Here is a 54,454-nt window from a genome sequence, read left to right as displayed (position 1 = left end):
CGCCTGCCCTCGGCCCGCTCCCTCGCGGACTCCCTGGGCGTCAACGTCCATACGGTCCTGAGGGGTTACCAGTGCCTGCGCGACGAGGGCCTGATCGAGCTGCGCCGGGGCCGGGGGGCGGTGGTCGTGGGCGACCCGGGGGCGGGAGGCATGGCGGCCCTGATGCTGCGCGTGCGCGAACTGGTCGCCGAGGCGCGGGAGTTGGGGCTCACCGAGGAGGAGGTGGTGCGGCTGGTGAGGCGGGGGCTCGGGTGAGGGCGTCGTGTGATCGGTACGTCTGTCGTGTGGTCAGTACGTCTGGAGTTCCACCAGGTTCCCGTCCGGGTCCAGGACGTGTGCGGCCCGCAGGCCCGGGCCCCACTCCGGCAGGTCCCGCGCCGGGGCCGCGACGGTGCCGCCCGCGTCCGCGCACAGCGCGACGGCGGCGTCCAGCGCGTCGTGCGAGGCCACGTGGATCACCAGGGACCCGCCGCCGCGCGGCACCCGGTCCGCACCGAGCGCGGCGACCATCGCGGCCCGGGCGAACAGCGCGAGCGCCGTACGGCCCTCCGCCGCGTCCCAACTGGCGTACCCGGACGAGGCGTTGCCCCGTGCGAGGGCGCAACCGGTGAGCCGGGGGAGCACGGCGTCGTAGAAACGGAACGCCGGTTCGTAACGTTCGACGAGAAGCCGGGGGTAGGGAGGCTCCAGAGGTTCCATGCGACCGAACCTAACCCGGAGGCCGCACTTCCGCGCTGTGCGCCGGGTCACGCCGCGTCCTGCGCGTCCTGTGCTCCGGCCACTCCTCACGGCGGCTCAGGGCGTGACGTGCTGGGCGATCAGGTGCGCGCAGTCCAGCGGTCGGGCGTTCGTCGAGTCCACCTCGACGTCATAGCGCACTCCTTGGTGCACGACGTCGGCCTGCGCGCGGGCCATGCCGGGGACGCGGTCGCCCCGGGCGGCCTCGCGTGCGGCGGCGGTCTCGGGGGCGCAGCGCACGCCGGCCCAGAGCACGTCGAGCCCGTCCAGGGCGCGCAGCCATCGCTGCTGCCCGTCGGCGCCGTCGAGGAAGACCTCGTCCAGGACGACGCGGGCCCCGGCCCGCACCATCGCGGCGACGCCGAGCCTCCAGGCGTCCGAGAGCCGGCGGTACTCAGGCCCCACGCTCACCGAGCCGTCCGCCCCGATGCCGAGCCCTTCGCCGCCGTCGCGCAGCGAGGCGGGCATCGCCGCGTCCAGGGAGTCGACGCCGAACGTCAGCCAGGCCCCGGGCAGCACCGCCTGGAGACACCGGGCGATCCCCGACTTGCCCGAACTGGAGCCTCCGTTGAGCACGATCACCTGGTACCGGGGTCGCGTCTGATCCGTCATCACGCCACGATAGGCGGCCGGCCCGGACGCCCTCCACCCGCCTGGCGCCTAGGCTGCGGGCATGCGCCGCATTCTCGTGACCGGGAGCACCGGAGCCGGCAAGTCCACCCTGGCGCGCGCCCTGGGGGAGCGGATCGGGGTGCCGTATTACGAGATGGACGCCCTGTTCTACGCCGGACCGGGCTGGGCCGAGAACCCCCGGTTCGGGACGCGGGTGGCCGAGATCGCGTCCACCGGGGCCTGGCTGTTCGACTCCTACGGTCCGACAGAGGTCCGCGACCTGCTGTGGGAACGCGCGGACACGGTGGTGTGGCTGGACTATCCGCGCCGCGTCGTCATGCCGCGGGTGCTGCGCCGGTCGGTGCGCAGGACGCTGACGCGCGAACGGGTCTTCCACGGCAACCGCGAGACCCTGACGGGCTGGCTCCGCCCCGAGCACCCGGCCCGCTGGTCCTGGGCCCAGCACGCGTCCCGCGCCGCCGACATCGCCGCCCGCGCCCGAAACCCCCGCCACGCCCCCCTGCACACAATCCGCCTCACCACCCCACGCGAAACAGACACCTGGCTCTCCCACCTCCCCACCAACCCCCCACCCCCCAACTGAAGAAGAGACCCGACCAAACCCGGCCGGGCCCCTCCAAAGTCGTGCTTTTCCCTCCGGCGAAACCGGCCTGGATCAGGCCTTCTTGGTCTCCCAGAAGATGCGGTCGATCTCGGCGATGAGTTCGAGCGCCTTCTCGCCGGTCTTCGGGTCGGTCGACGCCTTCGCGGCCGAGAGGGCCTTGAGGGTGTCGTTGACCAGCTGGTGGAGCTCGGGGTACTTCTCGAAGTGCGGGGGCTTGAAGTAGTCGCTCCACAGCACGGAGACGTGGTGCTTCGCGAGCTCCGCACGCTGTTCCTTGATGACCACGGCACGCGCACGGAAGTGCGGGTCCTCGTTGGCCTGGAACTTCTCCTGCACGGCCTTGACCGACTCCGCCTCGATGCGGGCCTGGGCCGGGTCGTACACACCGCAGGGCAGGTCGCAGTGCGCGCTGACCTTCACCTTGGGGGCAAACAGGCGGGAAAGCATTCAGCTGTCCTTCCTCGTGATCGTCTTCTCAGGTGGGACATTACTCGGTGAGAGACGGGATTTCGCGGGTGCCCCCATGGGCTTAGGTCAAAAGTCCAGGGTCACCCCGGGACTCGTGGCGGAACGTACCGTGGGGAGTGGCGGCGGGGTGCCGGTGGCCTGGAGGTGGGTGACGTATGACGGACGAGGGGCGGGAGCCGAGGGTGCCGCTCGGGATCGCGGAGGTCCTGGGAACGTCGATGGTGCCGACGCTGCTGCACGGGGACCAGCTGCTGGTGCACTACGGAGCCGAACTGCGCGCCGGTGACGTGGCGGTGCTGCGCCACCCGTTGCAGCAGGATCTGCTCATCGTCAAGCGGCTGATGGAGCGGCGCGAGAGCGGCTGGTGGGTGCTGGGGGACAACACCGACGACGAGGTGGTGGACAGCCGGGCGTTCGGCGCGGTTCCGGCCGAACTCGTGCTCGGCCGGGTACGCGGGCGTTTCAGGCCGATGACGGCCGGGCGCCGGCGGACGGTCGGCTACCTGGCGTCCTGGGTGGTCTCCTCGGTCAGACCGGTGCTGTCGGACCGCTCGGTCTCCAGGCGCTTGCGGGCCCGGTAGGCGGCCACGTTGGCGCGGGTCGCGCAGCGGTCCGAGCAGTAGCGGCGCGAGCGGTTGGTCGAGGTGTCGAGATAGGCGTTGCGGCACGGCGCTGCCTGGCACAGGCCGAGTCGGTCGACGCCGAACTCCGTGAGGTGGAAGGCCAGTCCCATGGAGGCGATCGCGGCGTAGCCCGCCGTCGCGTTCGAGGGGTGGTCGGCCAGGTGCATGTGCCACAGCGGGCGGCCGTCCTCGTCGCGGTACTCGTGGCCCGACACCTGCGGGCTGACGGGGAATTCGAGCAGCAGCGAGTTGAGCAGGTCCACCGCCTGGACCTCCTGGCCCCCGTCGGCCGCCTCGAAGACCGCGCGCAGCCGGGCCCGCACCGAGCGGAAGCGCGTCACGTCCGCGTCCGTGGCCCTGCGGGCCGCCGACTGGTTGGTGCCGAACAGGGCGCGGACCGCGTCGACCGACGTCAACGTGTCCTTGTTGCGGGCCGGCTCCTCGGTGTTGACCAGGCGCACGGCGTAGTCCGAGTAATAGGCCAGTTCCACTTGTAGTCCTTACGGCGGCGGTCTAGGGTCGGGGGCGTTCCAGGTAACGGCTGGGTACCCATCGAGGGTATTACACGGCGGCTTCGAAGGAGGGGTTCCGGTGACGGAAAAGGGTGCGGACACGGGTGCGGAAACAGGTGCGGGCGGCGGCACCACCTGGCGGGGCTGGCAGGACAGCTGGGACCGTCAGCAGGAGTGGTACATGCCGGACCGCGAGGAGCGCTTCCGGGTCATGCTCGACATGGTCGAGGCCTGCGTCGGGCCCGCGCCGCGCGTGCTGGACCTCGCGTGCGGTACAGGGAGTATTACGGACCGGCTCCTCAAGAGGTTCCCGCAAGCGGTGAGCACCGGCATGGATCTCGACCCGGCGCTGCTCGCCATCGCCGGCGGCACCTTCGCCGGGGACGAGCGGGTCACCTTCGTGAGCGCCGACCTCAAGGACCCGGGTTGGGTCAAGGCGCTCCCGTACGACTCCTACGACGCCGTACTCACCGCGACCGCCCTGCACTGGCTGCACAGCGAGCCGCTGGCCGCGCTGTACGGGCAGGTCGCCGGGCTCGTGCGGGAGGGGGGCGTCTTCATGAACGCCGACCACATGATCGACCCCGCCACCCCGCGCATCAACGCGGCCGAACGCGCCCACCGCCACGCCGCGATGGACCGCGCCAAGGCAGGGGGCGCCCTCGACTGGGCCGAGTGGTGGGCGCTGGCCGCCGAGGACCCCGTACTGGCAGGACCGACCGCCGCGCGGTACGAGATCTACGGCGAGCACGCCGACGGCGACATGCCCTCGGTGTCCTGGCACGCCGAGACCCTGCGCGCGGCCGGGTTCGCCGAGGCCCGCCCCGTGTGGGCCTCCCCTTCGGACACGCTGCTCCTCGCCCTGAAGTAGTCCGCGTCAAGGCGCGTACGCGGAAGGGGGGTTGAGGGCGCGAAACCCTCAACCCCCTTTTGCGTCGGGCTACTTGCCCGCGCCCACGCTCACAGCACCTTGGACAGGAACGACTTCGTCCGGTCGTGCTGAGGGTTCGTCAGGACCTCGCGCGGGTGGCCGGCTTCGACCACCACGCCGTCGTCCATGAAGACCAGCGAGTCGCCGACCTCACGTGCGAAGCCCATCTCGTGGGTGACCACGATCATCGTCATGCCGTCCTCGGCCAGGCCCCGCATGACGTCCAGGACGTCACCCACCAGCTCCGGGTCGAGCGCGGAGGTCGGCTCGTCGAAGAGCATCAGCTTCGGCTGCATCGCCAGCGCGCGGGCGATCGCCACGCGCTGCTGCTGGCCGCCGGAGAGCTGCGAGGGGTAGTTGCCCGCCTTGTCCGCGAGGCCCACCCGGTCGAGCAGCTTCAGCGCCCGCTCGCGGGCCACCGACTTGGACTCCCGCTTGACCTGGACCGGCGCCTCCATGACGTTCTCGACGGCCGTCATGTGCGGGAACAGGTTGAAGCGCTGGAAGACCATGCCGATGTCCCGGCGCTTCAGGGCGACTTCGCTGTCCTTGAGCTCGTAGAGCTTGTCGCCCTTCTGCCGGTAGCCGACCAGCTCGCCGTCGACGTACAGCCGCCCGGCGTTGATCTGCTCCAGGTGGTTGATGCACCGCAGGAAGGTGGACTTGCCCGAACCGGACGGGCCGATCAGGCAGAACACCTCGCCCTCGGCCACCTCCAGGTCGATGCCCTTGAGGATGTGGGCGGGGCCGAACGACTTGTGGACGCCCTCCGCCTTGACCATCGGTTGTGCAGTCATGGGGTCACCGCCGCCAGTTGGTAAGGGAGAGCAGGTTCGACTTGACGCGCTCCAGCGGCGTGGGCGGCAGGGCGCGCAGCGAACCTCGTGCGAAACGGCGCTCCAGGTAGTACTGGCCGACGCTGAACACACTGGTCAGGGCCAGGTACCAGAGCGAGGCCAGGAACAGCATCTCCATCACCGCGAACGAGGTCGCGGCGACGTCCTGGGCGCTGCGCAGCAGATCCTGGTACTGGACGGCGACGACCAGCGACGACGTCTTGAGCATGTTGATGAACTCGTTGCCCGTCGGCGGGATGATCACCCGCATCGACTGGGGGAGCACCACGCGGCGCATGGTCTGGGTCTGGGTCATGCCGAGCGCGTGCGCGGCCTCGGTCTGGCCCTCGTCCACCGACTGGATGCCGGCCCGGACGATCTCCGCCATGTACGCGCCCTCGTTGAGACCGAGGCCGAGCAGGGCGGCGAGGAAGGGCGTCATGACCGCGGTCATGTAGTCCTTGTAGAACCCGAGGTTCAGGATCGGGAAGATCAGCGCCAGGTTGAACCAGATCAGGAGCTGCACATAGACCGGGGTGCCGCGGAAGAACCAGATGTACAGCCAGGCGACCGAACTGGTCACCGGGTTCTTCGAGAGCCGCATCACGGCGAACAGCACGCCGAGGATCAGGCCCACCGCCATCGAGACCACACTGATCAGGACGGTGTGCCACAGACCGGTCAGGATGCTGGCGTCGAACAGCTTGTCCGTCACCGTAGCCCAGCGCACATTGCCCTGGGCGAACGCGTACCCGAGCGCGCCGAGCACGGCGACGACGAGTACGGCGCTGATCCAGCGGCCGTAGTGGCGGACCGGGACGGCCCGGATGACGTCCGGGGGGACCTGCTCCGGCGCGGCCGGCGCCCCGCCGGCGGGGGACTTGTCGAGCTTGTCAGTCACAGCGACTGCCCTTCAGTGGTGCGTGGGTCAGGAGCCGCCGTTGATGGCTGCCTTGGTGACGGCGCCCTGCGCGCCGCCCCACTTGTCGATGGCCGTCTTGTACGAGCCGTCCTTGATGATCGCGTCAAGCGCCTGCGACAGGGCGTCACGCAGCTGGGTGTTCTTCTTGTCCACCGCGATGCCGAAGGGGCCCGCGTCCGAGGGGTTGGCGACCGCCTCGAAGTCGGCGCCGCCGCCCGCGGTCTTCGCGATGTACGCGGCCACCGGGGAGTCGTTGAGGTCGGCGACCGCGCCGCCGGCCTTGACGCGGGTTTGCGCCTCGGCGTCGGTGGCGAAGGCCTCGAAGTCCAGCTTGCCCTTGCCGTCCTTCTCGCACTTGGCGGCGAGGTCCTTGGCGGCCTGCTCATAGGTGGTGCCGCGCTGCACGGCGATCTTCTTGCCGCACAGGTCGTCGGTGGACTTGATGCCCTGCGGGTTGCCCTTCTTGACCAGGATGCCGGTGCTCGCGGTGTAGTAGTCGACGAAGTCGACACCCGTACCGGTCTTCTTGCCGTCCTTGTCGAGGCCTTCCTGGCGGGCCTTGGTGTCGCTCACCGAGGACATGACCGCGTCATAGCGGCCGGTCGGCAGCGCGCCGAGAAGGGTGTCGAAGGTGCCGCTGGTGAACTCGAACTTCACGCCGAGCTGCTTGCCGAGGGCCGCGGCGATGTCCGGGTCGATGCCCACGATGTTCTCGCCCTGCTTGAACTCCATGGGGGCGTACGTGGCGTCCGTGCCGACCTTGATGACGCCGGCCTTCTGGATGGTGGCGGGGAGCTTGGAGAAGAGCGGCGCGGACTTCGAGGCCCCGCCCGACGACTCGGGGGCCGAGCCCTTCTTCGTCTGGTCACCGCAGCCGGTGACCAGCAGGGCGCCCGCGACCGCGATCGCGCCGACCGCGGCAATCCGGGAGGTGGCGGCGGTCGTGCGGCGGGTGGTGCTTGCGGTCATGGTCGGGTTCCTCCGGCAGGTGTTGAGGGAGTGGCCATGGCGTGCGTACAACGAAACGCACAGGTCCTGGCGGTGGTCGTGCACGCATCCTCGGGTGTCGCGACCGCGGCGTGAACCGCGTGTGAAGTCGCATCTTGCCATTCGGACCTCGAAAATCGAGGTCGCAGCCATGTCAAAATCGGATAACGGGTCACCCCCCGAATCCGCCCATGCCGCCACATCCCGGCTCCCGGCGCGGGACCATCTCCGGGCCGGGCCTCGATCGGCCGTGAATTCTCCGGTTCATCTCATGATGCGGATATGTTTCATGCCGCGTAACCGACTTGTCGGGACACCGCGTGAAGAGTCGTGTCACGGTACCCAGGCCGCTTGCGACGGAGCGTCGACGCTGGGTCAATATGGACTCGTCGGCGGACGTCTCTGTCCGGTAAGAAGGATCCTTACACCCCTCATCCGGGGCTCAGGGCGCGTGTGCGGCGCGCCCGCGCGTACGTACCTCCTCCCCGCGGGGCGGGCCAACCGCCCTCAGCGGGGCACGTACGCGGGTCCGCCCACCCCTCCTCAACAAGGAGTGGCCACCCTCAACTGATGAAGACTTAAGGGGTACAACACCATGGCAGCGGAGATCGTCAATCCTCGCAGCGAAAGCACCACGGAGGGTTACGGAGATTCCGTCGAATCCTTCGACCCTGCCTTCGCGCTCCACCGGGGCGGCAAAATGGCCGTGCAGGCCACCGTGCCGATCCGGGACAAGGACGACCTGTCCCTCGCCTACACACCGGGCGTCGCCAAGGTGTGCAGCGCGATCGCCGAGAACCCGGAGCTGGTCCACGACTACACCTGGAAGTCGCAGGTCGTCGCCGTCGTGACGGACGGCACCGCGGTGCTCGGGCTCGGCGACATCGGCCCCGAGGCCTCCCTTCCGGTCATGGAGGGCAAGGCGATCCTGTTCAAGCAGTTCGGCGGCGTCGACGCGGTGCCGATCGCGCTCGCGACCACCGACACGGACGAGATCATCGAGACCGTCGTCCGGCTCGCCCCCTCCTTCGGCGGGGTGAACCTGGAGGACATCTCGGCCCCGCGCTGCTTCGAGATCGAGCGGCGCCTCCAGGAGGCCCTGGACATTCCGGTCTTCCACGACGACCAGCACGGCACGGCCGTCGTCACCCTGGCCGCCCTGCGCAACGCCGCGAAGCTCACCGGGCGCACGCTCGGCGACCTGCGCGCGGTGATCTCGGGCGCCGGCGCGGCGGGCGTGGCCATCGCCAAGTTCCTGCTGGAAGCCGGGCTCGGCGATGTGGCGGTCGCCGACCGCAAGGGCATCGTCAGCAGCGACCGTACGGACCTCACCGACGTCAAGCGCGAGCTCGCCGAACTCACCAACAAGGCGGGCCTTTCCGGCTCCCTGGAGAGCGCGCTCGCCGGCGCGGACGTCTTCATCGGCGTCTCCGGCGGTACGGTCCCCGAGCCCGCGGTCGCCTCCATGGCGCCGGGTGCCTTCGTCTTCGCGATGGCCAACCCGAACCCCGAGGTGCACCCCGACGTCGCGCACAAGTACGCGTCGGTCGTGGCCACCGGCCGCTCGGACTACCCGAACCAGATCAACAACGTGCTCGCCTTCCCCGGCATCTTCGCGGGCGCCCTCCAGGTCCGGGCCTCCCGGATCACCGAGGGCATGAAGATCGCGGCGGCGAACGCGCTGGCCGATGTCGTGGGCGACCAGCTCGCCGCCGACTACGTCATCCCGTCGCCGTTCGACGAGCGGGTCGCCCCCGCCGTCACGGCCGCGGTCGCCGCCGCCGCCCGCGCCGAGGGCGTGGCGCGCCGGTAGCCATGTGGATCTGTGCGTACGCGGCCGTGCCGGGGTCTCCTTCGGGGGAGCCCGGCACGGCCGTTCGCGCTCTCGCGGCGTGCGGGGCGTCACAGCCGTGGGAGGTTCCGGCGGCCGGGCCGCGCACCCTAAGGTCAGGGCCATGTTCGCCGCATACGCCGCCCGCATCGACCGTGACCAGCCGCTCAGCGGCCTTGAGTTGGGGGAGCGGCCGGCCCCCGAGGTCCGCCCCGGCTGGAGCCTGATCGACGTACGGGCCGCCTCCCTCAACCATCACGACGTCTGGTCGCTGCGCGGGGTCGGGCTCACCGAGGACAAGCTGCCGATGATCCTGGGCTGCGACGCGGCCGGGGTCGACCAGGACGGCAACGAGGTCGTCCTGCACTCGGTGATCGGCCAGAGCGGTCACGGGGTCGGCCCCGCCGAGGGGCGCTCGATCCTCACCGAGAAGTACCAGGGCACCTTCGCCGAGCAGGTCGCCGTACCCACCTGGAACGTGCTGCCGAAGCCGGAGGGGATGAGTTTCGCCGAGGCCGCGTGCCTGCCGACGGCGTGGCTGACCGCCTACCGGATGCTGTTCACCAACGCCGGTGTGCGGCCCGGGGATTCGGTGCTCGTGCAGGGCGCGGGCGGCGGCGTCGCCACGGCCGCGATCGTGCTCGGCAAGGCGGCGGGGCTCCGGGTCTTCGCCACCAGCCGCGACGAGGCCAAGCGCAGGCGGGCGGTGGAGCTGGGGGCGGTCGAGGCGTACGAGTCGGGGGCGCGGCTGCCGCAGCGCGTGGACGCGGTGATCGAGACGGTGGGGGCGGCGACCTGGTCCCACTCCGTGAAGTCCCTGCGCCCCGGGGGGACCCTGGTCATCTCCGGCGCCACCAGCGGCGACCGGCCCGCGCACGCCGAGCTGACCCGCATCTTCTTCCTGGAGCTGAAGGTCGTGGGCTCGACCATGGGCACGAAGGACGAGCTGGAGGACCTGCTCGCGTTCTGCTCGGCGACGGGTGTGCGTCCCGTCATCGACGAGGTGCTTCCGCTTGACCGGGCCCGGGAGGGCTTCGAGAAGGTGGCGACGGGGGACGTCTTCGGGAAGGTCGTCCTCACCGTGGAGTGACGCCGGCCGGCCGGGCGGGGGGTGGGTCGTGGTTTCGTGTGGGTGACGCACGGCCCGCACGTGCAAGCCGGCCTCCTGGGGCTTCGCCCCAGACCCCGGGGTGCCCCTCCCCGCCCCTTCCCTAAACCCTCCGGGGGTGAAAGACCCTGGGGCTCCGCCCCAGACCCCGTTCGCGCCTGAAGGGCGCTCGTCCTCAAACTCCCCCAAGGCCTTAAGGGCCAGGGGGGACCCCCATGACAGGCTGGCTATGCCGATGCGGGCCAGCGCCAACCCCGTCAGGGGCGCGGGGAACTGCGCCGGCCGGGCTGAAGTCCCGGTGCGGGCCAGCACCAATCCCGTCAGGGGTGGAGGGTGGTGGTGATTCGGGTCGCCGCTTCGGCCAAGTGCCGCCTGGCCTCGCGGAGTTGGGACTCCGTCACCCCGTGGTCCCGGGCCGCGTCCCGGATTCCGTCGCGGAACCGGTCGAGCAACCGGTCCAGATCCCGCGCCGGGTCACCGGAGGACTCCTCCCGCGCCCACTCCGGCTCCGCCGGCTCCGGCTCCCGCTCCCGTGCCGGCTGCCCCAGACCGAACCGGCCCAGCTCCTTGGTGAGCTCGGCGAGCCCTTCCCGTACCCCCGTGGGCCAGTCGCCCCGCGCGAAGTGTTCCTGCACCTGGCGCTGCACGTCCTCGCGCGCCTTCTCCTGCGCCTCCTTCGCCTGGCGGCGCGCCTGCTGCGCCTCGTCGCGGGCCCGGCGGGACTCCTCCTTCGCCCGCCGCGCCTGCTCCTTCCACTCCTGCTTCGCCCGCTTGAACTCGTCCTTGGCCTGCTGCCAGGCCTCCTTGTCGCCCCACGCGCCGTCGAAGAAGTCGGACGCCTCGGGAAACCCCTTGCCGGCCCCGGCCGAAGAGGACCCCGTACGGGACTCGCGCGCCGCGCGGCGCATGTCGTCGCGCAGACTGCCCGCCGCGCCGCGCACGTCGTCGCGGATCTCGGCGGCGAGTTCGGAGACGGACTCGCGGATCTCCATTTCCAGATCCGCGAGTTCACCGCCGCGCCCCGCCAACTCCGCGCGGCCGGCGTCAGTGATCGAGTAGACCTTGCGGCCGCCCTCGCTGGTGTGCGTGACCAGGCCCTCGGCCTCCAGCTTGGCAAGCCGGGGGTAGACGGTGCCCGCGCTGGGCGCGTACAGCCCCTCGAAGCGCTCTTCGAGCAGACGGATCACCTCGTATCCGTGGCGCGGCGCCTCGTCGAGCAGCTTGAGGAGGTAGAGGCGGAGGCGGCCATGGGCGAAGACGGGGGCCATGTCAGAGCACCTTCTTGGTCGAACCAGTGGAACCGGTCGCGTCGGACTGGGCGTCGGCGTCCGGCTCGGGCCCGCCGCCCGGCGCCCGGTCCTCGAACGGCCCCTCCTCGTCCGCCGAGGCGGGCCTGCGCAGGAGCGCGATCGAGCCGGAGACCGTCGTCGCCCTGAGCGTCCCGTTGCCCGCCCCCAGCGTGCCGGTGATCTTCTTCGTGCCCCACTGCCCGCTGATCCGCAGATCCTCGAAGGCGCTGGAGACGGCCCCGCTGGCGGTGTTGGCCTCGACCCGCGCGTCGGCCGGGTGCGGCAGCCGGATGGCGACCTCGCCGGACACGGTGGTCAGGCGGATGTCGGAGGGCCGGGGGCCCGGGTCGAGGTCGAGCAGCATGTCGCCGCTGACCGACTCGGCCGCCACGGTGGCGCCGGCCCCTTCGACGACGGTCAGGTGGCCGGAGACCGACTTGAACCGGAACTCCCCCGTGACCCGCTGGGCCTCCACGTCGCCGGTGACGCTCTCGGCGCGCACCGGTCCGGCGAGCTTGACCAGGGTGGCGTCACCGCTGACCCCCCGTACTTCCGTACGCCCCCGGATCCCCGAGACCACCGCGCCCGCGCCGACCGTACCGACCTCGACGTCCGCGCCGGCCGGCACCGCGAGCGAGACCACCGCGCTGCGGTTCCAGCCCTTGCGGTTGAGCCACTTGAGGAAGTCCCGCCAGGCCAGATCCTCGTAGGCGACGGTGAGCGTGGAGCCTTCGCGCGTCACGATGAGCGGGGGGCCCTCGACCGAGGAGATCTCCAGGCGCGAGGAACTTTCCTCGGTGCCCACGACGTTCACCGTTCCGTTGACGACGCGCACCTGGACCCTCGTCACCGGTTCGTCGAAGGTGAGCTTCTGCGACTCTGGGACGGACCACGTGGACTGGGACATGGCTGACCTCCTGGACGCCGCGTTCGTACGGCTACGGGCAATGGCTAGCTGGGGGTAGACACAATATATCGCGTCTCTTCCAAGCACGTTATATCGCGAGCCGGGAAAGTCAAGCTCCGGGGAAAGTCGCGACCGTCGCGAACCGGCGAAATGGGTCAGAAACGGGTCAAGATGGCCTAGCGTGAGGCTCATGCCCGTCGCCCTCGCCCCCGGAGCGCTGCTCCTGTGCCGCGCCGAACCCGCGGTGGTCCGCCCGGTCGCCCAGTTGCTGCGCGAGCCGGTGCTGCTCACCGCGGCGGGCGAGGGCTGGAGCGTGCTGATCCCGTCCTACGAGCGCAGGCGGGCCGGCGCCGACCCCGTCGACCAGGTGCTGACCGGCTGGGCGGGCGCGCTCGCCATCGGCGCGGGCCGGCCCGCGATCGCCCTGTGGTGGGACGACGCCCACGCGGGTTACACCCTGGCCGCCGGCTTTCGCCGCCCGGTCGGTTACGTCTGGCTCGCCGACGGCACCCCGCTGGGTGAGGACGAGGCGATGCGCACCTTCGCGGCCCGGCTCGCCCTCGACCCCGTGCACGACGTGGCGGCGCTCGACGCGCTGACCCGGCCCGACCCGGCCGCCGACGCCCGCGTCCGCCTGCTCGGCCTGCTCGCGGTCCTCGCCCGTACGGGGATCCACCTGCCCGACGGCATCGCGCCGGGCGAACCGGCCGACGAACTGCGCGCGGCGGCCCTCGAACAGGGTGCAGAGACCATCGAGTGGCCCGGCCTACGCGACGCCGCGCGCCCCGGGCTCGCGGCGGCCGAGGCCGACCCGGTGAGCCCTGCGGCGTGCGCACCCTGGGCGCGCTTGGTAGGAGGCGCCCAGCTCGCGGTGGGACTGCCGCTCACGGCCTTTGGGCTGGCCCGCCGCAGCGGCGGCTGGACCGCGGCGGGCGCGATCCTCATCGCCCAGGGGGCCGTGAGCCTCGCGTACGACCGCGTCCGCGCCCATCCCGGCGGCCGCTGTCCGCGCGACTGACGCGTATTACGTGATCCGGCCGCGCTCAGGACGGCGCGCCCTCACTCCTCGTCGTCGTCCTCGTCGTCAAGACGCGCCAGCCACGTGGCGAGCCGTTCGACCGGCACCTCGAAGTCGGGGTTCAGATCGACGAAGGTACGCAGCTGCTCGGCGAGCCACTCGAAGGTGACCTCCTCCTCGCCGCGCCGCTTCTCCAGCTCCTCGATGCCGCGGTCGGTGAAGTACACAACTTGCTCCTGGGACGTACGGGATGGTCACCCCAGCGTATCCGGCGTGTGGCGCCCCCAGGCCGCCGAATCCGCCCGCTTGATCGGGATCGGACAGGCGCGGCGCGGCGTTGTGGGGGTATGGGGCAGGGGACGACTGACGGAGGTGGCTGCGGATGTTCGGAGGGCTCGACGAGGTCTTCGCTCCCGCGCGGCGGCACACCGAGGAGGAGCGCCGCCGGCAGGAGATCACGCTCGACGAGGTCGGTGACTCAGATCCGGGGCGCGGGCCGATAGACCTGGCCAGCGGGAGCGTGGTCATACGGGTGCCTCAGGCGGCGGACGCCGCCGAGGGAGAGGCCGACGCCAACGCCGATGCCGGGGAAGGGGAAGGGGAAGGGCAGGACAGCACCCGGCAGGACGGCGGCGGCGACGACGGGCGGACCGGCTGACATCGCGCGGGCCGGCTGAGGTGGCGCGCGTCGGCTGAGGCGGCCCGGCCGCCGGGCGACTGAGGCCGCGCTGGCGGTGAGGCGGTCCCGGCGACTGAGGCCGCCCGCCCGCGCCCGGTACGCCGAAGGGCCCCGCATCCCCGTCCACTCGGGATGCCGGGCCCCTCGATCGCGTACGTCAGCCGCCGACTAGGCCTCGAAGACCTCGTTCACCAGCTGCTCCTGCTCCTGCTCATGGCGCTTCTTCGAGCCCACCGCAGGGGACGAGCCGTGCGGGCGCGAGATGCGGCGCAGGCGCTCGCCGTGCGGCACGTCCGCGCCGACGGCCAGGTCCAGGTGGTCGATCAGGTTGAGCGCGATGAACGGCCACGCACCCTGGTTCGCCGGCTCCTCCTGGGCCCACAGGTACTTCTCGGCGTTCGGGAACTTCGCGATCTCCGCCTGGAGCTCGGCACCCGGCAGCGGGTAAAGGCGCTCGATGCGGATGATCGCCGTGTTGGCAGCCGCAGCATCCGTCGCACCGCGCTTCTCGCGCTCGGCGGCCAGGTCGTAGTAGACCTTGCCCGCGCAGAACACGACCTTGCGCACCGCGCTCGCGTCCACGTGCTCGTCGCCGATCACCGGGCGGAACCCGCCGTTGGTGAACTCCTCGACCTTGGAGGCCGCCGCCTTCAGACGCAGCATCGACTTCGGGGTGAAGACGATGAGCGGCTTGTGGTGCGGGTTGTGGACCTGCCAGCGCAGCAGGTGGAAGTAGTTCGACGGCAGCGTCGGCATGGCGACCGTCATGTTGTTCTGCGCGCACATCTGGAGGAAGCGCTCCGGGCGGGCGGACGAGTGGTCCGGGCCCTGGCCCTCGTAGCCGTGCGGCAGGAGCAGCGTGACGCCGGAGGTCTGGCCCCACTTCTGCTCGGCGGATGAGATGAACTCGTCCACGACCGTCTGGGCGCCGTTGACGAAGTCGCCGAACTGCGCCTCCCACATCACCAGGGACTCGGGACGGGCCAGTGAGTAGCCGTACTCGAAGCCCATCGCCGCGTACTCCGAGAGCAGCGAGTCGTAGACGTTGTAGCGCGCCTGGTCGTCGGAGAGGTACATCAGCGGGGTGTAGTCCTCGCCGGTGACCTGGTCGACCAGGACCGCGTGGCGCTGGCCGAACGTGCCGCGGCGGGTGTCCTGGCCGGAGAGCCGGACCGGGACGCCCTCCATGAGCAGCGAACCGATGGCCAGGGTCTCGCCCATGCCCCAGTCGATCGTGCCGTCCTCGACGGAGGCGGCGCGGCGCTGCATCTGCGGCATCAGACGCGGGTGGACGGTGATCCGCTCGGGGATGTTCACCTGCGACTCGGCGATGCGCTTGACGGCCTCCTGCGAGACCGCCGTGGAGACGGCGACCGGGAACTGCGCCTGGGTGTCGGAGGAGTGGATCTCGCCCGGCGCCGAGGTGGCCTCGCGGACCTCCGCGAACACCTTCTCCAGCTGCCCCTGGAAGTCCTGAAGGGCCTGCTCGGCCTCTTCCAGGGTGATGTCACCACGACCGATGAGCGATTCGGTGTAGAGCTTGCGCACCGAACGCTTCTTGTCGATCAGGTTGTACATCTGCGGGTTGGTGAACTGCGGGTTGTCGCCCTCGTTGTGACCGCGACGGCGGTAGCAGATGAGGTCGATCACGACGTCCTTGTTGAACGTCTGGCGGAACTCGAAGGCCAGGCGCGCGACGCGCACCACGGCCTCCGGGTCGTCGCCGTTCACGTGGATGATCGGCGCCTCGATCATGCGGGCCACGTCGGTGGCGTACATGGAGGAGCGCGACGACTCCGGGGCGGCGGTGAAGCCGACCTGGTTGTTGATGACGATGTGGACCGTGCCGCCGGTGCGGTAGCCGCGCAGCTGCGACATGTTCAGGGTCTCGGCGACGACACCCTGGCCGGCGAAGGCCGCGTCACCGTGCAGGGCGACGGGCAGGACCGTGAAGTCCGTGCCGCCCTTGTTGATGACGTCCTGCTTGGCGCGGGCGACACCCTCCAGGACCGGGTCGACCGCCTCCAGGTGCGAGGGGTTGGCGACGAGCGAGACCTTGATCTGCTCACCGTCCAGACCGGTGAAGGTGCCCGACGCGCCCAGGTGGTACTTCACGTCGCCGGAGCCGTGCATCGACTTCGGGTCGAGGTTGCCCTCGAACTCGCGGAAGATCTGCGCGTACGACTTGCCGACGATGTTGGCCAGCACGTTCAGGCGGCCGCGGTGGGCCATGCCGATGACGACCTCGTCCAGGCGCGACTCGGCGGCGCTGTCGATGACGGCGTCGAGCAGCGGGATGACCGACTCGCCGCCCTCGAGCGAGAAGCGCTTCTGGCCGACGTACTTGGTCTGGAGGAACGTCTCGAACGCCTCGGCGGCATTCAGGCGGCGCAGGATGCGCAGCTGCTCCTCGCGCTCCGGCTTGGAGTGCGAGCGCTCGACGCGGTCCTGGATCCACTTGCGCTGCTTGGGGTCCTGGATGTGCATGAACTCGATGCCGGTGGTGCGGCAGTACGAGTCGCGCAGGACGCCGAGGACGTCGCGCAGCTTCATCAGGGTCTTGCCGGCGAAGCCGCCGACCGCGAACTCCCGCTCCAGGTCCCACAGGGTGAGGCCGTGCTCGGTGATGTCCAGGTCGGGGTGCTTGCGCTGGCGGTACTCCAGCGGGTCGGTGTCGGCCATGACGTGGCCGCGGACCCGGTAGGAGTGGATCAGCTCGAAGACGCGGGCGGCCTTGGTGACGTCGTCGTCGTGCGAGGCGTCGATGTCCTTGAGCCAGCGGACCGGCTCGTAGGGGATGCGCAGCGCCTCGAAGATGTCGTCGAAGAAGCCGTTGTCGCCGAGGAGCAGGTTGGCGACGATGCGCAGGAACTCGCCCGACGCGGCGCCCTGGATCACCCGGTGGTCGTACGTCGAGGTGAGGGTCATCACCTTCGAGATGCCCAGCTTGTTCAGGGTGTCCTGCGAGGTGCCCTGGAACTCGGCCGGGTAGTCCATCGAGCCGACGCCCATGATGACCGACTGTCCGGGCATCAGACGCGGCACGGAGTGCACGGTGCCGAGGCCGCCGGGGTTGGTCAGCGAGACGGTGACGCCGGTGAAGTCGTCCATCGTCAGCTTGTTGTTCCGGGCGCGGCGCACGATGTCCTCGTACGCCTGCCAGAACTCGAAGAAGTTGAGCGTCTCGGCCTTCTTGATGCCGGCGACGACGAGCTGGCGGTCGCCGTTGGGCTTCACCAGGTCGATGGCGAGGCCGAAGTTCACGTGCTCCGGCTTGACCAGCGTCGGCTTGCCGTCCTTCTCGACGAACGCGTAGTTCATCGACGGCATGGCCTTGATCGCCTGCACCATCGCGTACCCGATGAGGTGGGTGAAGGAGACCTTCCCGCCCCGGGCGCGCTTGAGGTGGTTGTTGATGACGATGCGGTTGTCGAACAGAAGCTTCACCGGGACGGCGCGCACGGACGTGGCCGTGGGCATCTCGAGCGAGGCGTTCATGTTCTTGGCGACCGCGGCGGCGGGGCCGCGCAGCGTCACGTACTCCGGGCCCGCCGGGGCCTCGGTGGCCCCAGAAGGCTGCACGGCCCCGGCCGTTCCGGTGGAGCCGGTGCTCGCACCGGTCGTCGCGGCCTTGGGGGCCGGCTTCGCGGCGGCCGGCGCGGCGGCGGGCTTGGCGGGCGCGGCCTCGGCGGGCTTCGCCTGGGCCGGAGCCGGGACGGCGGCCGGAGCGGCCTGCGCCTTCGCCGGCGCGGCGGCCGGGGTGGCCGGCGCCGCGGGAGCCGGGGCGGCCGGAGCCGGCGCGGCAGGCGCGGGCGCGGTGGGAGCACCCTGGACAGGGTTGTCCGCCGTGCCGGTGGCGCCCGGCTTGTAGTCGGCGAAGAAGTCCCACCAGGCACGGTCGACCGAATTGGGGTCCTGGAGGTACTGCTGGTAGATCTCGTCGACAAGCCACTCATTGGCACCAAAGCCGGCCGCAGGGTTCTTGCCCTGCCCGTCTTGGTCGGTCGAGACGCTCGAATTACTGGGGGACTGAGACGACACGGCGGTAACCGCCCTCTTCCGCTTCACAAGGTGATGGACAGCGGAAATAAAGGCTACGCCTCCCTGGCCTGGACGCGCAGGCCGGGCATGCCACAGTCGTGTAAGTCACACCGGACGCGTGGTTTCGGGGCTCGAAATGGCGGGAAACAAGCGTGGTTCCGCTCTTCATCGCGTCCCTTTGGGTACGCGGCAGTACGGCCACGGCCCCCTGGGCCGCGCGCCGGAAGGGCCGCCTCCGTGGAACACCACGCAGAACGACTGCTTCCGGTTCGAACTTTACGTCAACTTTGCTGGCGGGGTTGCCCCGGCAGGGTGACCTGGATGCGGCAGCCGCGCGCCGATTCGGCCACCCCGATCCGGCCGCCGTGCAGATCCACCGCCCAGCGCGCGATGGCGAGGCCGAGCCCGGTGCCGCCGTCGCTGCCGGGGCCGTGCGGCGAGGGCGCGGTGCCCCGGTTGAAGCGTTCGAACACCCGGTGCCACTCCGACTGCGGTATCCCCGGGCCCTCGTCGAGGACCTCCAGGTCGAGCGAGCCGGGCTGGGCGCCGCGCCGGGCCCGTACCGTCACCCGGCCGTGCGGCGGCGAGTGCTTGACGGCGTTGTCGATGAGATTCGCCACGACCTGGTGCAGCCGCTCCGCGTCGGCGTGCGCGGTCAGCTCCGGCGGCGACACGTCCAGGTGCAGATGGACGTCGGTGCGCTGGTGGTTGCCCGAACCGGAGGAGAGCTTGCGCTGGGCGGCCGCGAGGTTCGCCTCCTTGAGGACGCCCGACAGATACGGCCACACCTCGAAGCGGTGGGCACGCAGCGTCACGACGCCGTTGTCCAGACGGGACAGGTCCAGCAGGGTCTCGACCAGCCGGCCAAGGCGCTCGGTCTGCTTCAGGGCCGTGCGCATCGTCTCCGGGTCGGCCGCGGAGACCCCGTCCACCACGTTCTCCAGGACCGCCCGCAGCGCCGCGATGGGCGTGCGCAGCTCGTGCGAGACATTCGCCACGAGTTCCTTGCGGTGGCGGTCGACGGCCTCCAGGTCGTCGGCCATGCGGTTGATCGTGCCGGCCAGGTCGCCGAGCTCGTCGCGACGGTCGGCGCCGCGCACCCGGCGGGTGTAGTCCCCGTGCGAGATGGCGCGGGCCACCGTGTTCATCTCGTCGAGCGGGGCGGTGAGCCCGTGCGCGACGAACTGGGTGATCAACAGGGTCGCTATCACCGAGAAGACCGTGATGAAGCGGAGCTCGGTGCGGGTTTGCAGGGCCACCATGAGCAGGCCCGTCGTGATGAACACGGAGACCACCACGAGCGAGCCGAGCTTCGTCTTGATCGATATCGAGACCGATCTGAGCCCGGCGGCGATCCGGGCGCCCAGGCCCCGCCCCGCTCTGGCCCAGCTGCCGCGCCGGCCCGGCTCGTCCCAGCCGGGCCGCTCGCCACTGCCGCGCAGCTGCCGGGCCCGGTCTCCGGCCCGGCTCATGGCGCCGGGGTCTCCAGCGCGTATCCGACGCCGTGGACGGTACGGATGCGCTCGGCCCCGATCTTGCGGCGCAGCGCCTTGATGTGGCTGTCCACGGTGCGCGTGCCGGACGCGTCGGCCCAGTCCCACACCTCGGCGAGCAGCTGCTCGCGCGAGAGCACGGCGCGCGGGGTGTTCGCCAGACAGCTCAGCAGGTCGAACTCGGTCGGCGTCAGATGGACGTCCTCGCCGCGCACCCGTACCCGGCGCTGCGCGTGGTCGATCTCCAGCTCGCCGAGGCGGAGTATGCCCGTGCGCGGCGTACTCGCGGCGAGCGCGGCGCGCTCCACGCGGCGCAGCAGCACATGGACCCGGGCCGCCAGCTCGCGCATCGAGAACGGCTTGGTCATGTAGTCGTCCGCGCCGACCCCGAGCCCGACCAGCATGTCCGTCTCGTCGTCACGCGCCGTCAGCATGAGGACCGGCACGGGCCTGCGGGCCTGGACCCGGCGGCAGACCTCAAGGCCGTCGAAGCCGGGCAGCATGATGTCGAGGACCATCAGGTCCGGCTGCCAGGCCTCGGCGGTGTCGACGGCGGCGGGGCCGTCGACGGCCGTCTGCACCTGGAAGCCCTCGGCCCGCAGCCGGGCCGCGATGGCGTCCACGATCGTCGTGTCGTCCTCGACGACCAAAACCCTGCGCTGGGCGCCGGGCGTCGCCGCGACGCCGTTGTGGCCGGTGTGAGTCTGCTCCATCGGTTGCCCCGCCCTGACTGTGCTCGCCCGGGGATCCGTGGGGTGATCCCCTGTGTCGGTCAGAGACTAGAGGCACTTTCCGCCTCTCGGCTACGCAGGGCGAACGCCGAGATGGACCACGTCAGGGACGCCCCGGGCAACTCGGATCTCTTTGGTATGTACCCCGGTGAATCCGGCATTCCGGAGCGCCTGCTCGAAGGCCGGGGAGGGCTGGGCCGACCAGACCGCAAGTACCCCTTCGGGTCTCAACCGCCGTGCGCAGTGGGCGAGTCCGGCCGGGGAGTACAGATGGTCGTTGCCCTCCGTGACGGTCCAGTCGGGCCCGTTGTCGATGTCCAGGCACAGCGCGTCGAAGGTGTCCTGGGCGGTACGTACGTAATCCACCAGATCGGCGTGGATGATCCGGGTACGCGAATCGGACAGGGACGGCCCGGAAATGGCGTGGAGTGGACCCGCGCGGTGCCAGTCGATGATGGCGTCCTCCCGCTCCACCACGGCGATTTGGCCCCAGCGCGCGTCCCTGACCGCGTGTGCGAGGGAGAACCCGACGCCGAGCCCGCCGATGAGCAGCGAGGGGCGGGCGGTGCCCGGCGCGAGTGTGTCGTACGCCGCATCGACGAGCAGGCGCTCCGAGCGGCCGTCCGAAGTGTCCATGAGGAAGCAGCCATTGGCGATGATCTCGAAATGCGTCCCGCGCCGGCGCAGTACGACTTCCCCGTGGGGCCCTTGGCGCCGGTCGAGAGTGGCGATGTCGTCCATGCCCGTGAGGATGCCGTTCGTGGCGCCGCCGCGCACGTGTATTGCGGGCCCGGCCCGGGGCGCGCCGGGCGCTGTGCCCACGGTTGGCCGGGCCGGGGGCCGGGTACGTGCTGGTAGCCCCCGACGCACAGGACGCGTCAAAGGTTGTCTGCTGTGGCGCACGCCATAGACGCGGCCGGAGTCGTTCGCGGAGGGTGTGCGTTGTAGGGACGTAAGCGAGTACGGAACACGGCCGGGCGACGCGGGCGCGGCCTGATGCGGGGCGCGGTTCGCCGCGGTCCGGGGAAGGGGCCTCACCCGGTGCACCCGCTCGAAACCCGGCCGCCCGCCCCTCCGACGACCGCGCCGCCCAACGCGACGCGTCGCGGAATGCGTCCGGCGGCCGCCCTCTCTTCTGCGGGTGCGTTGCCTGCGGGTGCCGCCGTGCCTTCTGGGGGTGCGTTGCCTGCGGGTGCTGCTCTGCCTTCGGCTCCCGCTCTGCCTTCTGCGGGTGCGTTGCCTGCGGGTGCTGCTCTGCCTTCGGCTCCCGCTCTGCCTTCTGCGGGTGCGTTGCCTTCGGGTGCTGCCCTGCCCTCGGCTCCCGCTCTGCCTTCCGCTGCCGCGCTGGCGAGTGGCGTCCGGTCTGCCACGGCGCCCGGTACGGCCTCCGCCACGACCCCCGGCACCGCGACCGGCGTGCCGGCGGGCGAGCCGGGCCCGGCGTCAGGCGTGGGCGTTGGGCTCGGCCGGATGCGGCGGGTGCTGCCTTCGCCCGCCGCGACCCCGTTCGCCTTCGGCTACGCCCTGCTGCTCCTGGCGACATCGCTGTACGCCCAGTACGGCGACCGGGACACCGTGGACGCGCTGCTCCAGGGGTCGAGTACCGACGTGGCCCACCTCTCGACCCGGCCGGTCCTCGCGATCGTCGCCAGCGCGCTGTGGATCGCGGGCGGCGTCCTGTCGCCCTACGCGGTCGTCTTCGTCTTCGTCCTGGCCGCCCTGGAGTACCGCATCGGCGGCTGGCGCACGGCGGGCGTCTTCCTGCTCGGGCACGTGGTCGCCACCCTGGCCACCGAGATCCCGGTCGCGCTCTCCGTGCTGGCGGGTCAGCTGCCCGAGAGCTCGCTGCACCGCCTGGACTACGGCATCAGCTTCGGCCTGATGGCCACGGTGGGCGCCCTGGCGGGGCTGCTCGTGCCGCTCTTCCGCTGGACGATCCTGGCCGTGGTGGGGGTGCTGCTCGCACAGGACCTCCTGGAGATCGCCGACCCGCTGGCCGCGTGGGGCCATCCGATAGCGCTCCTGGTGGGCGTGGCGTGCTGGCCGGCGGTGCGCCGCGTACGCCTCCCGGCGCAGCCGGGCTGACCACCGCGCGTCGTCATGCCCGAGCACCCGGGCGTCGAGGAGGCCGTGCGGGGAGTGGGCGCGGCAGATCCACTTGGCGAGCGCAAACGTGGACCGCTGATTCACCTCGGTACGCAGCCGTACGTGACAGGAGCCGAAGCGGGGCGCGGCGCCGTCGGTGTGGCCGAACAGATTGAGCGCGCCGTACTTGGGCCGCTCCTCGGGCCGCACCCCCTGCCGGTGGTAGGCGCCCCCGAACAGCCCCCGCTCCCACTCGTCCCGCGCCCCGCTGGGGAACGCAGTCCGGCCGCCATTGGACAGATCCGCGCGGGCCGTGTTCAGGCCGGGAGCGTGCCGAAGGTCAGGCTGGCCATGGGGGAGCGGGTCTTCCAGCCCAAGGAGGTGTACAGGGAGCGGCCTTCGGGGGTGCCGACCAAAATTCCCGTGGTGGCGCCGGCCTCATGGGCGGTGTTTTGCAGGGTGCGCATCACCAGGCCGCCCAGGCCCTTGCGCCGGTGGCCGGGAGCGGTCTCGATCTGGTCGGCCACGGCCGTGGGACCTGTCGGCGCGATCTGGCCCCGGGCGGCGAAGTGGCCGTCGGCGGTGCGGACGAGGACGCGGGTTACGCCGCCCCGGGTCCACGAGGTGAGTGTGTAGCCGGCCGGGACGCGCGGGCGCTCGGCGGCGAGTGGCACCGTCATCAGGAAGCCGGGCTTGTCGAATCGCCAGCCCTCACCGAGCCACGGCCGCACGGTGTCGTCGTCGGCGAACAGCTTCAGCCAGATCCCGGGCACGCGCGCACCGTCCGCCAGCGCGCGGACGTCCGCCTCGTTGGGCGCGGGAAGCACATGGCGCGCCACGTGATGGGCCTGCCCGGCGTCGATGGTCCAGCCCCAGGGCCGCGCCATCGGATCGGAGGTCCCACGCGAGACGACCCACCCGTCAACCCAGTCCCGCACGAGCGCCCCGAGCGTCCCTGGCGTCCCTGTCTCCCGATCCGTCGCCGTCACCGTTGTCATGACCGCCCCCTGGTGGTGTGCAGTAGTGGTAATAGAAGTGGTAATAGATGCAGTCTCGTGGAGCACCTTACGGCCCTGAGCGGTCCCCGATGCGGCCGGAGGCTGCACCGGCCTGGGGCCGTGACCCGTGGGATGAGGGAGTCCGCCTGCACGGGGGTCTGCCCAATTTGTGGGGCCGAAGCGATTCCGCATGCAGCGGCACCGACACATCTACCGCCAGGTGGTGCAACCAGAGCAGATGGAACAGCACCGGCAGCACCGAGACCGGGTCACTCACTTCCGTCGCGCCGGTGTCCAGCGGACGCGACTCGACGAACACATCCCGCAGGGCCAAGACGACCGGCTCCAATCGGTGCCGCGCGTGGCGATATCCCGCCAACCACCTCACATCGCGCACCATGATCGCGTCAGGCGCCCCCACCAGCGGGAACACCCACCCCGCCTGGTCACAGGCCGCCTGTGTCGCCTCGAACTGGACCAGTCCCTCGGTTTGCGGCGATCCGCTGGGCGGCTGTCGATCACCAGCGCCGAGCCGTCGTCACGGCGTACGAAGTAGTCCGGTGCGTGCGAGACACCCCTGAACCCGCGTACCGGCGCCGAGTCCTCGAACCGCCCAGGCATCATCCGCCAACGGACGCCGAGCTCCGAGCTGCGCGGCTCGATGTACCCGACCTCGAATCCGTACGAGGGATTGGAAAGCGCCGGGGCTACCGGCATAGGACAGTTCCCGGGTGATCGCTCAGAGCGAACGGGCCTCGGGGAACATTCCTCCACTCACAAGCATTGAGTCTGCATAGCTCAACTTGACTGCCGAAGGGGAGATCATGGCTACCGAGTCCACGGCACCGTCCACACCGACCACCCTGCCCGTGCTGCCGCTCGACGACGAGGTCGTGCTGCCCGGGATGGTGGTGCCGCTCGATCTGTCCGATGCCGAGGTGCGGGCCGCCGTCGAGGCCGCGCAGGCCGCTGCCGGGCCGGACGGGGGCAAGCCGCAGGTGCTGCTCGTGCCGCGGATCGACGGGACGTACGCCGCGACCGGTGTGCTCGGGACCGTCGAGCAGGTCGGGCGGCTCTCCGACGGTGACCCCGGCGCCCTCATCCGGGGGCGTCACCGCGTGCGGATCGGCGCCGGTACCACCGGGCCCGGCGCCGCCCTTTGGGTGGAGGGCGCTCGGGTCGAGGAGACCCTGCCCGACCCCCTGCCGGGCCACGTGGCCGAGCTCGTCAAGGAGTACAAGGCCCTGGCCACCGCCTGGCTCAAGAAGCGCGGTGCTTGGCAGGTCGTCGACCGCGTCCAGCAGATCGAGGACGTCTCCGCGCTCGCCGACAACTCCGGATACTCGCCGTTCCTCACCGTCCCCCAGAAGGTCGAACTCCTGGAGACGGCCGACCCGGTGGCCCGCCTCAAGCTGGCCACCGAGCAGCTGCGCGAACACCTCGCCGAGCAGGACGTCGCCGAGTCCATCGCCAAGGACGTCCAGGAAGGCGTGGACAAGCAGCAGCGCGAGTTCCTGCTGCGCCGCCAGCTCGACGCCGTGCGCAAGGAGCTGCGCGAGCTGAACGGGGAGGGCGGCGAGGAGGACGAGAGCGACGACTACCGCGCCCGCGTCGAGGCCGCCGACCTGCCCGAGAAGGTCCGCGAGGCCGCGCTCAAGGAGGTCGAGAAGCTGGAGCGCGCCAGCGACCAGTCGCCGGAGGGCTCCTGGATCCGCACCTGGCTCGACACCGTCCTCGAACTGCCGTGGAACGAGACCACGGACGACGTGTACGACATCCCGGGCGCCCGCGCGGTCCTGGACGCCGAGCACGCGGGCCTGAGGGACGTGAAGGAACGCATCACCGAATACCTCGCGGTGCGCAAGCGCCGCGCCGAACGCGGGCTCGGGGTCGTCGGAGGCCGCCGCGGGGGCGCCGTGCTCGCACTCGTCGGCCCGCCCGGCGTGGGCAAGACCTCGCTCGGCGAGTCCGTGGCGCACGCCATGGGCCGCAAGTTCGTGCGGGTCGCGCTCGGCGGCGTACGCGACGAGGCCGAGATCCGGGGCCACCGCCGCACCTACGTGGGCGCCCTGCCAGGACGGATCGTCCGGGCCATCAAGGAGGCCGGGTCGATGAACCCGGTCGTGCTGCTCGACGAGATCGACAAGGTGGGCTCCGACTTCCGTGGCGACCCGGCGGCCGCCCTGCTCGAAGTCCTCGACCCGGCGCAGAACCACACCTTCCGCGACCACTACCTGGAGGTCGAGCTCGACCTCAGCGACGTGGTGTTCCTCGCCACCGCCAACGTCCTCGAAGCCATCCCCGAGGCGCTGCTCGACCGCATGGAACTGGTCAGGCTCGACGGCTACACCGAGGACGAGAAGGTCGTCATCGCCCGCGACCACCTGCTGCCGCGCCAGCTGGAGCGGGCCGGCCTGGAAGACGGTGAGGTCGTCCTGGAGGACGCCTCGTTGCGCAAGCTCGCGGGCGAGTACACCCGCGAGGCGGGCGTACGGAACCTGGAGCGCTCCATCGCGCGGCTGCTGCGCAAGGTGGCCGCCGAGCACGAACTGGGCCGGCGCGAGCTGCCGTTCACCATCACCCCCGGCGGCCTGCGCGACCTGATCGGACGCCCGCACCACGTGCCCGAGTCCGCCCAGGACCCGGCCGAGCGGCGCACCGCGGTGCCCGGCGTGGCCACCGGGCTCGCCGTCACCGGCGCCGGCGGCGACGTCCTGTTCGTGGAGGCATCCCTCGCCGACGCGGAGACGGGCGCGGCGGGCCTGACCCTGACCGGTCAGCTCGGCGACGTGATGAAGGAGTCCGCGCGGATCGCGCTGAGCTTCCTGCGCTCGCACGGGGCCGAACTGGAGCTTCCCGTGGGCGACTTGAAGGACCGGGGCGTGCACGTCCACTTCCCGGCGGGCGCGGTCCCCAAGGACGGCCCGAGCGCCGGCATCACCCTGGTCACCGCGCTGTCCTCGCTCCTGTCCGGACGCCAGGTGCGCACCGACGTGGCGATGACCGGCGAGGTGTCGCTGACCGGCCGGGTACTGCCGATCGGCGGGCTCAAGCAGAAGCTGCTCGCCGCGCACCGCGCCGGGATCACGACCGTGGTGATCCCCAAGCGCAACGAGGCCGACCTGGACGACGTCCCGCCGGAGGTCCTGGAGAAGCTGGAGGTCCACCCCGTGACCGACGTCCGCCAGGTCCTGGAGATCGCGCTCTCCCCGGCGCAGGTCGCGGTCGCCGCGGCGGCCTGAGCCCCGGGCCTATCGCGCGGGAGGCCGCCGTCAGGCGCGGGTGGCCCGCTCGTACAGCGCGCGGGCCCCGGCGTCGAACAGGACGGCCGTCGACTCGGCGTCGGTGTCGCCGCCGCTGAGCACCCCGATGATCCGGCCCATGCGGTCCGGCCCCTGGTATCCGGTCAGCCAGGGGCTGCCGCTCGTGCCGTCCCAGAAGCCCCCGCAGCGCATCCGCATCATCGCGCCGACCTCGGTGTCCCGGTGGGAGTCGGTGGTGCACATGACGGGGCGGTTCTCGGGGTTGTGGTCCTCGACCGGGTAGCCGACGACGGTGACGCGCTGGTCGGGCCCCGCGCCCCAGTCCGGCGTCGAGGAGCCGACCACGCTCTGCACGCTGCGGCCGCGCGCGTCCGGTTCCAGCGTGAGGAAGGCGTAGTCGCCCGCGTCGTCCTGGTCCGTGGTCCAGCGGCCGTCGATCTGGGCGGCCCGCACCTTCCACTTCCCGTACGGATACGTCCCCTCCGCCGCCCCCGAGAAGCCCGGCGCGAACTCCAGCTGGTCGGCCGGATGGGCGGCGGCGCAGTGCGCGGCGGTGGCGATGACGTTGCCGCGCGGACTGTTCACCACGCTCGCCGTGCAGTAGTGGTCGCCGCCGCTGACAAGCACGCCGACCGAGGGAGTGAGGGGCGCCGGCACGGCGCTGGTCTGCGTGCCGCCCAGCGGTGCCGTATCGGACTGGGGGGACGAGGCGGCGCGCCCGCCGCAGCCCGCTCCGGCCAGCAGTACGACGGCGACCGCCGCGACCGGGGCCACCGCCCGCTTCACCACTCCCAAGGTGCGCATGGTCTCCATCCTGACGCATGCGGGGCGCGGCATGGGCTCATGTGTGCGGCCCATGGCCCGTTCGGGGTGCGCGAAGGCCCCCGGCGTACGCGACGCCGGGGGCCCGTTCTCCTGTGACGGCCCGGTCAGCCGTTGGCCAGCGCCTGGAGCCGGTCGTACGCGCCGTTGAACCGGGAGTGGTCGCCCACGGTCGGGCCCGACGAGGTGTACTGCCACATCGTGTAGTAGTCCCAGCCGGCCGGGAGGGTGCCGGGGTCGGTGTTGTAGCGGGCGATCCAGAGCGGGTTGGTGGCCCCGAAGGCGCCGGAGTTCCCGGTGCACTGGCTCCACCAGCTCGTGGCGGTGTAGATCACGGCGTCGCGGCCGGTGCGGGCCCGGTACTCGTTCACGAAGTCGCGGATCCAGCTGACCATCCCCGAAGCCGACTTGCCGTAGCAGGCGGCGCCGTACGGGTTCCACTCGATGTCGAGCGCGCCCGGCAGGGTCCGCCCGTCGCGCGACCAGCCGCCGCCGTGGTCCGCGAAGTAGTCGGCCTGGGCCGCGCCGCTCGTGGTGTCCGGGGTGGCGAAGTGGTAGGCGCCACGGATCATTCCCACGTCGTACGAGCCGTTGTACTGCTGCGGGAAGTTGGGGTTGTTGTAGTACGTGCCTTCGGTGGCCTTGACGTAGGCCCACTTCACACCGCTGTTCGCCAGGGTGGACCAGGCGACGTTGCCGTTGTGGCTGCTGGTGTCCACGCCTTCGGTCTGGACGGTGCGCAGGTCGCGGGGGAGACCGCCCACCCCGTCGTGTGCGGCGACGCCCATGCCCAGGGTCGCGGTGCCGCGCGGAGGGGTGTCGGCGGCGCCGGAGGTGCCGGTGAAGCCGAGGACGAGGGTGAGGGAGGAGAGGAGGATCCCGGCCGCGGTGAGGGGTCCGCGGCGGGCCGTTCCGGATCTGTGCACGGGCATTGCGTGCCTCCGAAAGGCTCGGTGGGGGCTGGGACTTGACGGCCAGAGTCGACATGTCGGCGTATCGCTGTGGACATGTCAGAGATGACGCTACGCACGTAGACCGTTGGCGCGAAAGAGGCTTCAGGTTATGCCGATGGTTCAGACCTTTGGCGGCCGCGACACGCTGCGGGAACGGCGTGGCCTGGCGGAAACTTTCAGCCGCGCCCGGCCCGGGCGCCATCCGTGCCACGGGACGCACAGCCCGCTGGGAAATACTGTGCCGTCACGACACACCTATGGCATGGGAGCCGATGTGCACGGTCCGGATCCGGAGTTCCTGGCGCTCGAACGCGAGCTCGCCGTCTTTCTGCGGCGGGCCAGGGCCTCGTCCGGCGAGATGGCCCGCGAGGTCCACCCCGATCTCGAACCGGCGGCGTACGGGCTGCTCGTACGGCTCGACGAGGTGGGGCCGCAGCGCGCGACCGAGCTCGCCGGGTACTTCGGGGTGGGCAAGGCGACCATGAGCCGCCAGCTCCACGCCCTGGAAGACCTCGGGCTCGTGGCCCGCGAGCCCGATCCGGCGGACGGCCGCGCCTCCCTGGTCCGCATCACGCCGGAGGGCACGGCGAGGTTCGGGCGGGTGCGGGATGCTCGGCGCGAGCGGTATGTGCGGAAGCTGGCCGACTGGGACCGGGTGGAGATCTCGGAGCTGGCCCGCCTCCTCCACCAGCTGAACGCGGCCGCGGCGGACAATTAGGCCGGCGTTTGACCCTGCGGGTTTGCTTTGGAGTGCGGGTTGCGGTCGCTTCTTGCGCCGTTCCCCGCGCCCCTTGTGGGGTTCGTTTTTGGGTGCGGGTGGTGGTCGCTTTTCGCGCAGTTCCCCGCGCCCCTGAAGGGGTTCGTTTCTGGGTGCGGGTGGTGGTCGGTTCTTGCGCAGTTCCCCGCGCCCCTGCTGGGGTTCGTTTTCGGGTGCGGGCCGTGGTCGCTTTTCGCGCAGTTCCCCGCGCCCCCTAATCGGGTTCGTTCTTGGGTGCGGGTCGTGGTCGCTTTTCGCGTCGGGCGCCGCGTCCCCCCGGATGTCCGATGCGGGCCCGCGTGGGCGTCTTCAGCCTGTCCGGCGTTTGAGGACGAGGCCGTTCAGGCCGAACGGGGTCTGGGGCGGAGCCCCAGGGAGCCCGGACCCTTTGACCCGGGTGTGCGGGTGGGCGGGTGGGCAAACGCGCGGTCCGGCCCCGGCGCGCCTACACCTCCACCAGCACAACCGTCGCATCGTCGTGACGCTTCCCGGCGCCGAGGAACACCCGCTCCCCGTCCCCCACCTCAAGCTCCCGCACCCGGGCGATCAGGCCCTCGGGGCCCGTCTTGCGGATCAGGGCCACGCAGTCCGCCCACGACCCCTCGCGGAACGTCTCGACCCAGCGGGTCGCGCCGTCCGTGAGGGCCACCACCGCCCGCACCCCGGCCAGCGGCTCGCGTCCGGTCACCGCGCGCGCGGCCACCGAGGGGTCGGCGGCCGCCGTGAAGAAGCCGCCCTCCTTGTTGCGGGCCAGCGCGTCCGCGAGCGCGTCGGACGCGAGGGAGGCCCGCGGCACCCGGTCGAGCCGGTCGTCCAGAACCGCCCGCACCGTGCCGTCGGCCGCTTCGATGAGCAGCGCCGAGTCCGACAGGACGAGATAGTCCAGCTCCGCCGCGTCCCACCGCGCGAGCACCACGGTTGCCTGAGGCGTACGAGGGTGAGAAAGGTCACACGTGTCGCGGTGGGCGTCCGCCGTGCGCCGTATGGACGCGGCCAGGATCTCGGGCAGCGTCATATCCCGCCGGGAAGCGGACAGTTCGGTCAAAGCGCCGCCGAGCCGTGCGGTGAACCAGGGCACGTCGTGCACGCAGTCGCCATTGCCGGGCAGCGGCGTGACGCCGTCGAGGACGACCAGCACGCCGCCCAGTCCGCACGCGGGCAGTGCCGTGGCGGCCCAGTCCTCGTTGGGGTGGTCGGGGCGGCCGGGAACGGAGGCGAGCTCGATGTGCATGCCGGCCAGTCTGCACGACGCTTTCACGACGCCTCCACGCACGTGTCCGCGGCGCCGGACGGCCCGTCAATTGGCCCGTACCAGCGGGCGAACCCGGCTCATCTCGGGAGGAATCCACCACTCCGCCCAGCTGTGGGCGGGCATCCTGCCAAAGCCCGCGCGGAACTTCCAACCGACGTCTCATCGGGGCGTGAGCGGGCACGCTCCCAGAGTTGATGGTCAACTCCGAAGTGATGTTCACTCGTTCAGGTGGCCGAGCAGTGACTACTCGTCATGACCAGTCGTCACCTTGGCTTCCTTGGTGGACTGGCAAACACGAGTGAAGGTTGAGAGCACCGGTGCAGAACAAGCGGCCTCGGGGCGACGACGGCACACGCGCGCAGCGCCCCGCACGGGTGCGGAGCCGCCTGGTCGTCTCTGTCGCCGTTGTCTCCCTCATCGTGCTCGGAGCCGGTGCGCCCACCTTGTTCGCGGCCTCCGCGGACCTCACCGATTCCCAGCACCTGGCCACCCTGGCCCAGTTGAACCAGCAGACGGTCAGCCTCGCCCACGCGCTTGGCGACGAGCGGGACGGCGTCACGCAGTACATCGCGGCCGGCCGGCCCAGCGGCCAGGACGCGGCGCTCAAGGAACCCGCCGCCCGGGTGGACCGCCGGATCGACGAGCTGCGCGCCACCGCCCCCGCGAGCCTCGCGCGCGACCTCGCCACGGTGCCCGCCGTGCGCCGCACCGCGCTCACCGGCAAGGGCGGCGCCCTGGAGGCGCAGAAGGCGTACTCCGGCGTCATCGCCCCGCTCCTCGCCGTCGCCGACGAGCTCGCCGACCGTACGCCCCCGCGCGCGGCCGACGCCGTCCGGGCGCCCGGCGCGCTGGAGCGGGCCGTCGAGCAGGCATCGGCCACCCGGGGGCTGCTGCTCGGGGCGCTGTCGGTGCCGGCGGGCCCGGCCGCCAAGACGTTCGACCCGGCCACCGGCAAGTACGTACAGAAGGAGAAGGACGACGGCGACGCGGCCCGGACGCGGGACGCGCTGAGCGCCGCCGCCCAGCAGGCGCACGTACGCGAGCAGTCCGCGCTCGCCGACTTCGACCAGGCCGCGGGCGCCGACGCCCGTGACAAGGTCGCCGCGACCGTCACCGGACCCGAGGTGGAGGCGGCCGACGGCTACCTCACCCGCCTCACCGACCAGCCCCAGCTCAGCGCCACCGAGCGCAAAACCGACCCCGACGCGGTGGGCGCCGCGCTCTCCGCCCGGCTCGACCGGATGCGTGGCGCGGAGGCGGCGCTCGCCACCGCGCAGGTCAAGCGGTTCGAGCAGCTGCGCGACGACGACGTGAGCGCCCTTGAGCTCCGGGTCGGCCTGATCGGCGCGCTGCTGCTGCTCGCCATCGCCGTCAGCGCCGCCACCGCCCGCGGCCTGACCCGCCCGCTCGCCGTTGTGCGGCGCGGCTCGGCCCGGCTCGCCCAGGCGCCGGCCAGCGAGGAGCCGGTGCGCTTCACCGGGCGCAACGACGAGTTCGCCCAGGTCGTGCGCTCCCTCAACGAGCTGCACGCCAAGGCCGTCGAGCAGCACACCCGGGCCGAAGGGCTCGACCAGGACCTCGCCAAGCAGCGCGGCCGGCTGGCCCGTCTCGCCGCCGAGAAGGCCGAACTGCTCGACCGCGTACGGGAGTTGACGGGCGAGCTCGAACGGGCCCGTGGCACCGTGAAGCACGCCTTCGTCAACCTGGGCCTGCGCAGCCTCGGCCTGATCGAGCGCCAGCTCACCGTGATCGAGGGCCTGGAGGAGCACGAGCAGGACCCCGACCAGCTCGCCGTCCTGTTCAAACTCGACCACCTGGCCACGGTCATCCGCCGCCACGGCGAGAACCTGCTGGTCCTGGCCGGTATCGAGCACCACCACAACCACCCCGGCCCGGTTCCGCTGGTCGACGTCATGCGGGCCGCGCTCAGCGAGATCGAGCGGTACGAGCGGGTCTCCATCCAGGCGCTGCCGCCCTACGCGCAGGTCGCCGGGTACGCCGCCGACGACCTGAGCCATCTGGTCGCCGAGCTCCTGGAGAACGCCACGTCCTTCTCGCCGCCGGAGTCCCAGGTCCAGCTGTCGGGCTGGCAGCTGGAGGGCGGCGACATCATGCTGTCGATCCAGGACTGCGGCATCGGGGTGCCGGAGGAGCGGCGCGCCGAGCTGAACCGCCGGCTCGCGGACCCCGCGTCCTACGAGCCCGGCGAGCCCGGCACCGAGGCGGGTGGCCTCGGGCTGCATGTCTCGGCGCTGCTCGGGCACCGGCACGGCGTGCGCATAGAGCTGCGGGAGCAGAAGCAGGGCGGCGTGGCCGCGGTCGTGGTGCTGCCCAAGGCGATCCTGCCGGAGGCGCCGCCCGAGGCGCCCCACGTGATGGCGACGGAGGGCGCGGCGCCGCGCTTCACCCTGCCGGGCGCGCTGGCCGAGGCCAACTCCAATGTCCTGCCGGAGCGCACGGAACGCTCCGGGGAGGTCGCAAAGCCCACCACGACCGAGCCCGCCGGGCCCCTTGAGCCGACCGCGTTCCCCGAGCCCGCCGCGTTCCCCGAGCCGACCGCGTCCCCCGAGCCCGCCGAGCCGGCCGAGGACGAGCCCCGGCTCCCCCTCGACGAGCCGACGTTCGAGATGCGCCTGCCCGAGCCACGGGCCGCCGTGCCCGAGCAACGGCCGCTCGCGCCCCGACAGGAGCCCGACGCGGAGCCCCACCCCAACCCGGACCCCGTGCACGAGCCCGCCGAGCCCGCCCAGGTGCCCGAGCAGCGCGTCACGGACAAGGGGCTGCCCAAGCGGACCCCCCGGGTCGTCAAGGCCGGGCCCGCCCAGGCGCGGGAGCGAAAAGGCGGCACCGACGCGGCCGAGGCGCTGCGGCGCAGGCTCGGCGGTTTCCAGCAGGGCGCCAAGGAAGGCCGTCGCGACGTGGCGGCGGAACTCGAAGACCCATCACAGCAGGCAGACACGGACACGGGGGAGACAGTCGAGGAGGTACGCGGATGAGTGCGACCGGCACCGGGACCGGCAGTCCCGGCAGCGGCACCGGCACGATCGGAGCGAGCACCGAGGCCCGCAATCTGCAGTGGCTGCTCGGGAACCTGGTCGAGGAGGTGCCAGGGCTCATCTCCGTCGCGGTCGTCTCGTCGGACGGTCTGCTGCTGCTCTCGTCCGACCCGGAGCAGCGCCAGGTCACCGTGGCCCGGCAGGGCCCGCGCGGATCGAGCGCCGACCTCGCCACCATCGTCTCCGGCATCGGCAGCCTCACCGTCGGGGCCGCCCGGCTCATGGACGGCGGCGGCGTCAAGCAGACGATGGTCGCGATGGAGGAGGGCAGCGTCTTCGTCATGTCCATCAGCGACGGATCGCTGCTCGGCGTGCACGCCACCCCGGACTGCGACATGAGCGTCGTCGCCTACCACATGGCGCTCTTCGTGGGCCGTGCCGGACACGTCCTGACCCCCCAAGTCCGCAGCGAACTTCGCCAGTCGATGGAGGCCGCCCAGTGACCCCGCCCGCCGAGAAATCCGCGCGGCTGCCCAAACGCGGCGCGGACAGGAAGCCCGCCCGCGTCCGCCCGTACTCGCTCACCGGTGGTCGCACCCGGTTCGGCCATGTCCTGTTCGTCGAGACGTTCGTCGCGGCCATCGAGGCGCCCCCGGAGCGCAAGGAGCTCGGCGGCAGCACGCACCGGATCATGCCGGAGATGCTGGCCATCGTGGAGATCTGCCGCGCGATGCGGACCGTCGCCGAGATCTCCGCGCTCCTCAAAATGCCGCTCGGCGTGGTCAGGGTGCTGCTCAGCGACCTGGCCGACCAGGGAAAGATACGGGTGTACGGGACCGGGCACGGCCCGGGCCAGCCCGACCGCGCACTGCTCGAAAGGGTGCTGAGTGGACTCCGCCGCCGCCTCTGAACTCCTGCTCCCCGATGAGCGGTTGCTCCCCTGGCAGCAGGACCGCAGCCGGGCCCCCATCGCCACCAAAGTCGTGGTCGCGGGTGGCTTCGGCGTGGGCAAGACCACCTTCGTCTCGTCCGTCTCGGAGATCACCCCGCTCCAGACCGAGGCGGTGATGACGCGGGCGAGCGAGGACACCGACGACCTCACCGCGACCCCGGACAAGCTGACCACCACGGTCGCCATGGACTTCGGCCGCATCACCCTGGACGACGATCTCGTCCTGTACGTGTTCGGCACGCCGGGCCAGCAGCGGTTCTGGTTCATGTGGGACGACATCGTGCGCGGCGCGATCGGCGCGGTCGTGCTCGCCGACACCCGGCGCCTTTCGGACTGCTTCCCCGCGCTCGACTACTTCGAGAGCTGTGGGCTGCCCTACATCGTGGCCGTCAACCACTTCGAGGGGACCGAGGCCTTCGAGCCCGAGGACGTACGCGAAGCGCTCACCGTGGCACCGCACATCCCAGTGGTGATCATGGACGCGCGCGACCGGGTCTCGGTGATCGAGTCGCTGCTCGGCCTGGTCGGCCACGCGCTTGAGGCCTGCCCCGAATAGACCCAATAGACCCCACCCCCCATGGCCCGCCACGTACAGATACGCACATAACGGAGAACGGTCCCGCATGCGGAGAATACTCATAGTCGGAGCCGGCCAGTCCGGCCTTCAGCTGGCCCTCGGGCTCCAGGCAAAGGGGTACGACGTCACCCTGATGTCGAACCGCACGGCGGACGAGATCCGGTCCGGCCGGGTCATGTCCACGCAGTGCATGTTCCACACCGCGTTGCGGCACGAGCGCGACCTCGGGCTGAACTTCTGGGAGTCCCAGGCCCCCAGGATCGAGGGCGTCGGCGTCTCCGTCGCGGCCCCCGACGGCTCGCGCGCCGTGGACTGGGTGGGCAAACTCGACGGCTTCGCGCAGTCGGTGGACCAGCGGGTCAAGATGGCCGGCTGGATGGAGACCTTCGCCCAGCGCGGCGGTCAGCTGGTCATCCACGGCGCGGCAGTCTCCGACCTCGACTTCTTCGCGCGCACCTACGACCTGGTCCTGGTCTCGGCGGGCAAGGGCGAGCTGGTCTCGATGTTCGGCCGCGACGCCTCGCGCTCCCCCTACACCGAGCCCCAGCGCGCGCTCGCCGTCTCCTACGTGCACGGCCTCGGGCCGCGCCCCGAGCACCCCGAGTTCGACGCGGTGCGCTGCAACCTGGTGCCGGGCGTGGGCGAGCTGTTCGTCATGCCGACGCTCACCACGTCGGGCCGCGCCGACATCCTGTTCTGGGAGGGCGTGCCCGGCGGCCCGGTCGACGCCTTCACCGGCGTACGCGACCCCGCCGAGCACCTGGCGCTCACCCTGGAGCTGATGGAGAAGTTCCTGCCCTGGGAGTACGCGCGGGCCACCAAGGTGGAGCTGACCGACGCGGGCGGCACGCTGGCCGGCCGCTACGCGCCCACCGTCCGCAACCCCGTGGGCCGGCTGCCCGGCGGCGGCCTGGTGCTCGGTGTCGCGGACGTCGTCGTGGCGAACGACCCCATCACGGGACAGGGCTCCAACTCGGCGTCCAAGTGCGCCGCCTCCTACCTCGCCTCGATCGTCGAGCACGGCGACAAGGCGTACGACGAGGAGTGGATGCGGGCCACCTTCGAGCGGTACTGGGACACCGCCCAGCACGTGACGAAGTGGACCAACGCCATGCTGGGGGTGCCCCCGGAGCACGTCCTGAACCTGATCGGCGCGGCCGGCCAGCTCCCGCCCGTGGCCGACCGCTTCGCGAACGGCTTCGACAACCCGGCCGACTTCGAGAACTTCTTCTTCGACCCCGACAAGACCAACGCCTACCTGGCCGAAGTGGGCGCCACCCAGGCCTAGTTGGGCTCGTCCTCGGAGGAGTATCCCGTGTCCACCCCCTGCGCCGCCCCCTCGGGGAGCCTCGGGGGGTGGTACGCGGACAGGGCCAGCGGATCGGCGGCGGGGTCGGGGCGGACCGCGCCGAGGAGCGGGTTGGCCGCGATGGGGGAGACCTTGACCCGGGCGCCGGGGCGCGGGGCCTGCACCACGAGGCCGCCGCCCAGGTACATCGCCACATGGGTGGCCTTGGGGAAGTAGACCACCAGATCGCCCGGGCGCAGCGAGGTCAGCGCGATGTGCGGCAGCTCGGCCCACTGTTCCTGGCTGGTGCGCGGGATCGCGCGGCCCGCGTGCGCCCACGCCTGTGAGGTGAGCCCGGAGCAGTCGTAGGACTCCGGGCCCTCGGCGCCCCACACATACGGCTTGCCGATCTGGTCGACCGCGTAGGTGAGCGCCCGGTCGCCCTCGGAGGAGGGGGCCCGGGTGCCGCTCAGGGCGCCCGAGGAGAGCAGGTCGCGCTGGGCCCGGTCGGTGCCGCGCTGTTCGAGCCTGGCCAGTTCGGCCAGCTGCTCGGGGGAGAGCTCGGCGAGCAGCTTCTCGACCTCCTTGAGCCGGAGTTCGACGTCGTCCTTCTCGCGCTGCTGGCGCTGGGCGAGCGCCTGCTGCTCCTCAAGCGCCCGGCGCGAGGCCCGCGCCAGTTCGGCGGCCTGCCGTTCGCCCCGGGTGAGCCGGTCCACCGCCGCCCGGCGTTCGCCGGCCGCGTGGGCCAGCACATGGCCCTGGTCGAGCGCGCTCTGCGGATCGTCGGCCAGCAGCACCCGCAGATATCCGGAGAGATCGCCCCGCCCCTGGTACTGCTCGCGCGCGAGCCGGCCCGCCGCACCGCGCTCGCGGGCGAGCGCGGCCCGCGCCGAGGCCAGTGACGCGCCCAGCTTCTTGTCCTCGGCCTCCAGGCGCTTGAGCTCGACGTCGGTGGTCTTGTACGCCTCGGTCGCCTCCTCCGCCTGCCGGTACAGCGTCTGGAGCTGGGTCAGCAGGACCGAGGCCGAGCTCTCGGGCGGCTGCCCGGGCAGCACCGACGCGGACTCGCCGGGCGGGGGCGCGGCCACCGCGTCCGGTGCCATCGTCGCCGCCGCCAGGGCCACGGCGACGGCCGCCGCGCACACCGGGCGCACGCGAGCTGACATGTCCTCACCTCCGGTCGCGGGCCGGTCCTTCCGGCCCCACCGGACCGGATCGTGGCACGCGCCGGGGTGACAATCACCAGGAAAAGGGCGAACGGGCCATTGGCCTCACTCGTGCGGCGGCAGCCCGGTGCGGGGGCTTGCGGCGTCGCCCTTCTTCGGCTTCGTCCACGGCCACCGGCGCGGCTCACGGCCCTCGGGTACATAGGTGTACTTCCAGCCGCGCGGCAGGCCGAGCCGCTTGGTGTGGGAGGCGGGTTCGAGCCGGTAGGCGTACACGGTGGCCGGGCCGCCCGCCGGGTCGGGCACGGGCACCTCGTACCACTGCGGCGGCTTGCCGGTCGGGCCGGTCAGTACCGGCAGGACGCGCCCGTCGAGGGGGCCGCCCACAAAGAGGGTGTTCTCGCTTCGCACCCCCCAAGTCTCACAGCAGGTGGGCCGCCCCGCTCACGACGGGGACCACGCGGCGCGCGAGCACACCCGCCGCGCCGTCGGCGGGCTCATGGACGAGCGCGGCCCGCAGCGCGTCGGCGGTCTGTCCGTCGGTGGCCGCCGTGGCGGTGAGCAGCGCCACCAGATGGTCCACGAGCCAGCCGCGCAGCTCGGGCAGCGGGGGCTGCTTTCCCTCGTCCAGCCAGATCAGCGAGGCCGCCTCCACCGCCGCTATCCAGGTGCGCACCATCATCCGCAGCCGGGGCCCGGGCCATTCCACCTCCAGGTGGACCAGGATCTGTTCGGCCGCGGCCCGCCGCACCTCGTCCACGATCGCCGTCGTGCGGGAGGTCTCGGCCATGCTGCCGCCCCGCAACAGCGCCGAGAACCCGGCGTCGTGGCTGTCGACGAAGGTGAGGTAGCGGTCAAGGGCCCGGGTGAGCCGCTGGGTGAGCGGGCCGCTCGGCGCCTCGGCGAAACAGATTTCGAGCTCGTCGGCGGCCGAGCGCAGCGCCGCCTCGTACAACTGCTGCTTGCCGCCCGGGAAGTAGCGGTAGACCAGCGGCCGCGACACCCCGGCCGCCTCGGCCACGTCGTCGAGCGACACGTCCTCCGGCGCCCGGTGCGCGAAGAGCGACAGGGCCGCGCCGAGGAGCTGCGCGCGCCGCTCCTCGACGCTGAGCCTGCGGTAGGCGGGGGTGGCGGCGGGTGAGCTCATACCGGCAGCGTAATCCCCGCGAGGGGGCTTTACGCCAGGAGTCCCGAGCTCTTCCAGAGCCTGCGGCTCACCCCGTTCAAGACACCTATGTCGTCGAGGAATTCGGTGAGACGGCCCGCGCCGCTCTGCATGACCTCGCGGCGGTGGCCGCTGGCCTTCACCTGGGCCACGGCCTCGCGCCGGTCGAGCCCGACGTTCTCGTACACCTTGGGGTTGACGAAGCAGGTGGCGAAGACGCGGGCCGCCTCGCCGCAGCTGAGCCGGGTCAACTCCCGTTCCCAGCGCGGCGCGGAGATCATCTGGCGTCGCAACTCCTCGCGGGCGTACCGGACATGGCGCGCCTCCTCGACCACGTGGATGCGGGTGACGCCGCGCACGATGGTCTGGACGCGGTCGTCCGGGAAGGTCAGGCGCTGCATCCAGTCCAGGATCTCCTCGCCGAGCAGGGTGGCGGCGAAGGAACCCGGCGTGGTGGAGACGGTCTTCAGGACGCGCGCGAGGTTGTGGTAGATCCGCGGCACCGGATACGTCGGCGCCCCGCCCTTCTTGATCATGCGGGCGAACATCATCGAGTGGCGGCACTCGTCGGCTATCTCGGTCAGCGCGTACCGCACATGGTTGCTGGTGACCGACTTGTCGTAGATGTGCCGGACGAGGAGCTGCATCAGGATGATCTCGAACCAGATGCCGAGCGAGGCGAGCGATGCGGCCTCGTGGCGGGCCAGCTCCATGCGCTGGTCCTCGGACATCCTGCGCCAGAGCGGGGTGTCGTAGAGGGAGAGCAGTTCCGGCGGCCAGAACCACTTGCCGTCCTCCAGGGGCGCGTCCCAGTCCAGCTCCTTGTCGGGGTCGAAGGAGTGCTTGGCGGACGATTCGAGCAGCCGCTCGGCGACCTGTTCGCGGTCCCTGAGCAGGCCGAGTGCGTCGCGGAGCACTTCGCTTTCGGTCACGGTTGTCATGGCGAGGGGCACCTCGTGGCTGGGTTACCTGGGGTCACCCCTTATGAGACTCCTTGTCAGCAAGCTCGTCAATCCCTTGCGCGCGACTTGTTGACCCCGCGTCTACCACCGTGTGAACCTGCCAACTGCACAGGGCTGTGCAGAAGTTGAGCCGATGGACGATGCCGTCCGCGAGGCGAAGGAGCCGCACGTGTCGACGCACGATCTCTATGTGAACGGCCCGCAGGAACCTCTCTGGCAGGTGCCGGCCACCGGCGCCGCCCGCTTCAGCTGGGAATACGCCGACGGTCGCGAGCGGCTGCTCGCCCTCTACCAGAAGGGCAAGGACAAGCAGTGGGACGGCGCCAAGCGCATCGACTGGAGCCTTGAGGTCGACCCGTACGACCCGCTGGGCACCCCCGACGAGGCGATGACCCTCTACGGCACCCCGCACTGGGCCAGGATGACCGAGCGCGACAAGGGCGAGCTGCGACTGCACTACACCTCCTGGCAGTTCAGCCAGTTCCTCCACGGCGAGCAGGGCGCCATGGTGTGCGCCGCCCGCATCGTGGAGTCGGTGCCCGACCTGGACGCCAAGTTCTACTCCGCCACCCAGACCATGGACGAGGCCCGGCACGCCGAGATCTACGGCCGCTTCCTGCACGACAAGCTCGGCATGCTCTACCCGGTCAACGACAACCTCAAGGCGCTGCTCGGCGACACCCTGCGCGACTCCCGCTGGGACATGCCCTACCTCGGCATGCAGGTCCTCATCGAGGGCCTGGCGCTCGCCGCGTTCGGCATGATCCGGGACACCACGGACAAGCCGCTGCCCAAGCAGATACTGGCGTACGTCATGCAGGACGAGGCCCGCCACGTCGCCTTCGGCCGGATGGCGCTGCGCGACTACTACAAGCAGCTCTCCGACGCCGAGCTGAAGGAGCGCGAGGAGTTCGTCATCGAGGGCTGCTACCTGATGCGCGACCGGCTGCGCGGGGTGGAGGTCCTGGAGAACTTCGGCATCCCGAAGAAGGAGGCCGAGGAGCTGACCGAGCAGAGCGAGTTCCTGCACCTGTTCAGGAAGCTGCTCTTCAGCCGCATCGTGCCCTGCGTGAAGGACATCGGCCTGTGGGGCGAACGCCTCCAGAAGGCCTATCTGGATATGGGCGTCTTCGACCTCGGCGACTCCAACCTCGACCTCCTGATGGCCCAGGACGAAGAGATCGCCGAACAACTGGACGCGGAGCGCTTCGCCGCGGAGGAGGCGGCGCGGGTCGCGGAGGTGGCGGGGGCGATCGAGGAGGGGGCGGCGCCCTGAGAGCGGGCGGTGCCGGTCGCGCGCCGCGCGGGTCAACGGCGCGACCGGTTCACACCCGTTCGGGTTGCGCTTCCCGGACTGCCGCTGGGTGACCCGACGGCGCGAGACAGACTCCGTCGCATGGCATTGGTCATGGGCGCCGAGGGCGAGGACGAGTTGGACGGCGAGTACAGATGGCCCCGGCCGCCCGTGGGCGGTTGGACCGCGGACGATCTGGACCGGCTTCCGGGCCTCCCTCCGCACACGGAGTTGATCTACGGGAGTCTCGTCTTCAGGAGCCCGCAGACCCTGTTTCACTCGCGCATGCTGTAGCTCTTGGAGAGCGCGCTCCTGGCCCTGGCTCCGGATCACCTTGAGGTGATCCGGGAGATGACGGTCAAGTTGGACCGGCGCAACCGCCCCGAGCCCGACGTCCTCGTCGTGCCCGTGGACGCGAACACCGGCCCCCACCAGACCTGGTTCAAGCCGGAGGATGTACTCCTCGCCATCGAGGTCGTGTCCGACGAATCGGTGGACCGGGACCGCGAAGTCAAGCCCCTCAAATACGCCCGGGCGGGAATCCCGCACTTCTGGCGGGTCGAGGAGAGCGACGGTCTGCCCGTCGTGTACGTCTACGAGCTGGACCCGGCCACCCACGCGTACGGCCCGGTCGGGATCTTCCACAAGGAGCTCAAGGTCGACCTCCCGTTTCCCATCGAGATCGACCTGACCGCGCTGGACCGCCGCTGACGGAGCCCGGCGTCACGGCGCCAGCGCCGCCTCCATCACCGCCTTCGCGATCGGCGCCGCGTCGCCCCCGCCGCTGATGTCGCCCCGGTTGGCCGACGCGTCCTCGACGACCACCGCCACCGCCACCGCCGGGCGGAACGTGCCGTCGGCCTGGGCCCAGGAGATGAACCACGCGTAGGGGCTGCCGATGTTGCCGATGCCGTTCTGCGCGGTGCCGGTCTTGCCGCCGACCGTCGCCCCCGGGATCGCCGCGCTCGTGCCGGTGCCGCTCTTCACCACGTCCACCATCATCTGCTGGAGCCGCAGCGCGGTCGCCGGGTTCATCGCGCGGCGGTAGGTGCGCGGCCGGGTCGTGGAGACGGTCGTGCCGCGCGCGGTCGTCCTGCGGTCCACCAGATAGGGGTACTTGAGGTCGCCGCCGTTGGCGACCGCCGCCGAGACCATCGCCATCTGGAGCGGGGTGGCCGTGGTGTCGAACTGGCCGATGGAGGACAGGGCCAGCTGGTCGGGGCTCATCCGGGTGTCGAAGTTGGACTTGGCGACACCCGAGGGGATCTTGATCCCCGTGTCGTTGAAGCCGAACTTCCCCACCGCCTCCACCATCTTGGCCAGGCCCACCTTCACGCCGAGCCCCGCCATCACCGTGTTGCAGGAGACGTTGACGGCGTACGCGAGGGAGGCGTTGCCGCAGCCGCTCGCCTCGTTGGGCAGGGTGGTGGCGGTGTTGGGCAGCACATAGGGATCGGGGGTGTCGGTGGGCGCGTCGACATCCGTGACCGCGCCCGCGTCCAGCGCCGCCGCCGCTGTCACGATCTTGAAGGCGGATCCGGGCGGATAGGTCCCGCGGATCGCGCGGTTCAGCATGGGCTGATCGGGGTCGCTGGTCAGGCGCCTCCAGGCGTCCGCCACCGTCCTGCCGGTGCCCGACAGGACGCCGGGCTCGTAGGACGGACTGCTGACCAGCGCGAGGATCCGGCCCGTGGCCGGTTCGAGCGCGGCCACCGCGCCCTTCTTGCCGGCCAGGCCCTTGAACGCGGCCTGCTGCATCGACGCCTTGATGGTGGTGACGGCCCGGCCCCCGGAGTGCCGGCTGCCCGTCAGGTCGTTCCACAGCGGGAAGACCGAAAGGAGCGGCGAAGTGCCCGCGAGGACGGGGTCCTCCGCGTTCTCGACCAGTGTTGTGCCGTACGTCTGCGAGGCGTAGCCGGTGACGCTCGCGTACAGCGGCCCGTTCTTGTACGTGCGCTCGTAGCGCAGCTGCTGGCCGGTGTCCTTCGACCCGGTGACGCTCTCCTCGCCGACCACGATCGCGCCGCGCGGCTGGTGGTAACGGGCAATGGCCAGGCGGCGGTTGGCGGGGTTGGAGTCGAGCGCGTCGGCCTGGAAGACCTGGACGCGGGCGGCGTTGAGCAGGAGCGCCACCAGCAGGACGAAGCAGAAGGCGGCGGCCCGCCGCATGTACCGGATCACGAGGCGGTCTCCTCCAGCGCAGGCCGGGACCGCGCGATGACACCCGGTTCGACCGAGGGCAGCGGGCGCCGCGCGGAGTCACTGATCCGGATGAGCAGCGCCACGATGATCCAGTTGGTGACCACCGAGGAGCCGCCCTGGGCGAGGAAGGGCATCGCCATGCCGGTGAGCGGGATCAGCCCCATCACGCCGCCCGCGATCACGAACACCTGGAGCGCCAGGATCGAGGCGAGCCCGCTCGCGAGCAGCCGCCCGAAGGGGCCCTGGAGGCAGAGCCCGGCGCGGTAGCCACGGGCCACGAGCAGGGCGTACAGGAGGAAGATCGCGGTGAGTCCGGACAGACCGAGCTCTTCTCCGGCGGTGGCCAGGATGAAGTCCGACTTCGCGGCGAAGCCGATCAGGAGGGAGTGGCCGAGGCCGAGCCCGGAGCCCAGGGTGCCGCCGGCCGCGAAGGCGAACAGGGACTGGGCGAGCTGGCTGGGGCCGAGGCCCGCGTCGATGGTGGCGTACGGATCGAGCCAGTCGGTGACCCGCGCGTGCACATGGGGTTCGAACAGGGCGACCGCGGCCGCGCCGGCCGAGGCGAGCAGCAGGCCCACCGCGATCCACCCGGTCCGGCCGGTCGCCACGTACAGCATGATCACGAAGATGCCGAAGAACAGCAGCGAGGTGCCGAGGTCGCGTTCCAGGATGAGGACGCCGACGCTCAGGAGCCAGATCATCACGATCGGGCCGAGCACCCGGCCGGTGGGCAGTTGCAGCCACCAGATCCTGCGTCCGGTGCCGGCGAGCGCGTCGCGGTTGGCCGCGAGGTAGGCGGCGAAGAAGACGGCGAGCAGGATCTTGGCGAGCTCCGCGGGCTGGAAGGAGTAGCCGTCTGCCCTGATCCAGATCTTGGCGCCGTTGACGGGCGGAAAGAGGATCGGGACGAGCATCAGGGCCAGGGCCGCGGCCATCGAGACGTAGGCGTACCGCTGGAGGACGCGGTGGTCGCGCAGGACCAGGACGACGAGCAAGAACAGGACGACCCCGAGCGTGGACCAGACCAGCTGGGCGGGGGCGGCGCGGTTGGCCGGGGTGCCCAGGTCGAGCCGGTAGATCAGGACCAGGCCCAGCCCGTTGAGCAGCACCGCGATGGGCAGCAGCAGCGGGTCGGCGTACGGCGCGCGGAAGCGGACCACGAGGTGGGTCAGGAGCGCGAGCAGGCCGAGCCCTGCCCCGTAGCGCGCGGCGTCGGGCGGCACCGTGCCGTGCCTGGCGAGCCCGACGTCGACATAGCCGATGACCACGACCAGCACGGCACCGGCCAGCAGAAAGAGTTCGACGCCCCGCCGCTTGGGGAGACGGAGCTCGGGTGGGCAGGCATCCGCCGCCGACGGTGCGGTCATGGCAGGCAACGTAGCAAGATGCGCGTCTTATGTCCCCGTATGTCGCTGGGCGTCGAGCGGCCCTTATGGGTGACCGGGCGGGAGCGTCCGGCGTCGCGCCAGGATTCGCTCCCGCTAACCACCTCGGCCGCGCGACGCGCGCGCGGGTCAGCACCAGCGGGGCGCGGGGCCGATGTTGTCGATGTAGGCCGCCGAGCCCCACGCCCAGGTGCCGTCGGTGAGCAGATACCAGTGGCTGTTCCCGTCGACCCGGTCGCCGGCGGACTTGCAGAAGATGTGCACGATCGAGCCGTAGGGGGCCCGGCCGAGAATCCTGCTGCCCCGGGTGGGCCGATCGCGCAGAATCAGGCCGGACTTGGCGGTGACACGGCCTTTGTACTCGTGGTGCGCGGTGTCCTCGGCGGCCGCCGTGCCCGCCGTGGCGAGCACGGCGACGGCGCCGGTGGCCACGCACAGGCCGAGGGCGGCAAGGGGTGAGCGCAGGAACATGGTGCCTCCTGTGAAGGGGCGGGGCCGCAGGTGAGCGACCCTCAATTCGCTTGCCTCACAGTAAATTCGCTCCTTCGGGACCGCAAAGCGTGACGACGCGTCACGCGGAGTCCTGACCCGGGTGGGCATCGGGCGCCGTCAGGCCGACGTACTCACGCAGTTCGAGCCTGGCCACCGCGCCGCCGTCCGGCGCGTTGCCGAAGCTCAGCGTCGCGCCGATCACCGCCGCCTGCCCCGCCGCGATGGTCAGGCCGAGCCCGTGCCCCTTGGTGCCCGCGTCGGTGCGGAAGCGCTGGGGGCCGTGGTCGAGCAGATACGCCGGATAGCCCCGGCCGTGATCGCGCACCGTGACGACCGGGCCGTGCACCGTCAGCTCGACCGGCGCCCGGCCGTGCTTGTGGGCGTTGGCGAGCAGGTTGCCGATCACCCGTTCAAGACGCCGCTTGTCGGTCTCCACACAGGCGTCCCGCACCACCGTGACGACCGTGTCCGCCTCGGGCGTCCCGGACGCGGCCGACGCGCGCACCACCCGCTCCACCACCGGCGCCAGCTGTTGCAGATCCAGGTCCACGGTCTCGCTGCCCGCGTCCAGGCGGGAGATCTCCAGCAGGTCCTCGGTGAGCGAGCGCATCGCGTTGACCCGGTCGCGCACCAGCTCGGCGGGGCGCCCCTCGGGCAGCAGCTCGGCCGCCGCGTGCAGCCCGGTCAGCGGAGTGCGCAGCTCGTGCGCCACATCGGCGGTGAAACGCTGCTCGCTGAGGAGTTTGCCCTGGAGTGTGGAGGCCATCGTGTCGAGCGCGCCCGCGACGGTGGCCACCTCGTCCTGCGGGCGCGAGGGGTCCTTGGTACGGGGGTCGTTGACCCGGGCGTCGAGGTCGCCCGCTTCGATCCGGCGCGCCACGGTCGCCGTCAGGTGCAGCCGCCGGGTGATCCGGGTGACCGCGAAGACGCCGACGAGCAGGGTCGCCCCGATCGCGAGGATCGACGAGCCGAGGATGGCCTTGTCCAGGCCGTTGATGGTGCGGGCGCTCTGGGTGTAGTCGATCTCCGCGGCGAGCGCCCGGCCGTCCGCCGGACCCGCGGCCCACATGGTGGGGCGGCCCCGGTCGTCGTCGACGAGGGTGCCGCGCCTGCCGGACAGGGCGAGCGCGCGCAGCGAGCCCGGCAGTTCCGGCGGATCGATGCCCGCCCCCGGCGGCAGCTGCTCGCCTGCCTCGTACATCTGGGTGACGTCGGCGAGCCGGGAGAGCGCCTTGTCGCGGGCCTCGCCCACGGTCTGGCGGGTCACCGACACATGCACCAGGACGCCGAGCAGCGACGCCAGCGCGCAGCACATCACGGTGATGAACACCGCCGACTTCCAGGTGAGCGTCGCGGTCCAGGCGGGCAGCGGCAGCCGGGACGGACGCGTTATCCGGGGAAGGTTCATGGTGCGTCCGCCGTGGGACCGGCCGGCGGGCTCGCCGTCGGCGGCTTCTTCTTCGGGGTGGGCTGTCCGGCACCGGGCGGCGCGTGGTGCTTGCCAGGGGTGTCGGCGCCCTGCTTGCGGCGCACGATCTCGTCGCGGGTGGGGAGCATCGCGTGCTGGTGGTCGTCCCAGGACCAGGCGGTGCGGTACTCATAGCCCGGCATGCCCGCCGACACCGACCGCAGGATCACGTCGCGGCCCGCGAGGTCCACGCTGATGATCTGGTCGACGGTGGACATGATGCGGATGAGGCCGCCGTCGGCGGCCGGCATGTAGCAGCGCACCGCGAGTTCCTGGTCCGGCATCCGGATGCCCAGGATCAGCTCGTCCTTGCCGTCCCCCGTCAGGTCCCGGTAGTAGGGCCTGAGCACCGGGCAGCCGGCCGGCTTCTGCTTGCAGGTGCCCAGCTGGCGGACCGTTTCGTCGTACAGGCCGTCGCTGCCGCTGTAGGCGTGGGGGTGCGCCTTCACCTCGGCCTGGACCACGGCGACCGGATTCAGCTCGCGCACGTCACCGCCGGACACCTTGATCCCGGGCACCTGCTCGGTGTCGGTCCCGCCGTAGTCGTTGGGGGTCGCGGACGCGGGCGGCAGATCGGGCCACAGATGGATGGGGCCGATGGCCGTCGGCGTCGCGCCCGCGCTCTTGAGGTGCCCCGCCCCGCCGCAGCCGGACAGCATCAGGGCACCCGCTGCGGTCAGCAGGGGTGCCACGAGTGCGATGCGGCGGTAGCGGGTCAAGGTGCTCCTGTCGTGCGGTGACCCCAGGCTATTTCACCGTGCGCCGCGCCTTCGCCGTAGCCCCGGCACCAAAGGGCCGGGACGGGCTCACTGCTGGTACGGGTTCTGCCCCTGCATCTGGCCCGGCTGCGGCTGGCCGTAGGACTGCGGCGCGACCGGCTGCGCGAGCAGCCCCTCGGCCTGCTCCTTGGTGATCTGCTGCTGGAGACCGCAGAACGTGCACTGTGTGCGGAACTTCGTCGAGAACGGGAACAGCGGCACGAAGAACAGCGTGAACTTCGTGACGTACTTGCGCACCGCGTGCGCCGCCGGATTGCCGCAGTTGCCGCACACGAGCGTGAGCATCGCGAGCTGGTACAGATAGCCCCGGGTGCCGAAGATGATCATTGAGTGGTTCCCCTCCCGTATTCATGGATGCGTGTCGCGCGTCAGTGTCGTGGTCATGACCGCGCCACGTCCATCGCGTCCGGACCTCGCGTGGTGGCGGTGGCGTCGGGGCACGATGCCCAGCCGGCTTATTGCCCTCGCGGGCAACGGCTGTTCCCATGGTCGGGGTGGGGTGATGGGGCATGGCAGGACTGCGGGTCACACCGGTGCACCGGCACGGACAGGCGCGACTGTACGTCAGCCTCCCGGACGGGCGTGCCGCCGCCTGGTACGACCGGGACACCGGACGCGTGGCGCTGCTGCTCGCCGGTCACGAGGACGAGGTGCTGGCCGCGCTGCGCCCGTACGCCGTCGGGGAACTGCACGTCGGGCCGCCGCCCGTGCCCACCCCGGCCGACCTGGTCCGGCTCTTCCTCCACCCCGACGACGACCTCGCGCCCAACCGGCCCGGCGAGACGCTGCTGCACGAGCCGGCCGGGCCCGCGCACCGCTTCACGACCGCCCCGCACCGCCGTGCGCTCGCCGCGCAGCAGCTCGCCGGGGCCGCGCTCGACCGGCTCGAAGGGGCGGGCTGGCGGGTCCTGCACGCGCTCGCGCTGCCCGGTGGGGCCACGATCGACCACCTCCTGGTGGGCCCGGCCGGAGTGTTCACCGTGCGTTCCCTCCCGACCCGGGGCCGCCGGGTGCGCATCGCGGACCCGCTGGTCGCCGTCGGCCGGGCCGCCCCCGCGCCGCTCCTGCGCGGCATCCGGCACGAGGCCGAACGCGCCGGTCTCGCGCTGGCTGCCGCCGTACGGCCGGTCCTCGTGCTGGTCGGCGCCGAACGGGTCGAGCGCGGCCCGGTCCCCGACGTGACCGTCCTGAAGGACGGCGACATCCCGGGCCTGGCCCGCCTGGGAGGCGTCTTGAAACCGGCCGACGTGGCATCCCTGTACGCCCTGGCCCGCGACCGCAGGACGTGGCTACGCGTCTGAAGGGGTGCCGGGCCCGCCGGGGCTCGGGCCCGCCTGGCTCGGGCCCGCCTGGCTCGGGCCCGCCTGGCTCCAGGGCGTCGGGCCCGGGGGCGCGCCAGGCCCGGCCCGTGAGGGGCCGCCTTCACCCCTCGGACCGTACGCGGACGAACCGGGCCGTCCCGTGGCGGCCCGCCGTCTCGCGGAGCTCCACGAGGAGAGGGCCGGTCAGCATGCGGACAAGGCCGTGGTCCGGGTCGGCGGTCGGCGGGCCGAGGCGCCCGCTCACCAGCTCGGCGACCTGGCGGGACTGCACGGCGGTCAGCCGCGGTGACGTCTTCAGGATCCGCTCGTCGGGCAGCTGGACCAGGAGCGCCTGGGGGCGCTCCGCCGGGCCGAAGACGCCCAGGAGCGCGGCGTCCCGGGTGTCGGCGTGCCGGATCTTCTTCCACGCCCACGTTCCTCCGGGCCGGTAGGGCGAGTCCAGCGCCTTCGCCACGATCCCCTCCACGCCCACCGGCCGCAGATCGCGGAACCAGCCCCGGGCCGTCTCCTCGTCCAGCGTCGCCAGCACCCGCTGAAGCGGCGGCCCCACGTCCTGGAGCGCGGCGCCGAGCAGGTCCCACCGGTCCCGCAGCGGCAGCGCCCTGACGTCCCGGCCCGGCAGCGCGAGCAGGTCGAACGCGATGTAGGACACCGCCACCCCCGCCTGCGCGCGGTCACCCGGGGACCTCAGCAGATCGGTGAAGCTCAACCGGCCCTCGCGATAGGCGCAGAGTTCACCGTCAAGGACGGTGCCCGGGGGCAGACACGTCCGCAGATGGGCGCGGATCTCCGGGAACTCCCCGGCGAGATCCCGGCGGGAGCGGGACTGGAGGAAGACCCGTCCACCGTCGAGAACGAAGGCCAGGGCGCGAAATCCGTCCAGCTTGAGGGAGTACTGGTACCCGCCGGGCGTGCCGCCCTGCGCCGGGATCTCGTCCGCGCGCCGGGGACGCATGACGTCGACCGGCGGACGCAGGACTACTTCCGGCGCGCCGTGATCCATGCGGCCGGGCTCGGCCGGCGGGCCCGGGCCGTCGCTCACGGCAGCCGGCCCGCGCCGCCGGGAGCCATCAGCGGGGCGAGCAGGTCGCCGTCGCGTTCCAGACGCGGCCCGATGTCCCCGATCAGGAACATCAGATCGTCCGGCGCGCCGCACGCCTCGACCTCCGCCCAGGACACCGGCGCGGACACCGAGGGCCGCTCCCTGGCGCGCACGGTGTAGGGCGTCGCCGTCGTCTTGGCGGCGGAGTTCTGACTGAAGTCGACAAACACCTTGCCGGGCCGCAGCGCCTTGGCCATCTTGTGCGTGACCAGGTCGGGAAGCGCCGCCTCCGCCTCCCTGGTCAGCACCTTCGCGTACGCCGACACCCGCTCCGAGGGCGTCGGATCGAGCGCCGCCAGCAGATGCAGCCCCTTGGACCCCGAGGTCTTGGCGTACGCCCGCAGCCCGTCCGCCGCAAGCCGCTCCCGCAGCCAGAGCGCCACCGCGCAGCACTCGACCACGCTCGCGGGCGCCCCCGGGTCGAGGTCGAGGACGAGACGGTCCGCCTCGGCCGGGGCCTGTGCCCGCCACTGCGGGGTGTGGAACTCCACCACCAGGTTCGCCGCCCACATCAGCGTCGCCAGATCCGCCACCACGACCTGCCGCGCGGCCTTGTCGTCCGAGCGCGGCACTTTCGCGGTATTCACCCAGGAGGGGGTGCCGGGCGGGGGATTCTTGGTGAAGAAGCGCTGCCCGTCGGGCCCGTCCGGAAAGCGCAGGAACGACACCGGCCGGCCCCGCAAATGGGCCAGGAGCGGGTCCGCGACCGACGCGCAGTAGTGCAGCAGCTCGCCCTTGGTGGTCCCGGTCGCCGGATACAGGACCTTCTCCAGGTTCGACAGGGCGATCCGCCGCCCCTCCACCTCGGTGATCGGCGTCATACGATGAGAGTCCCACGAACCACCCAAACCGCACTCCTCGGGGACGAAGAGGAGAAACAGTGCGATCCATCTGGAACGGCGCGATCTCGTTCGGCCTGGTCAGCATCCCGATCAAGCTCGTGAACGCCACCGAGAACCACTCGATCTCGTTCCGCCAGATCCACACGGCGGACGGCGGCCGGGTCCGCTACCGCAAGGTGTGCGAACTGGACGGCGAGGAGCTGAGCGGCGAGGAGATCGGCAAGGCGTACGAGGACGCCGACGGGTCGATGATCCCGATCACCGACAACGATCTGGCCTCCCTGCCGCTGCCCACGGCCAAGACGATCGAGATCGTCGCGTTCGTGGCGGCCGACTCGATCGACCCGCTCCAGATGGACTCCGCGTACTACCTCTCCGCCAACGGAGTACCGGCCGCCAAGCCCTACACCCTGCTGCGCGAGGCCCTGAAGCGCAGCCGCAAGGTCGCCATCGCCAAATACGCGCTGCGCGGGCGGGAACGGCTCGGGATGCTGCGCGTGGTCGACGACGTGATCGCGATGCACGGGCTGCTGTGGCCGGACGAGATCCGCGCGTCCGACGAGGCCGCGCCCGAGGCCGATGTCAGCGTCCGCGAGGCCGAACTCGACCTGGCCGACGCCCTGATGGACACGCTCGGCGAAGTGGACATGTCGACCCTGCACGACGACTACCGCACGGCCGTCGAAGAGCTGATCGCCGCGAAGGCGGATGGCGCGGTGCCCGCCACGGAAACGGCCCCGGCCGCGCCCGGTGGCAAGGTCATCGACCTGATGGCGGCGCTCGAGAACAGCGTCAAGGCCGCGAAGGCCGCGCGCGGCGAGGAGCACGAGGCCGACGGGGAGGGCGAGGGCGAGACGGTCGCCGAGGTCACCCAGCTGAACGCGCGGAAGTCCACCGCGCGCAAGGCACCCGCGAAGAAGAGCGCGAGCGCGAAGGGGGAGGGTGGCAAGGCCGAGGGCGCGGCGAAGAGCACGGCGTCGAAATCCACCCGGTCGAAGTCCGGCCAGGCCAAGTCCTCCGCCCAGGAGAAGTCCTCCGCCCAGGACAAGTCCGCGCAGCCGGACAAGCGCACCACGGGCGGGCGCTCCTCCACCGCCAAGAAGTCCGCCGCCGCGAGCCCGAAATCCACCGGCGCGAAGAAGTCCACCTCCACCACCGCGAAGAAGACGGCGGCGAAGAAGACGGCGCCCAAGAAGCGGGCCAGCGCCTGAGTCGTGCGCCCCGGCGCCCGGCCTCGATTCGGTAACGGAAGGGTTGCGGCGCGCCCCAGGTGGCGAAATGGATGCCCAAGGGTGTGAAAGGGGTGTGGTCATGCTGCCAAGAACCGTCGACGACCACACCCGTAGCGCAGGGCGCGGCAGCGCGGAGCCGGCCGTGCTCTCGGTCCTGCCGTATGCGGTGATGGCGCTGGTGGTCGTCGCCAACCTGATAGCGGGCCCCACGGTCGGACTGCTGCCGCTGGTCTCGCTCGGCCCCGCCTTCGCCGGCCTGGCCGGCGGCTGGAGACGTACCGTCGCGGCCGGCCTGATCGCGCTGGTGGCCGGGGTCGGACTAGGCGTCTACAGCGGCCTCTTCGAAGAACGCAGGGGCTACGCCTCGCTCGCCGCCGTCGCCGGTGTCACCGCGGTCGGCGTGGCCGGATCGGTGATGCGCCTGCGCCGCGAGGCGGAACTCGCCGGAATGCGCTCCATCGCCGAGGTCGCCCAGCGGGTCCTGCTGCGCCCCGTGCCGCGCAGCGCGGGCCATCTGCGCGCGGCGGTCTCCTACACCTCGGCGGTCGCGGAGGCGAGGATCGGCGGGGACCTGTACGAGGTGGTGTCCGCGCCCGGCGGGGTCCGGGTGATCATCGGCGATGTGCAGGGCAAGGGCCTGGAATCGGTGGAGACGGCGGCGGTGGTGCTCGGCGCGTTCCGGGAGGCCGCGCACGACGAGCCCGATCTCAAGGGGGTGGGCGCGCGGGTGGAGCGGGCGGCGGGGCGGGCCCTGGAGGGCGAGAAGTTCGTCACCGCGATCATCGCCGAACTCGACCCCGCGAACGGCGCGGTGTTCCTCAACTACGGCCACCCCCCGCCCCTTCTGGTACGCGCCGACGGCGAGGTCTCCTTCCCCGAACCCGCCCAGTATGCCCTCCCGCTCGGCCTGGGCCTCGGCACGGGAGAGGGCCCCCAGCCGTTCCAGGTCCCCTTCGCCCCCGGCGACCAGCTGCTCCTCTACACGGACGGCGTCACGGAGGCACGCGACCGCTCAGGCGCGTTCTACCCCCTGGGCGCCCGCACCCTCCTCCTCAAGGACCCGGACCCCGAATCGGCCCTTGAGTCCCTGCGCCGCGACCTGATCCTGCACACCGAGGGCCCTCTGCACGACGACGCCGCGATGCTCCTCCTGCGCCACCGGGAATGACACTTGGGCCGACGCGGGCCTGACCGGCGCCGACCTGGACGCCGCGCGAACGGCCCTGATTTCCCTCTGGTGCCACCGGACGGGACCGCCCGGACAGGGGTCTGCAGCCCCCTGCCGGTCCTGCCGGTCCTGCCGGTGATGCGAGTCGCCCATCGTGACGGGCACGTGCACCCGTCCCGCGTGCGGGAAGGGGCCGGGTCGGAACGGACCCGGACGGGCCCGTCAGCTCAGGCGGGCGTCGGCGTAGACGACCATCGCGTCCCGCAGATAGACGGCGAGACCATCAGCGATCTTGTCGTAATTCGCGCGCATCCCAGGCTCGTCCACATAGGTCTGGCCCAGCCCCTTGTACGCGACCGCGTTCGGCGTCCAGAACCGGCAGATGCCCCGGTAGTGCTCCTCCACCTCGGCCTGGACCGAGGCGTCGTCGACCGGCGTGCCGGCCACCATGAACTCCGCGAAGCGGATCATCTGGGCCGTCACCTCGCGCTGCCACCGCTCGGTGTCCTCGGGCGTCATCGTCTCGACCGCCCGCTGGGACTGCTCCCACGCCTTCGGCCACCGCTCACGGACCTTCTCGTTCTCCTCGGCGGAGGGCTCGAACCCCTCGAACAGGTTCTCCGGACGGTTGATCTTGGTCATGGCGTCGTTCTCCTCTGCTTTCTCCAGTTCGGCGATGGTGCGGCCGACCGTGCGCGCCAGGGTGGCGAGCCGGTCCTTCTCCGCGAGCAACCGCTGGTGGTGCTCTCTGAGCACCGCCACGCGGTCGACCTGGCTGTCCAGGACCGCCTGGATCTCACGGAGCCCGAGACCCAGCTCGCGCATCAGCAGGATCTGCTGCAACCGCAACAGATCCGCCTCCTCGTAGTAGCGGTGCCCGTTGCTTCCGATCCAGGCGGGCGGCAGCAGTCCGATCTCGTCGTAGTGCCGCAGCGTCCGGGACGTCACCCCTGACATCCGGGCCACCTCCGCGATCGACCAGGCCATGACTGCCCTCCCATCGCCGGGCCGGCGTTTCCGGCCCGAGAACGACGTTAGAAGTTGACGCAACGGAAACCGCAAGCCGCGAGCCCCGCCCGTGCCACCGGGCCGTGACGGCACCCCGCGCGCGGGCGGGCCGGTCCGTCCCGGCGGGGGTACGAGACCGAGCGCGAGGGGCGTACGGAACCACGCCCCGCCTCGTGTAATGTTCTCCGGGTTGTCGTGCAGCCGGGACGGTTCCGCGCCAACCATCCGCCGCAGGTTCCTGCGGCACCCCCACTCAGCAAGATCCCCGACCGGGGTGAATTCGGCATGCCGAATTCTATTCCTGTCGGCCCGGAGACTCGATTACGAACCACCCGGGGGATCCGCTAGAGTTCAGGACGTCGGAACGGCCCAACAGCCGGGAAGGCAACCCGATTTCGACCGGGAATCAGGCCCGAAAGGATCTGATAGAGTCGGAGCCGCCGGAAAGGGAAACCCGCGAGGGAGAACCTGAAAGGCGCCGAGGAAATCGGACACGAAAGAGTCTGGTAGAGTCGGAAACACGAAATACCGAAGGGAAGCGCCCGGAGGAAAGCCCGAGAGGGTGAGTACAAA

52 protein-coding genes and 2 pseudogenes (1 of these 54 cut by a window edge) are annotated in these 54,454 nt (G+C 71.4%); 21 read left to right on the top strand and 33 right to left on the bottom strand.

What is annotated here, in order from left to right:
• Window positions 1-255 carry the 3' portion of a GntR family transcriptional regulator gene (locus ACFYM2_RS23965; RefSeq protein ID WP_359005520.1) on the top strand. Its footprint begins 102 nt before the window's first position, so the window shows 255 of its 357 coding nt (coding positions 103-357); the start codon falls outside the window, past its left edge; it ends in the stop codon at window positions 253-255.
• A gap of 33 nt (window positions 256-288) precedes the next feature.
• Here ACFYM2_RS23965 and ACFYM2_RS23960 read toward each other — a convergent pair whose 3' ends face one another.
• On the bottom strand, window positions 289-699 hold the full coding sequence (locus ACFYM2_RS23960) for a glyoxalase/bleomycin resistance/extradiol dioxygenase family protein (RefSeq protein ID WP_359005517.1): 411 nt from the start codon (window positions 697-699) through the stop codon (window positions 289-291).
• A gap of 96 nt (window positions 700-795) precedes the next feature.
• Entirely contained in the window at window positions 796-1,350 is a 555-nt protein-coding gene (gene cpt / locus ACFYM2_RS23955) for a chloramphenicol phosphotransferase CPT (RefSeq protein WP_388838945.1), read from the bottom strand.
• 61 nt (window positions 1,351-1,411) lie between these two features.
• Here cpt and ACFYM2_RS23950 point away from each other — a divergent pair, with 61 nt between their 5' ends.
• Entirely contained in the window at window positions 1,412-1,954 is a 543-nt protein-coding gene (locus ACFYM2_RS23950) for an adenylate kinase (protein ID WP_388838942.1), read from the top strand.
• 72 nt (window positions 1,955-2,026) lie between these two features.
• Here the strand turns inward: ACFYM2_RS23950 and sodN are convergent, their stop codons facing one another.
• Window positions 2,027-2,422: a superoxide dismutase, Ni gene (sodN, locus tag ACFYM2_RS23945; RefSeq protein WP_350232605.1), complete on the bottom strand. Its 396-nt coding sequence runs from the start codon at window positions 2,420-2,422 to the stop codon at window positions 2,027-2,029.
• A gap of 176 nt (window positions 2,423-2,598) precedes the next feature.
• Here sodN and sodX point away from each other — a divergent pair, with 176 nt between their 5' ends.
• Window positions 2,599-3,024: a nickel-type superoxide dismutase maturation protease gene (gene sodX, locus ACFYM2_RS23940; protein WP_359005507.1), complete on the top strand. Its 426-nt coding sequence runs from the start codon at window positions 2,599-2,601 to the stop codon at window positions 3,022-3,024.
• Here sodX and ACFYM2_RS23935 read toward each other — a convergent pair.
• Window positions 2,943-3,557, bottom strand: a complete 615-nt coding sequence (locus ACFYM2_RS23935) for a CGNR zinc finger domain-containing protein (RefSeq protein WP_359005504.1) — start codon at window positions 3,555-3,557, stop codon at window positions 2,943-2,945. The genes sodX and ACFYM2_RS23935 overlap by 82 nt on opposite strands.
• 202 nt (window positions 3,558-3,759) lie before the next feature.
• Between ACFYM2_RS23935 and ACFYM2_RS23930 the strand changes: the two genes are divergently transcribed.
• Window positions 3,760-4,449 carry a class I SAM-dependent methyltransferase gene (locus ACFYM2_RS23930; protein WP_388839090.1) on the top strand — a complete coding sequence of 230 codons (690 nt, stop codon included), beginning with the start codon at window positions 3,760-3,762 and terminating at the stop codon, window positions 4,447-4,449.
• A gap of 89 nt (window positions 4,450-4,538) precedes the next feature.
• Here ACFYM2_RS23930 and ACFYM2_RS23925 read toward each other — a convergent pair whose 3' ends face one another.
• From ACFYM2_RS23925 to ACFYM2_RS23915, 3 genes are read right to left on the bottom strand one after another with little or no spacing between them, the layout of a single operon-like run.
• Entirely contained in the window at window positions 4,539-5,306 is a 768-nt protein-coding gene (locus tag ACFYM2_RS23925; protein WP_359005501.1) for an amino acid ABC transporter ATP-binding protein, read from the bottom strand.
• Between the two features lie 4 nt (window positions 5,307-5,310).
• Window positions 5,311-6,246, bottom strand: coding sequence for an amino acid ABC transporter permease (locus ACFYM2_RS23920; RefSeq protein ID WP_359005498.1), 936 nt, complete (start codon window positions 6,244-6,246; stop codon window positions 5,311-5,313).
• Between the two features lie 27 nt (window positions 6,247-6,273).
• Entirely contained in the window at window positions 6,274-7,236 is a 963-nt protein-coding gene (locus tag ACFYM2_RS23915; RefSeq protein WP_359005495.1) for an ABC transporter substrate-binding protein, read from the bottom strand.
• A 613-nt stretch (window positions 7,237-7,849) separates the two neighbouring features.
• Between ACFYM2_RS23915 and ACFYM2_RS23910 the strand changes: the two genes are divergently transcribed.
• Complete coding sequence (locus tag ACFYM2_RS23910; RefSeq protein WP_359005492.1) at window positions 7,850-9,067, top strand: NADP-dependent malic enzyme; 1,218 nt, start codon at window positions 7,850-7,852, stop codon at window positions 9,065-9,067.
• Window positions 9,068-9,209: 142 nt separating this feature from the next.
• Complete coding sequence (locus ACFYM2_RS23905) at window positions 9,210-10,175, top strand: zinc-binding dehydrogenase (RefSeq protein ID WP_359005489.1); 966 nt, start codon at window positions 9,210-9,212, stop codon at window positions 10,173-10,175.
• 338 nt (window positions 10,176-10,513) lie between these two features.
• Here ACFYM2_RS23905 and ACFYM2_RS23900 read toward each other — a convergent pair whose 3' ends face one another.
• Entirely contained in the window at window positions 10,514-11,461 is a 948-nt protein-coding gene (locus ACFYM2_RS23900; RefSeq protein ID WP_359007102.1) for a helix-turn-helix transcriptional regulator, read from the bottom strand.
• Between the two features lies 1 nt (window position 11,462).
• Window positions 11,463-12,389, bottom strand: coding sequence for a DUF4097 domain-containing protein (locus ACFYM2_RS23895; protein WP_388838938.1), 927 nt, complete (start codon window positions 12,387-12,389; stop codon window positions 11,463-11,465).
• A gap of 190 nt (window positions 12,390-12,579) precedes the next feature.
• Between ACFYM2_RS23895 and ACFYM2_RS23890 the strand changes: the two genes are divergently transcribed.
• Window positions 12,580-13,407, top strand: a complete 828-nt coding sequence (locus ACFYM2_RS23890) for a hypothetical protein (RefSeq protein WP_388838935.1) — start codon at window positions 12,580-12,582, stop codon at window positions 13,405-13,407.
• Between the two features lie 41 nt (window positions 13,408-13,448).
• On the opposite strand, the gene ACFYM2_RS23885 is transcribed toward ACFYM2_RS23890, so the two are convergent.
• A complete protein-coding gene (locus tag ACFYM2_RS23885; RefSeq protein WP_037674049.1) occupies window positions 13,449-13,634 on the bottom strand; it encodes a DUF6104 family protein in 186 nt (61 codons plus the stop codon).
• Window positions 13,635-13,789: 155 nt separating this feature from the next.
• Between ACFYM2_RS23885 and ACFYM2_RS23880 the strand changes: the two genes are divergently transcribed.
• Complete coding sequence (locus ACFYM2_RS23880; protein WP_388838932.1) at window positions 13,790-14,065, top strand: DUF6191 domain-containing protein; 276 nt, start codon at window positions 13,790-13,792, stop codon at window positions 14,063-14,065.
• 189 nt (window positions 14,066-14,254) lie between these two features.
• Here ACFYM2_RS23880 and ACFYM2_RS23875 read toward each other — a convergent pair whose 3' ends face one another.
• The 4 genes from ACFYM2_RS23875 to ACFYM2_RS23860 all read right to left on the bottom strand — a co-directional run bounded on the left by ACFYM2_RS23875 (window position 14,255) and on the right by ACFYM2_RS23860 (window position 21,092).
• A complete protein-coding gene (locus ACFYM2_RS23875; protein ID WP_388838929.1) occupies window positions 14,255-18,127 on the bottom strand; it encodes a multifunctional oxoglutarate decarboxylase/oxoglutarate dehydrogenase thiamine pyrophosphate-binding subunit/dihydrolipoyllysine-residue succinyltransferase subunit in 3,873 nt (1,290 codons plus the stop codon).
• A gap of 281 nt (window positions 18,128-18,408) precedes the next feature.
• Window positions 18,409-19,599: a HAMP domain-containing sensor histidine kinase gene (locus tag ACFYM2_RS23870; RefSeq protein WP_350232619.1), complete on the bottom strand. Its 1,191-nt coding sequence runs from the start codon at window positions 19,597-19,599 to the stop codon at window positions 18,409-18,411.
• Complete coding sequence (locus tag ACFYM2_RS23865) at window positions 19,596-20,333, bottom strand: response regulator transcription factor (protein WP_350232620.1); 738 nt, start codon at window positions 20,331-20,333, stop codon at window positions 19,596-19,598. Before ACFYM2_RS23865 ends, ACFYM2_RS23870 begins: the two co-directional genes overlap by 4 nt.
• A gap of 90 nt (window positions 20,334-20,423) precedes the next feature.
• Window positions 20,424-21,092, bottom strand: a complete 669-nt coding sequence (locus ACFYM2_RS23860) for a spermidine synthase (protein ID WP_359007118.1) — start codon at window positions 21,090-21,092, stop codon at window positions 20,424-20,426.
• A gap of 708 nt (window positions 21,093-21,800) precedes the next feature.
• Here ACFYM2_RS23860 and ACFYM2_RS23855 point away from each other — a divergent pair.
• Window positions 21,801-22,436, top strand: coding sequence for a rhomboid-like protein (locus ACFYM2_RS23855; protein ID WP_388838926.1), 636 nt, complete (start codon window positions 21,801-21,803; stop codon window positions 22,434-22,436).
• 90 nt (window positions 22,437-22,526) lie between these two features.
• Here the strand turns inward: ACFYM2_RS23855 and ACFYM2_RS23850 are convergent.
• From ACFYM2_RS23850 to ACFYM2_RS23840, 3 genes and pseudogenes are all read right to left on the bottom strand, one after another.
• Window positions 22,527-22,736 (bottom strand): annotated as a pseudogene (locus tag ACFYM2_RS23850) (DUF3626 domain-containing protein); the annotation flags it as partial.
• 17 nt (window positions 22,737-22,753) lie between these two features.
• On the bottom strand, window positions 22,754-23,434 hold the full coding sequence (locus ACFYM2_RS23845; RefSeq protein ID WP_388838923.1) for a GNAT family N-acetyltransferase: 681 nt from the start codon (window positions 23,432-23,434) through the stop codon (window positions 22,754-22,756).
• A gap of 67 nt (window positions 23,435-23,501) precedes the next feature.
• Window positions 23,502-23,855 (bottom strand): hypothetical protein, encoded by a 354-nt coding sequence (locus tag ACFYM2_RS23840; RefSeq protein WP_388456712.1) that lies wholly within the window; start codon window positions 23,853-23,855, stop codon window positions 23,502-23,504.
• Between the two features lie 403 nt (window positions 23,856-24,258).
• On the opposite strand from ACFYM2_RS23840, the gene lon reads away from it, so the two are divergent.
• Window positions 24,259-26,676: an endopeptidase La gene (gene lon, locus ACFYM2_RS23835; RefSeq protein WP_388838920.1), complete on the top strand. Its 2,418-nt coding sequence runs from the start codon at window positions 24,259-24,261 to the stop codon at window positions 26,674-26,676.
• Window positions 26,677-26,706: 30 nt separating this feature from the next.
• Here the strand turns inward: lon and ACFYM2_RS23830 are convergent, their stop codons facing one another.
• Both ACFYM2_RS23830 and ACFYM2_RS23825 read right to left on the bottom strand, forming a co-directional pair.
• On the bottom strand, window positions 26,707-27,501 hold the full coding sequence (locus ACFYM2_RS23830) for a trypsin-like serine protease (RefSeq protein ID WP_359007129.1): 795 nt from the start codon (window positions 27,499-27,501) through the stop codon (window positions 26,707-26,709).
• Between the two features lie 125 nt (window positions 27,502-27,626).
• On the bottom strand, window positions 27,627-28,451 hold the full coding sequence (locus tag ACFYM2_RS23825; protein WP_359007132.1) for a lysozyme: 825 nt from the start codon (window positions 28,449-28,451) through the stop codon (window positions 27,627-27,629).
• A 283-nt stretch (window positions 28,452-28,734) separates the two neighbouring features.
• Here ACFYM2_RS23825 and ACFYM2_RS23820 point away from each other — a divergent pair, with 283 nt between their 5' ends.
• Window positions 28,735-29,190: a MarR family transcriptional regulator gene (locus tag ACFYM2_RS23820; protein WP_359007135.1), complete on the top strand. Its 456-nt coding sequence runs from the start codon at window positions 28,735-28,737 to the stop codon at window positions 29,188-29,190.
• Window positions 29,191-29,674: 484 nt separating this feature from the next.
• On the opposite strand, the gene ACFYM2_RS23815 is transcribed toward ACFYM2_RS23820, so the two are convergent.
• Window positions 29,675-30,460, bottom strand: coding sequence for a hypothetical protein (locus ACFYM2_RS23815; RefSeq protein WP_388838917.1), 786 nt, complete (start codon window positions 30,458-30,460; stop codon window positions 29,675-29,677).
• Between the two features lie 338 nt (window positions 30,461-30,798).
• On the opposite strand from ACFYM2_RS23815, the gene ACFYM2_RS23810 reads away from it, so the two are divergent.
• The 5 genes from ACFYM2_RS23810 to ACFYM2_RS23790 all read left to right on the top strand — a co-directional run bounded on the left by ACFYM2_RS23810 (window position 30,799) and on the right by ACFYM2_RS23790 (window position 36,294).
• Window positions 30,799-33,477 (top strand): nitrate- and nitrite sensing domain-containing protein, encoded by a 2,679-nt coding sequence (locus tag ACFYM2_RS23810; protein WP_388838914.1) that lies wholly within the window; start codon window positions 30,799-30,801, stop codon window positions 33,475-33,477.
• Window positions 33,474-33,980, top strand: coding sequence for a roadblock/LC7 domain-containing protein (locus ACFYM2_RS23805; RefSeq protein ID WP_350232630.1), 507 nt, complete (start codon window positions 33,474-33,476; stop codon window positions 33,978-33,980). Before ACFYM2_RS23810 ends, ACFYM2_RS23805 begins: the two co-directional genes overlap by 4 nt.
• Window positions 33,977-34,387: a DUF742 domain-containing protein gene (locus ACFYM2_RS23800; protein ID WP_359007143.1), complete on the top strand. Its 411-nt coding sequence runs from the start codon at window positions 33,977-33,979 to the stop codon at window positions 34,385-34,387. Before ACFYM2_RS23805 ends, ACFYM2_RS23800 begins: the two co-directional genes overlap by 4 nt.
• Window positions 34,365-34,985, top strand: coding sequence for an ATP/GTP-binding protein (locus ACFYM2_RS23795; protein WP_350232632.1), 621 nt, complete (start codon window positions 34,365-34,367; stop codon window positions 34,983-34,985). Before ACFYM2_RS23800 ends, ACFYM2_RS23795 begins: the two co-directional genes overlap by 23 nt.
• Window positions 34,986-35,052: 67 nt before the next feature.
• On the top strand, window positions 35,053-36,294 hold the full coding sequence (locus ACFYM2_RS23790; protein WP_388838911.1) for a styrene monooxygenase/indole monooxygenase family protein: 1,242 nt from the start codon (window positions 35,053-35,055) through the stop codon (window positions 36,292-36,294).
• Here the strand turns inward: ACFYM2_RS23790 and ACFYM2_RS23785 are convergent.
• From ACFYM2_RS23785 to ACFYM2_RS23770, 4 genes are all read right to left on the bottom strand, one after another.
• Window positions 36,291-37,460 carry an NlpC/P60 family protein gene (locus tag ACFYM2_RS23785; RefSeq protein ID WP_388838908.1) on the bottom strand — a complete coding sequence of 390 codons (1,170 nt, stop codon included), beginning with the start codon at window positions 37,458-37,460 and terminating at the stop codon, window positions 36,291-36,293. The two genes, ACFYM2_RS23790 and ACFYM2_RS23785, sit on opposite strands and share 4 nt — an antisense overlap.
• 105 nt (window positions 37,461-37,565) lie before the next feature.
• On the bottom strand, window positions 37,566-37,871 hold the full coding sequence (locus ACFYM2_RS23780; protein ID WP_388838905.1) for a hypothetical protein: 306 nt from the start codon (window positions 37,869-37,871) through the stop codon (window positions 37,566-37,568).
• Window positions 37,872-37,881: 10 nt separating this feature from the next.
• A complete protein-coding gene (locus ACFYM2_RS23775; protein WP_388838902.1) occupies window positions 37,882-38,607 on the bottom strand; it encodes a TetR/AcrR family transcriptional regulator in 726 nt (241 codons plus the stop codon).
• A 29-nt stretch (window positions 38,608-38,636) separates the two neighbouring features.
• On the bottom strand, window positions 38,637-39,566 hold the full coding sequence (locus tag ACFYM2_RS23770) for a diiron oxygenase (protein WP_350232637.1): 930 nt from the start codon (window positions 39,564-39,566) through the stop codon (window positions 38,637-38,639).
• 190 nt (window positions 39,567-39,756) lie between these two features.
• On the opposite strand from ACFYM2_RS23770, the gene ACFYM2_RS23765 reads away from it, so the two are divergent.
• Together ACFYM2_RS23765 and ACFYM2_RS23760 are read left to right on the top strand one after the other, a co-directional pair.
• Complete coding sequence (locus ACFYM2_RS23765; RefSeq protein ID WP_388839087.1) at window positions 39,757-40,863, top strand: ferritin-like domain-containing protein; 1,107 nt, start codon at window positions 39,757-39,759, stop codon at window positions 40,861-40,863.
• Window positions 40,864-40,995: 132 nt separating this feature from the next.
• A pseudogene (locus ACFYM2_RS23760) lies at window positions 40,996-41,592 on the top strand (Uma2 family endonuclease).
• Between the two features lie 12 nt (window positions 41,593-41,604).
• On the opposite strand, the gene ACFYM2_RS23755 reads toward ACFYM2_RS23760, so the two are convergent.
• From ACFYM2_RS23755 to ACFYM2_RS23730, 6 genes are all read right to left on the bottom strand, one after another.
• On the bottom strand, window positions 41,605-43,062 hold the full coding sequence (locus tag ACFYM2_RS23755; RefSeq protein WP_359007162.1) for a penicillin-binding transpeptidase domain-containing protein: 1,458 nt from the start codon (window positions 43,060-43,062) through the stop codon (window positions 41,605-41,607).
• Window positions 43,059-44,450 (bottom strand): FtsW/RodA/SpoVE family cell cycle protein, encoded by a 1,392-nt coding sequence (locus tag ACFYM2_RS23750; RefSeq protein WP_388838899.1) that lies wholly within the window; start codon window positions 44,448-44,450, stop codon window positions 43,059-43,061. Before ACFYM2_RS23750 ends, ACFYM2_RS23755 begins: the two co-directional genes overlap by 4 nt.
• A gap of 147 nt (window positions 44,451-44,597) precedes the next feature.
• Window positions 44,598-44,939, bottom strand: a complete 342-nt coding sequence (locus ACFYM2_RS23745) for an SH3 domain-containing protein (protein WP_388456382.1) — start codon at window positions 44,937-44,939, stop codon at window positions 44,598-44,600.
• Window positions 44,940-45,039: 100 nt separating this feature from the next.
• Window positions 45,040-46,368, bottom strand: coding sequence for a HAMP domain-containing sensor histidine kinase (locus tag ACFYM2_RS23740; protein ID WP_359007168.1), 1,329 nt, complete (start codon window positions 46,366-46,368; stop codon window positions 45,040-45,042).
• Complete coding sequence (locus ACFYM2_RS23735; RefSeq protein WP_388456380.1) at window positions 46,365-47,147, bottom strand: hypothetical protein; 783 nt, start codon at window positions 47,145-47,147, stop codon at window positions 46,365-46,367. Before ACFYM2_RS23735 ends, ACFYM2_RS23740 begins: the two co-directional genes overlap by 4 nt.
• A gap of 87 nt (window positions 47,148-47,234) precedes the next feature.
• Window positions 47,235-47,534: a zinc-ribbon domain-containing protein gene (locus ACFYM2_RS23730; RefSeq protein ID WP_359007171.1), complete on the bottom strand. Its 300-nt coding sequence runs from the start codon at window positions 47,532-47,534 to the stop codon at window positions 47,235-47,237.
• Window positions 47,535-47,716: 182 nt separating this feature from the next.
• Here ACFYM2_RS23730 and ACFYM2_RS23725 point away from each other — a divergent pair, with 182 nt between their 5' ends.
• Window positions 47,717-48,508: a nuclease-related domain-containing protein gene (locus ACFYM2_RS23725; RefSeq protein WP_388456378.1), complete on the top strand. Its 792-nt coding sequence runs from the start codon at window positions 47,717-47,719 to the stop codon at window positions 48,506-48,508.
• Window positions 48,509-48,629: 121 nt separating this feature from the next.
• Here ACFYM2_RS23725 and ACFYM2_RS23720 read toward each other — a convergent pair whose 3' ends face one another.
• Together ACFYM2_RS23720 and ligD are read right to left on the bottom strand one after the other, a co-directional pair.
• On the bottom strand, window positions 48,630-49,571 hold the full coding sequence (locus ACFYM2_RS23720; protein WP_388838896.1) for a DNA ligase: 942 nt from the start codon (window positions 49,569-49,571) through the stop codon (window positions 48,630-48,632).
• On the bottom strand, window positions 49,568-50,452 hold the full coding sequence (ligD, locus tag ACFYM2_RS23715; RefSeq protein WP_388838894.1) for a non-homologous end-joining DNA ligase: 885 nt from the start codon (window positions 50,450-50,452) through the stop codon (window positions 49,568-49,570). Before ligD ends, ACFYM2_RS23720 begins: the two co-directional genes overlap by 4 nt.
• Window positions 50,453-50,511: 59 nt before the next feature.
• Between ligD and ACFYM2_RS23710 the strand changes: the two genes are divergently transcribed.
• Window positions 50,512-51,684, top strand: a complete 1,173-nt coding sequence (locus ACFYM2_RS23710; protein ID WP_388838891.1) for a Ku protein — start codon at window positions 50,512-50,514, stop codon at window positions 51,682-51,684.
• 100 nt (window positions 51,685-51,784) lie between these two features.
• On the top strand, window positions 51,785-52,873 hold the full coding sequence (locus ACFYM2_RS23705) for a PP2C family protein-serine/threonine phosphatase (RefSeq protein WP_388456371.1): 1,089 nt from the start codon (window positions 51,785-51,787) through the stop codon (window positions 52,871-52,873).
• A 222-nt stretch (window positions 52,874-53,095) separates the two neighbouring features.
• Here the strand turns inward: ACFYM2_RS23705 and ACFYM2_RS23700 are convergent, their stop codons facing one another.
• The gene (locus ACFYM2_RS23700) at window positions 53,096-53,860 is read right to left on the bottom strand and encodes a MerR family transcriptional regulator (protein ID WP_359007186.1); all 765 of its coding nucleotides are present in this window, start codon (window positions 53,858-53,860) and stop codon (window positions 53,096-53,098) included.
• Window positions 53,861-54,454 lie beyond the last annotated feature (594 nt).

The sequence above is a fragment of the Streptomyces sp. NPDC006711 genome, from assembly GCF_042869775.1.
Lineage (GTDB): Bacteria > Actinomycetota > Actinomycetes > Streptomycetales > Streptomycetaceae > Streptomyces.
Note: the sequence above shows the minus strand (reverse complement) of the source record. Positions and strands in the feature narration are given on the sequence as shown.

Excerpts from the sequence above, each read along its gene's own strand:
- ACFYM2_RS23960 (WP_359005517.1), bottom strand. The coding sequence starts at position 699 with ATGGAACCTCTGGAGCCTCCCTACCCCCGGCTTCTCGTCGAACGTTAC.
- cpt (WP_388838945.1), bottom strand. The coding sequence starts at position 1,350 with ATGACGGATCAGACGCGACCCCGGTACCAGGTGATCGTGCTCAACGGA.
- ACFYM2_RS23950 (WP_388838942.1), top strand. The coding sequence starts at position 1,412 with ATGCGCCGCATTCTCGTGACCGGGAGCACCGGAGCCGGCAAGTCCACC.
- sodN (WP_350232605.1), bottom strand. The coding sequence starts at position 2,422 with ATGCTTTCCCGCCTGTTTGCCCCCAAGGTGAAGGTCAGCGCGCACTGC.
- sodX (WP_359005507.1), top strand. The coding sequence starts at position 2,599 with ATGACGGACGAGGGGCGGGAGCCGAGGGTGCCGCTCGGGATCGCGGAG.
- ACFYM2_RS23930 (WP_388839090.1), top strand. The coding sequence starts at position 3,760 with ATGCCGGACCGCGAGGAGCGCTTCCGGGTCATGCTCGACATGGTCGAG.
- ACFYM2_RS23925 (WP_359005501.1), bottom strand. The coding sequence starts at position 5,306 with ATGACTGCACAACCGATGGTCAAGGCGGAGGGCGTCCACAAGTCGTTC.
- ACFYM2_RS23915 (WP_359005495.1), bottom strand. The coding sequence starts at position 7,236 with ATGACCGCAAGCACCACCCGCCGCACGACCGCCGCCACCTCCCGGATT.
- ACFYM2_RS23910 (WP_359005492.1), top strand. The coding sequence starts at position 7,850 with ATGGCAGCGGAGATCGTCAATCCTCGCAGCGAAAGCACCACGGAGGGT.
- ACFYM2_RS23905 (WP_359005489.1), top strand. The coding sequence starts at position 9,210 with ATGTTCGCCGCATACGCCGCCCGCATCGACCGTGACCAGCCGCTCAGC.
- ACFYM2_RS23900 (WP_359007102.1), bottom strand. The coding sequence starts at position 11,461 with ATGGCCCCCGTCTTCGCCCATGGCCGCCTCCGCCTCTACCTCCTCAAG.
- ACFYM2_RS23895 (WP_388838938.1), bottom strand. The coding sequence starts at position 12,389 with ATGTCCCAGTCCACGTGGTCCGTCCCAGAGTCGCAGAAGCTCACCTTC.
- ACFYM2_RS23890 (WP_388838935.1), top strand. The coding sequence starts at position 12,580 with ATGCCCGTCGCCCTCGCCCCCGGAGCGCTGCTCCTGTGCCGCGCCGAA.
- ACFYM2_RS23880 (WP_388838932.1), top strand. The coding sequence starts at position 13,790 with ATGTTCGGAGGGCTCGACGAGGTCTTCGCTCCCGCGCGGCGGCACACC.
- ACFYM2_RS23870 (WP_350232619.1), bottom strand. The coding sequence starts at position 19,599 with ATGAGCCGGGCCGGAGACCGGGCCCGGCAGCTGCGCGGCAGTGGCGAG.
- ACFYM2_RS23865 (WP_350232620.1), bottom strand. The coding sequence starts at position 20,333 with ATGGAGCAGACTCACACCGGCCACAACGGCGTCGCGGCGACGCCCGGC.
- ACFYM2_RS23860 (WP_359007118.1), bottom strand. The coding sequence starts at position 21,092 with ATGGACGACATCGCCACTCTCGACCGGCGCCAAGGGCCCCACGGGGAA.
- ACFYM2_RS23845 (WP_388838923.1), bottom strand. The coding sequence starts at position 23,434 with ATGACAACGGTGACGGCGACGGATCGGGAGACAGGGACGCCAGGGACG.
- lon (WP_388838920.1), top strand. The coding sequence starts at position 24,259 with ATGGCTACCGAGTCCACGGCACCGTCCACACCGACCACCCTGCCCGTG.
- ACFYM2_RS23830 (WP_359007129.1), bottom strand. The coding sequence starts at position 27,501 with ATGCGCACCTTGGGAGTGGTGAAGCGGGCGGTGGCCCCGGTCGCGGCG.
- ACFYM2_RS23825 (WP_359007132.1), bottom strand. The coding sequence starts at position 28,451 with ATGCCCGTGCACAGATCCGGAACGGCCCGCCGCGGACCCCTCACCGCG.
- ACFYM2_RS23820 (WP_359007135.1), top strand. The coding sequence starts at position 28,735 with ATGGGAGCCGATGTGCACGGTCCGGATCCGGAGTTCCTGGCGCTCGAA.
- ACFYM2_RS23815 (WP_388838917.1), bottom strand. The coding sequence starts at position 30,460 with ATGCACATCGAGCTCGCCTCCGTTCCCGGCCGCCCCGACCACCCCAAC.
- ACFYM2_RS23805 (WP_350232630.1), top strand. The coding sequence starts at position 33,474 with ATGAGTGCGACCGGCACCGGGACCGGCAGTCCCGGCAGCGGCACCGGC.
- ACFYM2_RS23790 (WP_388838911.1), top strand. The coding sequence starts at position 35,053 with ATGCGGAGAATACTCATAGTCGGAGCCGGCCAGTCCGGCCTTCAGCTG.
- ACFYM2_RS23785 (WP_388838908.1), bottom strand. The coding sequence starts at position 37,460 with ATGTCAGCTCGCGTGCGCCCGGTGTGCGCGGCGGCCGTCGCCGTGGCC.
- ACFYM2_RS23775 (WP_388838902.1), bottom strand. The coding sequence starts at position 38,607 with ATGAGCTCACCCGCCGCCACCCCCGCCTACCGCAGGCTCAGCGTCGAG.
- ACFYM2_RS23770 (WP_350232637.1), bottom strand. The coding sequence starts at position 39,566 with ATGACAACCGTGACCGAAAGCGAAGTGCTCCGCGACGCACTCGGCCTG.
- ACFYM2_RS23750 (WP_388838899.1), bottom strand. The coding sequence starts at position 44,450 with ATGACCGCACCGTCGGCGGCGGATGCCTGCCCACCCGAGCTCCGTCTC.
- ACFYM2_RS23745 (WP_388456382.1), bottom strand. The coding sequence starts at position 44,939 with ATGTTCCTGCGCTCACCCCTTGCCGCCCTCGGCCTGTGCGTGGCCACC.
- ACFYM2_RS23740 (WP_359007168.1), bottom strand. The coding sequence starts at position 46,368 with ATGAACCTTCCCCGGATAACGCGTCCGTCCCGGCTGCCGCTGCCCGCC.
- ACFYM2_RS23730 (WP_359007171.1), bottom strand. The coding sequence starts at position 47,534 with ATGATCATCTTCGGCACCCGGGGCTATCTGTACCAGCTCGCGATGCTC.
- ACFYM2_RS23725 (WP_388456378.1), top strand. The coding sequence starts at position 47,717 with ATGGCAGGACTGCGGGTCACACCGGTGCACCGGCACGGACAGGCGCGA.
- ligD (WP_388838894.1), bottom strand. The coding sequence starts at position 50,452 with ATGACGCCGATCACCGAGGTGGAGGGGCGGCGGATCGCCCTGTCGAAC.
- ACFYM2_RS23705 (WP_388456371.1), top strand. The coding sequence starts at position 51,785 with ATGCTGCCAAGAACCGTCGACGACCACACCCGTAGCGCAGGGCGCGGC.
- ACFYM2_RS23700 (WP_359007186.1), bottom strand. The coding sequence starts at position 53,860 with ATGGCCTGGTCGATCGCGGAGGTGGCCCGGATGTCAGGGGTGACGTCC.